Annotated in this window: 44 protein-coding genes, 1 pseudogene and 1 riboswitch (1 of these 46 running past the window's edge); of the genes and pseudogenes, 14 read left to right on the forward strand and 31 right to left on the reverse strand. The window is 71.5% G+C overall.

Translation table 11 applies throughout. The features are described from left to right. Window positions 1–468: pseudogene (locus AB0411_RS25720) on the reverse strand (two-component sensor histidine kinase); the annotation flags it as partial. A 5-nt stretch (window positions 469–473) separates the two neighbouring features. Then, window positions 474–1,127 (reverse strand): response regulator transcription factor, encoded by a 654-nt coding sequence (locus AB0411_RS25725; RefSeq protein WP_006602630.1) that lies wholly within the window; start codon window positions 1,125–1,127, stop codon window positions 474–476. A 347-nt stretch (window positions 1,128–1,474) separates the two neighbouring features. Here AB0411_RS25725 and AB0411_RS25730 point away from each other — a divergent pair, with 347 nt between their 5' ends. After that, entirely contained in the window at window positions 1,475–1,651 is a 177-nt protein-coding gene (locus AB0411_RS25730; RefSeq protein ID WP_366419643.1) for a hypothetical protein, read from the forward strand. Window positions 1,652–1,731: 80 nt separating this feature from the next. Here AB0411_RS25730 and AB0411_RS25735 read toward each other — a convergent pair whose 3' ends face one another. Together AB0411_RS25735 and AB0411_RS25740 are read right to left on the reverse strand one after the other, a co-directional pair. Then, window positions 1,732–2,577, reverse strand: coding sequence for an inositol monophosphatase family protein (locus AB0411_RS25735; protein ID WP_366419644.1), 846 nt, complete (start codon window positions 2,575–2,577; stop codon window positions 1,732–1,734). An 86-nt stretch (window positions 2,578–2,663) separates the two neighbouring features. Continuing rightward, window positions 2,664–3,815, reverse strand: coding sequence for a ferrochelatase (locus AB0411_RS25740; protein WP_366419645.1), 1,152 nt, complete (start codon window positions 3,813–3,815; stop codon window positions 2,664–2,666). Window positions 3,816–3,996: 181 nt separating this feature from the next. On the opposite strand from AB0411_RS25740, the gene AB0411_RS25745 reads away from it, so the two are divergent. Both AB0411_RS25745 and AB0411_RS25750 read left to right on the forward strand, forming a co-directional pair. Further along, the gene (locus AB0411_RS25745) at window positions 3,997–5,271 is read left to right on the forward strand and encodes an MFS transporter (RefSeq protein ID WP_366419646.1); all 1,275 of its coding nucleotides are present in this window, start codon (window positions 3,997–3,999) and stop codon (window positions 5,269–5,271) included. Window positions 5,272–5,595: 324 nt separating this feature from the next. Beyond that, window positions 5,596–6,939 (forward strand): D-arabinono-1,4-lactone oxidase, encoded by a 1,344-nt coding sequence (locus tag AB0411_RS25750; RefSeq protein ID WP_366419647.1) that lies wholly within the window; start codon window positions 5,596–5,598, stop codon window positions 6,937–6,939. A gap of 84 nt (window positions 6,940–7,023) precedes the next feature. Here AB0411_RS25750 and AB0411_RS25755 read toward each other — a convergent pair whose 3' ends face one another. Further along, window positions 7,024–8,232 carry a hypothetical protein gene (locus AB0411_RS25755; protein ID WP_366419648.1) on the reverse strand — a complete coding sequence of 403 codons (1,209 nt, stop codon included), beginning with the start codon at window positions 8,230–8,232 and terminating at the stop codon, window positions 7,024–7,026. A gap of 498 nt (window positions 8,233–8,730) precedes the next feature. On the opposite strand from AB0411_RS25755, the gene sepH reads away from it, so the two are divergent. Continuing rightward, complete coding sequence (gene sepH / locus AB0411_RS25760) at window positions 8,731–9,789, forward strand: septation protein SepH (RefSeq protein ID WP_366419649.1); 1,059 nt, start codon at window positions 8,731–8,733, stop codon at window positions 9,787–9,789. A 113-nt stretch (window positions 9,790–9,902) separates the two neighbouring features. Here the strand turns inward: sepH and AB0411_RS25765 are convergent, their stop codons facing one another. Further along, entirely contained in the window at window positions 9,903–10,742 is an 840-nt protein-coding gene (locus AB0411_RS25765) for a sulfurtransferase (RefSeq protein ID WP_366419650.1), read from the reverse strand. A gap of 248 nt (window positions 10,743–10,990) precedes the next feature. On the opposite strand from AB0411_RS25765, the gene AB0411_RS25770 reads away from it, so the two are divergent. After that, window positions 10,991–11,767 carry a VOC family protein gene (locus AB0411_RS25770; protein WP_366419651.1) on the forward strand — a complete coding sequence of 259 codons (777 nt, stop codon included), beginning with the start codon at window positions 10,991–10,993 and terminating at the stop codon, window positions 11,765–11,767. An 89-nt stretch (window positions 11,768–11,856) separates the two neighbouring features. On the opposite strand, the gene AB0411_RS25775 is transcribed toward AB0411_RS25770, so the two are convergent. Genes AB0411_RS25775 through AB0411_RS25790 form a run of 4 tightly spaced genes read right to left on the reverse strand, consistent with a single transcriptional unit; the run spans window position 11,857 to window position 17,481 of the window. Next, window positions 11,857–12,522 carry a thymidine kinase gene (locus tag AB0411_RS25775; protein ID WP_366419652.1) on the reverse strand — a complete coding sequence of 222 codons (666 nt, stop codon included), beginning with the start codon at window positions 12,520–12,522 and terminating at the stop codon, window positions 11,857–11,859. Window positions 12,523–12,581: 59 nt separating this feature from the next. Beyond that, entirely contained in the window at window positions 12,582–13,772 is a 1,191-nt protein-coding gene (locus tag AB0411_RS25780) for an alkaline phosphatase family protein (protein ID WP_366419653.1), read from the reverse strand. Beyond that, window positions 13,772–14,365 (reverse strand): DUF5998 family protein, encoded by a 594-nt coding sequence (locus tag AB0411_RS25785; RefSeq protein ID WP_366419654.1) that lies wholly within the window; start codon window positions 14,363–14,365, stop codon window positions 13,772–13,774. Before AB0411_RS25785 ends, AB0411_RS25780 begins: the two co-directional genes overlap by 1 nt. A gap of 38 nt (window positions 14,366–14,403) precedes the next feature. Next, entirely contained in the window at window positions 14,404–17,481 is a 3,078-nt protein-coding gene (locus AB0411_RS25790) for a bifunctional acetate--CoA ligase family protein/GNAT family N-acetyltransferase (RefSeq protein ID WP_366419655.1), read from the reverse strand. 209 nt (window positions 17,482–17,690) lie between these two features. Between AB0411_RS25790 and AB0411_RS25795 the strand changes: the two genes are divergently transcribed. Continuing rightward, a complete protein-coding gene (locus AB0411_RS25795) occupies window positions 17,691–17,972 on the forward strand; it encodes an HPr family phosphocarrier protein (protein WP_026170334.1) in 282 nt (93 codons plus the stop codon). Window positions 17,973–18,247: 275 nt separating this feature from the next. Here the strand turns inward: AB0411_RS25795 and AB0411_RS25800 are convergent, their stop codons facing one another. The 4 genes from AB0411_RS25800 to AB0411_RS25815 all read right to left on the reverse strand — a co-directional run bounded on the left by AB0411_RS25800 (window position 18,248) and on the right by AB0411_RS25815 (window position 23,142). After that, the gene (locus AB0411_RS25800; RefSeq protein ID WP_366419656.1) at window positions 18,248–18,961 is read right to left on the reverse strand and encodes a GntR family transcriptional regulator; all 714 of its coding nucleotides are present in this window, start codon (window positions 18,959–18,961) and stop codon (window positions 18,248–18,250) included. A gap of 261 nt (window positions 18,962–19,222) precedes the next feature. After that, complete coding sequence (locus AB0411_RS25805) at window positions 19,223–20,002, reverse strand: M23 family metallopeptidase (protein WP_366419657.1); 780 nt, start codon at window positions 20,000–20,002, stop codon at window positions 19,223–19,225. A 12-nt stretch (window positions 20,003–20,014) separates the two neighbouring features. Continuing rightward, window positions 20,015–20,170: riboswitch (cyclic di-AMP (ydaO/yuaA leader) on the reverse strand. Between the two features lie 210 nt (window positions 20,171–20,380). Then, window positions 20,381–21,763 carry a M16 family metallopeptidase gene (locus AB0411_RS25810; RefSeq protein WP_366419745.1) on the reverse strand — a complete coding sequence of 461 codons (1,383 nt, stop codon included), beginning with the start codon at window positions 21,761–21,763 and terminating at the stop codon, window positions 20,381–20,383. A 38-nt stretch (window positions 21,764–21,801) separates the two neighbouring features. Beyond that, entirely contained in the window at window positions 21,802–23,142 is a 1,341-nt protein-coding gene (locus tag AB0411_RS25815; protein ID WP_366419658.1) for a M16 family metallopeptidase, read from the reverse strand. Between the two features lie 299 nt (window positions 23,143–23,441). Here AB0411_RS25815 and AB0411_RS25820 point away from each other — a divergent pair, with 299 nt between their 5' ends. Beyond that, entirely contained in the window at window positions 23,442–25,889 is a 2,448-nt protein-coding gene (locus AB0411_RS25820) for a DNA gyrase/topoisomerase IV subunit A (protein WP_366419659.1), read from the forward strand. Window positions 25,890–25,947: 58 nt separating this feature from the next. Here AB0411_RS25820 and AB0411_RS25825 read toward each other — a convergent pair whose 3' ends face one another. Together AB0411_RS25825 and AB0411_RS25830 are read right to left on the reverse strand one after the other, a co-directional pair. Next, window positions 25,948–27,054 carry a CobW family GTP-binding protein gene (locus AB0411_RS25825; protein WP_366419660.1) on the reverse strand — a complete coding sequence of 369 codons (1,107 nt, stop codon included), beginning with the start codon at window positions 27,052–27,054 and terminating at the stop codon, window positions 25,948–25,950. A 121-nt stretch (window positions 27,055–27,175) separates the two neighbouring features. Continuing rightward, window positions 27,176–28,345, reverse strand: a complete 1,170-nt coding sequence (locus AB0411_RS25830; protein WP_366419661.1) for a citrate synthase/methylcitrate synthase — start codon at window positions 28,343–28,345, stop codon at window positions 27,176–27,178. Window positions 28,346–28,458: 113 nt separating this feature from the next. Here AB0411_RS25830 and AB0411_RS25835 point away from each other — a divergent pair, with 113 nt between their 5' ends. The 4 genes from AB0411_RS25835 (at window position 28,459) to AB0411_RS25850 (ending at window position 34,411) form a co-directional block, all read left to right on the forward strand. Further along, window positions 28,459–29,706, forward strand: a complete 1,248-nt coding sequence (locus AB0411_RS25835; protein ID WP_366419662.1) for a citrate synthase — start codon at window positions 28,459–28,461, stop codon at window positions 29,704–29,706. Window positions 29,707–29,904: 198 nt separating this feature from the next. Further along, window positions 29,905–30,924, forward strand: coding sequence for a sucrase ferredoxin (locus AB0411_RS25840; RefSeq protein ID WP_366419663.1), 1,020 nt, complete (start codon window positions 29,905–29,907; stop codon window positions 30,922–30,924). A 1,160-nt stretch (window positions 30,925–32,084) separates the two neighbouring features. Further along, the gene (locus tag AB0411_RS25845; protein ID WP_366419664.1) at window positions 32,085–33,740 is read left to right on the forward strand and encodes a sensor histidine kinase; all 1,656 of its coding nucleotides are present in this window, start codon (window positions 32,085–32,087) and stop codon (window positions 33,738–33,740) included. Next, a complete protein-coding gene (locus tag AB0411_RS25850) occupies window positions 33,737–34,411 on the forward strand; it encodes a DUF7342 family protein (protein WP_366419665.1) in 675 nt (224 codons plus the stop codon). The genes AB0411_RS25845 and AB0411_RS25850 overlap by 4 nt, the downstream gene beginning before the upstream one ends. Before the next feature lie 154 nt (window positions 34,412–34,565). Here the strand turns inward: AB0411_RS25850 and AB0411_RS25855 are convergent, their stop codons facing one another. The 6 genes from AB0411_RS25855 to AB0411_RS25880 form a co-directional block, all read right to left on the reverse strand. Further along, window positions 34,566–36,170: a solute symporter family protein gene (locus AB0411_RS25855; RefSeq protein ID WP_366419666.1), complete on the reverse strand. Its 1,605-nt coding sequence runs from the start codon at window positions 36,168–36,170 to the stop codon at window positions 34,566–34,568. Continuing rightward, entirely contained in the window at window positions 36,167–36,676 is a 510-nt protein-coding gene (locus tag AB0411_RS25860; protein ID WP_366419667.1) for a DUF485 domain-containing protein, read from the reverse strand. The genes AB0411_RS25855 and AB0411_RS25860 overlap by 4 nt, the downstream gene beginning before the upstream one ends. Before the next feature lie 107 nt (window positions 36,677–36,783). After that, window positions 36,784–37,458 (reverse strand): response regulator transcription factor, encoded by a 675-nt coding sequence (locus AB0411_RS25865; RefSeq protein ID WP_366419668.1) that lies wholly within the window; start codon window positions 37,456–37,458, stop codon window positions 36,784–36,786. After that, window positions 37,455–38,621 carry a sensor histidine kinase gene (locus tag AB0411_RS25870; protein ID WP_366419669.1) on the reverse strand — a complete coding sequence of 389 codons (1,167 nt, stop codon included), beginning with the start codon at window positions 38,619–38,621 and terminating at the stop codon, window positions 37,455–37,457. Before AB0411_RS25870 ends, AB0411_RS25865 begins: the two co-directional genes overlap by 4 nt. 31 nt (window positions 38,622–38,652) lie before the next feature. Continuing rightward, window positions 38,653–39,141, reverse strand: a complete 489-nt coding sequence (locus AB0411_RS25875; RefSeq protein ID WP_366419670.1) for a DUF1453 domain-containing protein — start codon at window positions 39,139–39,141, stop codon at window positions 38,653–38,655. A gap of 156 nt (window positions 39,142–39,297) precedes the next feature. Continuing rightward, window positions 39,298–41,418 carry a DNA gyrase/topoisomerase IV subunit B gene (locus AB0411_RS25880; RefSeq protein ID WP_366419671.1) on the reverse strand — a complete coding sequence of 707 codons (2,121 nt, stop codon included), beginning with the start codon at window positions 41,416–41,418 and terminating at the stop codon, window positions 39,298–39,300. 443 nt (window positions 41,419–41,861) lie between these two features. Here AB0411_RS25880 and AB0411_RS25885 point away from each other — a divergent pair, with 443 nt between their 5' ends. Next, the gene (locus tag AB0411_RS25885; RefSeq protein ID WP_003981845.1) at window positions 41,862–42,092 is read left to right on the forward strand and encodes a DUF7455 domain-containing protein; all 231 of its coding nucleotides are present in this window, start codon (window positions 41,862–41,864) and stop codon (window positions 42,090–42,092) included. 121 nt (window positions 42,093–42,213) lie between these two features. On the opposite strand, the gene AB0411_RS25890 is transcribed toward AB0411_RS25885, so the two are convergent. The 6 genes from AB0411_RS25890 to AB0411_RS25915 form a co-directional block, all read right to left on the reverse strand. After that, window positions 42,214–43,023 carry a serine protease gene (locus AB0411_RS25890; protein ID WP_366419672.1) on the reverse strand — a complete coding sequence of 270 codons (810 nt, stop codon included), beginning with the start codon at window positions 43,021–43,023 and terminating at the stop codon, window positions 42,214–42,216. A gap of 137 nt (window positions 43,024–43,160) precedes the next feature. Beyond that, entirely contained in the window at window positions 43,161–44,711 is a 1,551-nt protein-coding gene (locus AB0411_RS25895) for an RNA polymerase sigma factor (protein WP_260635435.1), read from the reverse strand. A 402-nt stretch (window positions 44,712–45,113) separates the two neighbouring features. Further along, entirely contained in the window at window positions 45,114–46,115 is a 1,002-nt protein-coding gene (locus AB0411_RS25900; RefSeq protein ID WP_366419673.1) for a FadR/GntR family transcriptional regulator, read from the reverse strand. Between the two features lie 907 nt (window positions 46,116–47,022). Continuing rightward, window positions 47,023–47,787 carry an NUDIX hydrolase gene (locus AB0411_RS25905; RefSeq protein WP_366419674.1) on the reverse strand — a complete coding sequence of 255 codons (765 nt, stop codon included), beginning with the start codon at window positions 47,785–47,787 and terminating at the stop codon, window positions 47,023–47,025. A 48-nt stretch (window positions 47,788–47,835) separates the two neighbouring features. After that, window positions 47,836–49,830 (reverse strand): glycogen debranching N-terminal domain-containing protein, encoded by a 1,995-nt coding sequence (locus AB0411_RS25910; RefSeq protein WP_366419746.1) that lies wholly within the window; start codon window positions 49,828–49,830, stop codon window positions 47,836–47,838. A 215-nt stretch (window positions 49,831–50,045) separates the two neighbouring features. Further along, window positions 50,046–51,689, reverse strand: a complete 1,644-nt coding sequence (locus tag AB0411_RS25915; RefSeq protein WP_366419675.1) for a DUF4192 family protein — start codon at window positions 51,687–51,689, stop codon at window positions 50,046–50,048. 125 nt (window positions 51,690–51,814) lie between these two features. On the opposite strand from AB0411_RS25915, the gene AB0411_RS25920 reads away from it, so the two are divergent. Together AB0411_RS25920 and AB0411_RS25925 are read left to right on the forward strand one after the other, a co-directional pair. Further along, window positions 51,815–53,980, forward strand: a complete 2,166-nt coding sequence (locus tag AB0411_RS25920) for a RecQ family ATP-dependent DNA helicase (RefSeq protein WP_366419676.1) — start codon at window positions 51,815–51,817, stop codon at window positions 53,978–53,980. A 217-nt stretch (window positions 53,981–54,197) separates the two neighbouring features. Then, window positions 54,198–54,929, forward strand: a complete 732-nt coding sequence (locus AB0411_RS25925; RefSeq protein WP_366419677.1) for a hypothetical protein — start codon at window positions 54,198–54,200, stop codon at window positions 54,927–54,929. Between the two features lie 239 nt (window positions 54,930–55,168). Here the strand turns inward: AB0411_RS25925 and AB0411_RS25930 are convergent, their stop codons facing one another. From AB0411_RS25930 to AB0411_RS25940, 3 genes are all read right to left on the reverse strand, one after another. Beyond that, complete coding sequence (locus AB0411_RS25930) at window positions 55,169–55,819, reverse strand: hypothetical protein (RefSeq protein ID WP_366419678.1); 651 nt, start codon at window positions 55,817–55,819, stop codon at window positions 55,169–55,171. Between the two features lie 66 nt (window positions 55,820–55,885). Further along, window positions 55,886–56,587 carry a ribonuclease HII gene (locus tag AB0411_RS25935; protein ID WP_366419679.1) on the reverse strand — a complete coding sequence of 234 codons (702 nt, stop codon included), beginning with the start codon at window positions 56,585–56,587 and terminating at the stop codon, window positions 55,886–55,888. A 317-nt stretch (window positions 56,588–56,904) separates the two neighbouring features. Then, on the reverse strand, window positions 56,905–57,671 hold the 3' portion of the coding sequence (locus AB0411_RS25940; protein ID WP_366419680.1) for an ADP-ribosylglycohydrolase family protein. 142 nt of this gene lie beyond the right edge of the window; the window shows 767 of its 909 coding nt (coding positions 143–909); the start codon falls outside the window, past its right edge; the stop codon is at window positions 56,905–56,907.

Here is a 57,671-nt window from a genome sequence, read left to right on the forward strand (position 1 = left end):
AATACGACCCAACGGCGACAACACCCGCCCCGCCATCGCATAACCGAACGCGAACGCCACCACCGTCAAACCCAGCAACGCCAGCAACGAACGGTTGAGGAGGCTGTTGAGGGCCAGCGCACGCTGGTGCTGCAGGCACTGCTCGACGGCCTGCTGGAGCAGCTGCCCGGAGGTCTCGGTGGGCAGGTCGCAGATGTCGCTGGTCGACTGGAACTTCCCGCCGAGGATCTTCAGCGGCAGGGCGCTGCCGTCGTGCAGCGCGTCCGCGGCCAGCATGTAGATGATCGTCAGCAGCACGATCCCGGCCATCAGGAACATGCCGCCGTACAACAGCGTCAGCCGTATCCGGATCGTCGGCCGCAGCCATGGGAAGGGACGCACATCGACCGGCCTGGGGTCCCAGGTCGGCTTGGGCGGAATGGGCGGCGGCGGGGTCGCCGCCTTGGAGAACGAGGGCAGGGAGGGCATCGCCGTCAGATCCGGTATCCCGAGCCGGGGACGGTGACGATCACCGCGGGCTCGCCGAGCTTGCGGCGCAGCGTCATGACCGTGACCCGTACGACGTTGGTGAACGGATCGGTGTTCTCGTCCCAGGCCTTCTCCAGGAGCTGCTCCGCCGAGACGACCGTGCCCTCGCTGCGCATCAGGACCTCCAGCACCGCGAACTCCTTCGGGGCGAGCTGGACCTCCTTGCCGTCACGGAACACCTCGCGGCGGTTGGGGTCGAGCTTGATGCCGGCCCGCTCCAGGACGGGCGGCAGCGCGACGGTGGTACGACGCCCGAGGGCGCGCACCCGGGCGGTCAGCTCGGTGAAGGCGAAGGGCTTCGGAAGGTAGTCGTCCGCGCCGATCTCCAGGCCCTCGACGCGGTCGCTGACGTCGCCGGAGGCGGTGAGCATCAGGACGCGGGTGGGCATCCCCAGCTCGACGATCTTGCGGCAGACATCGTCGCCGTGGACGACCGGGAGGTCACGGTCCAGCACGACGACGTCGTAGTCGTTGACCGCGATCCGTTCCAGGGCGGCAGCGCCGTCGTAGACCACGTCGACCGCCATGGCCTCCCGGCGTAGTCCGGTGGCCACCGCATCGGCGAGCAGCTGCTCGTCCTCGACGACGAGAACACGCACGTCGCTAGTCCTTCCTCAGGGCCCTTTCGGGCAGCACAACAATGTCTTTCAGAGCTCTTCCATCCTGCCCCGAAGAGCCATAAACCGGCGGTAAGAGGGGTGCGGAGGGGTGGAGGGCCCCGATGCGGAGGGGTGGAGGGCCCCGGCCGCCGGTACCGGCGGACATGATTCCCGGACGGGTTGAGGTTTCCCTGAGGTGGGGGGTGGGGAGGACGACTGCACACCCGCGATCACGCCCTGTTTCTTCGGCTACGAGCCATGCACTGATCCATCGCAGGGACCACGCCGTGATCGACCCACCCGTCGGCACACCCCCGTGCCCACCGACCCACGACGAGGGGGCGCACATGGACGCGTTCACCGCAGGCATTTTGCAGCGCATACAGAACACCGAAGCGGATCGGGACCGGGCCCGCGCTGCGGGCGATGACTTCCTCGCCGAGGTCGAGCAGGCGGAACTCGAGGATCTGCAGCGACTGGCGACAGAGCACGGCGTCCGGTACGGAGCGGTCAGCAACGCCTGACCTCTCCCCGGCGCACAGCGACAGCGCCCCGGCATCCAGGGGATGGTGCCGGGGCGCTGTGGTGCCCGGACGCGGTCCGGTCAGTCGTGCCAGGCGCCGAGCTCGTCCAGGAGCGGCTGGAGCTGCCCGAACAGGGCCGGGGAGGCGGCGAGGGTCAGCTCCTGGGAGACCGCCTTCCCGGGGCGGCCGCCGGTGAGCGCGCCGGCCTCGCGGGCGATCAGGTCGCCGGCCGCCAGGTCCCAGGGGTTCAGGCCGCGCTCGTAGTAGGCGTCGAGCCGTCCACAGGCCACATCGCACAGGTCGATCGCGGCCGAGCCCCCGCGCCGGATGTCGCGGACCTGCGGCAGCAGCCGGCGCACCACCTCCGCCTGGCCGGCCCGGCGCTCGGCGAGGTAGCCGAAGCCGGTGCCGATCAGCGCCTGGGACAGCGGCGGCGCGGGCCGGTGACGGAGGCGCTCGCCGTTGTTGAACGCGCCACGGCCCACGACGGCCTGGCAGGTCTCACCGCGCATCGGGGCCGCCACCACTCCCACGACCACCTCGCCGTCCTTCTCCGCGGCGATGGACACCGACCAGGCGGGCAGGTCGTAGAGGTAGTTGACGGTGCCGTCGACGGGGTCGATGACCCAGCGGATGCCGCTGGTGCCGTCCGAGCTGGCGCCCTCCTCCCCCAGGAAGCCGTCGTCGGGGCGGTGCTCCCCGATGAAGCCGGTGATCAGCTTCTCGGAGGCGAGATCCATCTCGGTGACGACATCGATGGGGCTGGACTTGGTGGCGGCCACACCGAGATCGGCGGGCCGGCCGTCGCGCAGCAGGGTCCCCGCGCGGCGGGCGGCCTCCAGGGCCAGCTCGAGAAGTTCGTCGTACAGCGCGTCGCTCCGCGCCGGGTCGGTCTGCGGGGCGTCGGGGTGCAGCGGGTCGGGCACGATGCTCCTTGCTCGGACGAGCGGTGGTCGGGCGGGCGTACGGGCTTGTGCCCCGGATGCGGCAGTCGTCACCCGGGAGCGTGGGGCTACGCGGGGGCTTCGGCCGGGCCCCGCCAGTCGGCGCCGGCGGCGGCCGGGCGCGGGGCGCGCGCGGGGCAGCAGCCGACGGGGCACAGGTCGTGGCCGGGGCCGAGGGCGCCCAGGGCGCAGCGCTCCGGGGCGGCGCCCCGTTCGGCGGCCGCGCGCTCCAGGAGGAGGTCGCGGACGGCCGCCGCGAACCGGGGATCGGCTCCCACGGTCGCCGACCTGGCGACCGGAAGCCCCAGCTCCGCGGCCTTGGCGGTGGCTTCGGTGTCCAGGTCGTACTTGACCTCCATGTGGTCGGAGACGAACCCGATGGGCGCCATCACGACGGCCGGAACGCCCGCGGCCTGCTGCTCCTCCAGGTGGTCGCAGATGTCCGGCTCCAGCCAGGGGATGTGCGGGGCGCCGCTGCGGGACTGGTAGACGAGCCGCCACGGGTGGTCCACACCGGTCTCCGCACGGACCGCGTCCGCGATCATCCGCGCCACGTCCAGGTGCTGGGCGACATAGGCGCCGCCCGCGCCGTCCTGCGTGTGGTCGGCGGGCGTGCCGGAGGTGTCGGCCGCCGCGGTGGGGATGGAGTGCGTGGTGAAGGCGAGGTGGGCGCCGTCCCGCACCTCCTGGGGCAGCGCGGCGAGGGACGCCAGGACGCCGTCGACCATCGGGCGGACGAAGCCGGGGTGGTTGAAGTAGTGCCGCAGCTTGTCGACCTGCGGCACCGGCAGGCCCTCGGCCCGCAGGGCGGTGAGGGCGTCGGCGAGGTTCTCGCGGTACTGCCGGCAGCCCGAGTACGAGGCGTAGGCGCTGGTCGCCAGGACGGCGATACGGCGGTGACCGTCCTGGACCATGGTGCGCAGGGTGTCGGTCAGGTAGGGCGCCCAGTTGCGGTTGCCCCAGTGGACCGGCAGGTCCAGGCCGTGCTCGGCGAAGTCCTTGCGCAGGGCGTCCAGCAGTTCCCGGTTCTGGGCGTTGATGGGACTGACGCCGCCGAACAGGAAGTAGTGCTGCCCCACCTCCTTGAGGCGCTCACGGGGGATGCCGCGGCCGCGGGTGACGTTCTCCAGGAACGGGACGACGTCGTCGGGGCCTTCGGGACCGCCGAAGGACAACAGCAGCAGGGCGTCATAGGGGCGGGGGTCGCACTGTTCGGGCATGCCATCGATCCTGCCACCCTTCCCACGGGTGCGGCGGCCAGGTCCCGGCGCCGGGAGGGCCGTCCCGCGCCGCGGCCGGTACCGGAAATCCGGAGGCGTTCGGCGGCGCACCGCCCGTAAGCTGTATCGGCCCCTGTCATTCCTTACCGATCTTTCGGTCCTCACCGGCGGAGCACCCCCGTTGCCCAGTCCCTACCGCGCCCTCTTCGGCCGCCCCGGCACCAAGTCGTTCTCCGCCGCCGGGCTGCTGGGCCGGATGCCCCTGTCGATGCTGGGCATCGGGATCGTCACGATGGTCTCCCAGCTGACCGGCCGCTACGGCCTGGCCGGGGCGCTGTCGGCGACCCTCGCGCTGTCCGCCGCGGTCCTCGGCCCGCAGATATCCCGGCTGGTGGACCGGCACGGCCAGCGCCGGGTGCTGCGCCCGGCCACCCTGGTGTCGATCGCCGCGGTCGCCGGGCTGCTGCTGAGCGCGCAGCAACGCTGGGCGGACTGGCTGCTCTTCGTCTTCGCGGCCTGCGCGGGATGCGTGCCGAGTGTGGGCTCGATGATCCGGGCGCGCTGGGCGGAGATCCACCGCGGCTCCCCGCGGGATCTGCACACCGCGTACTCGTGGGAGTCGATCGTCGACGAGATGTGCTTCATCGTCGGGCCGATCCTGTCCATCGGCCTGTCCACCGCGTGGTTCCCGGAGGCCGGGCCGCTGCTGGCCGCCGGTTTCCTGGCCGCGGGTGTCTTCTGGCTGACGGCGCAGCGGGCGACGGAGCCGGTGCCGCATCCGCGCGAACAGCACACCAAGGGGTCCGCGCTGCGCTCACGGGGGCTGCAGGTGCTGGTGGTGACGTTCGTGGCCACCGGCGCGATCTTCGGGGCGGTCGACGTGGTGACCGTGGCGTTCGCCGAGGAGGTCGGGCACAAGGCGGCGGCCAGTCTGGTCCTCGCCGTCTACGCGCTCGGGTCGTGTGCGGCCGGCGCGGTCTTCGGCCTGCTCCACCTCAAGGGGCATCCGTCCCGCCGCTGGGTGGCGGGGGTGTGCGTGATGGCCGTGAGCATGGTGCCGCTGCAGCTGGTGGGCTCGCTGCCGCTGCTGGCCGTCGCGCTGTTCGTCGCCGGGCTGTCCGTCGCCCCGACGATGGTGACCACGATGGCGCTGGTCGAGGAGCATGTGCCGCGCTCGAAGCTGACCGAGGGCATGAGCTGGACCAGCACCGGCCTGGCGGTGGGCGTCGCCCTCGGCTCGTCGGCCGCCGGCTGGGTGGTGGACGCCGCCGGGGCCGCCCGGGGCTACCTGGTCCCGGGGGCGGCGGGCCTGCTCGCCGCCCTGGTGGCCTTCGCGGGCTACCGCAGGCTCCGCCCGCAGTCCGCGCCCGCGGTGGCGAGCCCGGCCGTGGCGGGCGGTCTGCCCGGCGCGACCGGTCCGGCCACGGAACGGCAGGGCGAGGAGAGCGTCGCCTAGAGGGCGCCGGCGGGGTCCGAACGGCTCCCGCCGTGCGCGGCGTCGATCGGCAGCACGACGGCCGCGCCCGCACGCATCGCGCACCGCCATTCCCTGCCCACGCATCCCCATCGCGCCCACCGCCGCGCCGGTCCGCGCGAACCCACCCCGCCCGTCGGCGAGTTACCCGCGGTACGACATGTCCGGGAGCCGGGCGGTTCCGGCCGGTTCCCTGCCGCTGTGATTCCCGTCACCCCACCCTGACGGGGCGTCGGCGACTGACATCATGCGCTCAACCACGGCGGCCGAACGCGGCCGGCCCGCGCGGAGGGAGGGGACGTCACCATGGCAGTCAGCAACGCCGTCGGCGGCTCGGGAGGGCGCGGCCCGACAACCGGGCCGTGGCGCAACTGGGCGGGCAATGTCACCGCCCGCCCCGCCCGGAGTGCGGCCCCGGCGAACACCGAGGAGCTGGCGGCAGCGGTCCGCGCCGCCGCGGCGGACGGACTGACGGTCAAGGCCGCCGGCACCGGCCACTCGTTCACCCCGGCCGCCGCCACCGACGGGCTGCTGATCCGCCCCGAGCGGCTGACCGGAGTCCGCGGGGTCGACCGCGCGGCCGGCACGGTGACGGTGGCGGCCGGTACACCGCTCAGGCTCCTCAACGAGACGCTGGCCGCGCACGGACTGTCGCTGGCCAACATGGGCGACATCATGGAGCAGACGGTCTCCGGGGCGACGTCCACCGGCACCCATGGCACCGGCCGCGACTCGGCATCGATCGCCGCCCAGACCACCGCCCTGGAACTGGTGACCGCCGACGGCTCGGTCCTGACCTGCTCCGCCGAGGAGAACCCGGAGGTCTTCGCCGCGGCCCGGCTGGGCCTGGGCGCGCTGGGCGTGATCAGCGAGCTGACCTTCGCCGTGGAACCGGAGTTCCTGCTGACCGCCCGCGAGGAACCGATGTCCTACGACGAGGTCACGGACCGGTTCGACGAGCTGGTCGCCGAGAACGAGCACTTCGAGTTCTACTGGTTCCCGCACACCGGCAGCTGCAACACCAAGCGCAACAACCGCAGCCAGGGTCCGGCGGCGCCCCCCGGGAAGATCAGCGGCTGGGTCGAGGACGAGCTGCTGTCCAACGGGGTCTTCCAACTCGCCTGCACCGTCGGGCGGGCCGTCCCGGCCGCCATACCGGGCATCGCCAAGATCTCCAGCCGCGCGCTGTCGGCCCGTACGTACACCGACATCCCGTACAAGGTGTTCACCTCGCCGCGGCGGGTGCGGTTCGTGGAGATGGAGTACGCACTGCCCCGCGCGGCCGCGGTGGCGGCGCTGGGTGAGCTCAAGTCCCTGGTGGAGCGCTCGGACTTCAAGGTCAGCTTCCCGGTGGAGGTGCGGACCGCGCCCGCCGACGACATCCCGCTCTCCACCGCTTCGGGGCGGGACACCGTGTACCTCGCTGTCCACATGTACCGCGGGACGCCGTACGAGGCGTACTTCGCGGCCGCCGAGCGGATCATGACGGCCCACGACGGGCGCCCGCACTGGGGCAAGCTGCACACCCGCGACGCCGCCTACCTAGCCGGCGTCTATCCGCGGTTCGGGGAGTTCACCGCGGTGCGCGACCGGCTGGACCCGGAACGCCGGTTCGCCAACGCCTATCTGCGGCGGGTCCTGGGGGACTGACCGACGACGGCCGCGGCCCGGCGCCCTGGGGTGGGCGCCGGGCCGCGGCCGTCGCGGGTCCGCCTCGTCCGGACGGCCCTCGGGTCAGGAGGAGGCGCCGGACTCGGGGACCTCCGGTGCGGACTGCTGTCCGTTGGAGTGGCCCCCCTGCTCCTCCGAGCCGCTCGGGTTGTCACCGGAGCCGGTACCGCCGTCACCGGCGGAGCCGCTCGGGGACGGGTCCGGCGAGGAGGACGTGCCGGGGTCCGGCGAGGTCCTGCCCCCGTCGGACGGGTCCGGGTCCGGCGACGGGGTGCCGCCGTGCTCGTCCTTGCCGGTACCGGTGTCCGCCGAGTTGCCCGGGTCCGGACTCCTCCGGTCGCCGCCGCCGCTCCGGTCACCGGCGTCCGGGGAGTGGCCGGAGCCGGGCCGCTGCGGGGTGCGGTGCTGCTGCCGGCCCCCTCCCCCCGTGTGGGTGAGGTTGCTCAGCGTGGTGCCCTGCGCCCCGCTCGGCGTCTGCCCGGTGATCAGCTCGGTGCCGGTGACCACGCCCATGGCGAGCGCGAAGACCGCGAGCGCACCGAGCGCCGGCCGCTTCCAGCCGCGCAGCCGGGTGCCGTACGTCGCGGTGCTGAGCTCCTCGGGCGGGCCGGCCGGATGCCGCGGGGCCGGGACGCCGGCCGGACGGCCGCCCGCCTGACCCAGCGCCATGGTCCGCTGGTCGAGCCGCGGCACCTGCTGCGTCCGGTCGGCGGGCCGCCCCGGGCCGCTCCCGTCGACCGCGCGCAGGGCGCGGGTGGCCTCGGGGTCGGCGGGGCGCAGCATCCGCGTCGGGTCATCGGCCGGGGCGGGGTGGGCGCCTGCCGGGTCGCGCCGCCGGGCCTGCTCGACCCGCGGGATCACCTGCGTACGGGCCGCGCCGGGCCCGCTCGTTCTGGCGGCGACGGAGGTGACCTTGTCCTCCGCGCCCTCCTTGTCGAAGGTCGGCAGCACCATCGTGGGTCCGGCCTGCCGGGCGTCGGGTGTGCTGGATCGAGTGCGGGCGGAGGAAAAGCGGCGCGGCTTCGGCCGGGTGGTGACCGACGCTTCCTTGAGCTGTTCGCCGGTGCGCCGGAACAGGTGCTGGAATATCGAGCCGCCGGTGGTGGCCACGACACTGACCACGCCTGCGCCGATGATGGTTCCGTAGACGCCGAGCCGGCCCGCGAGGTACGCCGCGACCGCCGCGGCGAGCGCGCTGCCGGCCACCTGAGCAAGGCTCAGGTCAATCCGCTTCTCCTTCTTCTTCGTGTCGCTTTCGGTTTCTTCGTCCATCTCCAACCTTTGCTAGCCCCTTCGATCCATCTTGCATGGAGAAGTGACCATTCGGCGGAGCCAAAAGTTCCGATTTTGGGGAATCTGTGAAACTTGCCACCTGCGTGCCAGGTAGAGAGATCGACAAGGCGACCCAACTCCGTTGCCCGCCCAGAAGTTCGGCGGCGCGGCGGTCCACCTCAGTGGTCCGAATGGAGTACTGTGGCGAGCCCTGGCCCCGGTTCCCGTCCGGCTGCCCGGAACCCATGGGAGGGGGCCATGAAGGCGGCACTCACCCCGGGGCGCCGCCGCTCGGTACGGGTGAACGGCGACAGGGCAAGAGGCATGGTCACTGAGCGTGGCGAACAGGTAACCGTGTCATAACGGCGTTTCAGGGCCAAGCCCCGACACGCCGGGCAACTCGGCAATGTTGTGGCAGGCTGCACCCGGGCAGGCCACACTCGACTAGCGGAAGCAGCGACGCGAGTGACGTCGGCAGGCACCACCCGGGAGGTCCCCATGCCCGAACTGCGTGTCGTGGCCGTCTCCAACGACGGCACACGGCTGGTGCTCAAAGCTGCGGACAGCACCGAGTACACGCTTCCGATCGACGAACGGCTGCGCGCCGCCGTCCGCAACGACCGTGCACGCCTCGGCCAGATCGAGATCGAGGTCGAGAGCCACCTGCGCCCGCGGGACATCCAGGCCCGTATAAGAGCCGGTGCCTCCGCCGAGGAGGTCGCCCAGCTCGCCGGCATCCCCGTCGACCGGGTGCGCCGCTTCGAGGGCCCGGTGCTCGCCGAGCGCGCCTTCATGGCCGAGCGGGCCCGCAAGACCCCGGTACGGCGGCCCGGCGAGAACACCGGTCCGCAGCTCGGCGAAGCGGTGGCGGAGCGCCTGCTGCTGCGCGGCGCCGACAAGGACAGCGTCCAGTGGGACTCCTGGCGCCGCGACGACGGCACCTGGGAAGTGCTGCTGGTCTACCGCGTCGCGACCGAACCGCACTCGGCGAGCTGGACGTACGACCCGCCGCGGCGGCTCGTCCAGGCCGTGGACGACGAGGCCCGGGCGCTGATCGGCGAGAGCGACGACACGCCCGAGCCGAGCTTCCCGTTCGTGCCGCGGATCGCGCGGCTGCCGCGCGACCGGCCGCTGGACCGCGCGCTGGACCGGCAGTCGTCCGAGCGCGGCGAGCGCGCGGCGCAGTCCGGTGACGACGACGGCGAGCCGCAGGTCGCGGAGGAGGCCGTCGGTGAGCGGGATTCGCTGACCAGCCTGCTGGAGGCGGTGCCGAGCTTCCGCGGCGACATGGTCGTACCGGAGAGCGTGAAGTCGGCGCAGAGCGACGAGGAGTCCGAGGCCGAGGTCGAGGAGCCGCCCGCCCCGGCGGCCAGTGCGGGCGCGGGTTCCGCGTACGCCGATGTGCTGATGCCGCGTGCGGTGGCCGGCCACCGCGACCGGCTGACCGGGACGACGGACCGGCAGGCCGAGGCGGACGGCGTACGGCCCGGCCGCCGCGCCGCGGTGCCCAGCTGGGACGAGATCGTCTTCGGCACCCGGCGCAAGAAGCCGGAGTAGCAGCGGGACACCCCAGGGACCTTCCCGCCCGGTAGCCCCTGTTCGCCCGCCCCTGGACAAGGGGGCGGGCGAACGGCGTTGTGCGACGCCCCGTCAGAGGCCGGGGCGGGGGCTCAGCCGGGCTGCGGGCCGGTGGCGACGGGGCGGGCCGGGTCGGCCGACCATTCGCTCCAGGAGCCGACGTACAGGGCGGCGGGGACGCCCGCGATCGCGAGGGCCAGTACCTGGTGGGCGGCGGAGACCCCGGAGCCGCAGTACACGCCGACCTCGGCGTTCGCCGTGGCGCCCAGCGACGCGAAGCGCTCGGCCAGTTCCGACGCGTCGCGGAAGACGGTGCCGCCCTCGACGACGTTCTCGGTCGTGGGGGCGGACACGGCGCCCGGGATGTGACCGGCGACCTTGTCGATGGGCTCGACCTCGCCGCGGTAGCGCTCGGCGGCCCGCGCGTCCAGCAGGACTCCGCGGCGGGCCACTGCGGCCGCGTCGTCCGCCCGCAGCAGCGCCAGGCCACCGGGCACCGGGGTGAAGTCACCTTCCTGCGGAGTCGATTGATCGACACTCAGGGTTCCACCGGCCGCCTCCCAGGCGGCGAGGCCGCCGTCCAGGACACGTACGTCGGGGTGGCCGGTCCAGCGGAGCAGCCACCAGGCGCGGGCGGCCGCCCAGCCCTGGCCGCCGTCGTAGACGACCACGGGGCGGTCGGCCCGGACGCCGGCGGCCCTCATGGCATCGGCGAAGACATCGAGGTCGGGAAGTGGGTGGCGGCCACCCGGGCCGGGCGGCGAGGCCAGCTCGCTGTCGAGGTCGACGTAAACCGCGCCGGGCACATGGCCGGCCTCGTACAGGGGACGGCCGGGCGGACCGCCGAGCTGGTAGCGGACGTCCAGGACCACCGGAGCGGTGGGCTGCGCCAGCTCGCTCGCGAGTTCGGTAGCGGTGATGATGACATTCATGGGACTCATCCTTGCGTAGCGACGGCTACGTACAGAAGGTAGGTGCCCACCCTCCGTATGACGCAGTTACGTCCTGCGGTAACGCCTCTGGGGCGGATGGGAAACGTCAAAAAGGGCATTCTCCCCCGCGAACCTGCCATGGACGGCGCGGCCGGGGCGCACACCAGGTCACCTGGTGCGAGCATCTGCACGGGACCCGCGCCCGTGGCGCACAGGGTCAGCCCCCGACGCCTCCGAGGAGAGTGACCATGACGACCGAGGCAGCGACCCGGCGGATGCCCGGCGCGCCCTGCTGGGTGAGCCTCCTGGCCCACAGCCTGTCCGCGACGCAGGAGTTCTACGGCGCGCTGTTCGGCTGGGAGTTCCGCCCGGGACCGCAGCATTTCGGTCCGTACGCCCGGGCCTTCCTCGACGGCCGGGAAGTCGCCGGGGTCGGCGAACTGGCGCCCGACCGTCATCTCCCGGTCGCCTGGACCACCTATCTGGCGTGCGACGACGCGGACGCGACGGCCGAGCAGATCCGTTCCTGCGGCGGCACGGTGGGCGTCGGGCCGCTGGACGCGGACGACGACGCGGGGCGAATGGCGATCGTCTCCGACCCGCAGGGCGCCATCTTCGGCATCTGGCAGGGCAGATCGATGACCGGTACCGCGATCACCGGCGAGCGGGGCACTCCGGCCTGGAACGAGCTGGTCACCCGGGACACCAGCTCCGTCCTGACGTTCTACGAGCATGTCTTCGGCTACGAGGCGGAGCCGGTGGTCGCGGCCGGCTTCGACTACCTGACGCTGCATCTGAAGGACCACCCGGTGGCCGGTATCCACGGAGTGGGCAACGCCCTGCCGCGCGACCGGGGCTCCCATTGGATGACGTACTTCGCCGTCTCCGACACGGACGCCTCGGCCCGTCGGGTCACCGAGCTGGGCGGCCAGGTACTGCAGCCCGCCCGGGACTCGGCGCACGGCCGGCTGGCGACGGTCTCCGACAGCGAGGGCGCCGTCTTCACGATCATCCAGCGGGACTGAGGAACGGTCACACACACGGCCGCGCCCGGCCTCCTCCGGCGCTGCCCGCCGTCCGTAGTGGGCGGGTTCTGCCAAGTGAGGCGTGCGGCCTACTTCGCGCTGTCGACCGGCAGCACGTCCGGGGAGAGCGCGGCGGCGCGGGCGGTCGCCGACGTCTGGCGGCGGCGGTGGTGCCGGCGGCACAGCACCTCGTAGCCGACCACGGCCTGCGGGCTGTCCACATCGCCGACGACGTCGCCGACCACCACCTGGGCGCCCTCGACGACCATCCGTCCGTCGACCGTACGGGCGTTGTGCGTGGCGCGGGCCCCGCACCAGCACAGCGCCTCGACCTGCAGCACCTCTATGCGGTCGGCCAGTTCGACCAGGCGCTGGGAGCCGGGGAAGAGCTTGCTGCGGAAGTCGGTGGTGATGCCGAAGGCGAAGACGTCCAGTTCGAGGTCGTCGACGACGCGGGCGAGCTGGTCGACCTGCTCGGGGGCGAGGAACTGGGCCTCGTCGGCGATGACGTAGTCGACCCGGCCGCCGGAGGAGAGGTGGCCGACGACATGGGTGTAGAAGTCCATGTCGTGCGCGGCCTCGACGGCCTCGGTGACCAGGCCGAGGCGGGAGGAGAGCTTGCCACGGCCGGCCCGGTCGTTGCGGCTGTAGATCATGCCCTGCAGGCCGCGCGAGGAGCGGTTGTGCTCGATCTGCAGAGCAAGTGTCGACTTTCCGCAGTCCATCGTTCCGGAGAAGAACACCAGCTCGGGCATGGGGAGTTGCGGGCCTTTCGGGCTCGTGAGGGAGGGGACGGCGGGCGCGGCCGCGGGGGTCAGGTGCGGACTTCCAGGAGTGGCACCAGCTGCTCCACCGGGGTCATCGAGCCGTGCATGCCCACCATCTCCGATTCGCGGGGCTCTCGTTCGGTCGCGATGATCACCATGTCGGCGTGCGCGGCCGCGACGACGTCACCGATCCGGGCACGCACCCGGTCGTCGACCTGCGGCCCGAACCATCCCGCGGCGATGGCCTCTTCACGGCTCGCCACCCACATCTGCTCACCGACCACCTCGCGCCACACGGCGAGGACATCGGCGGCCGCGCCCGGGTGGGCGTACACATGGCGCGCGCGCCCCTCGCCGCCCAACAGGCGTACGCCGGCGCGCAGTTCCCAGTCCTCGTCGAAGTCGATCCGGGACTCGGGGTCGAAAGGAATGTCGATCATGCCGTGGTCGGCGGTGACGTAGAGAGCGCTGCGCGGCGGCAGTTGTTCGGCCAGCCGCTGGGCGAGCCGGTCGACGTACATCAACTGGCCGCGCCAGGCGTCGGAGTCGACGCCGTAGCGGTGGCCCTTGCCGTCCACCTCGGAGTAGTACGTGTAGACGAGCGAACGGTCACCGGCGGCGAGCTGCTCGGCCGCGAGGTCCATCCGCTCCTCGCCGGAGAGGCGGCCGTGGAACGTGCCGCCGCTCAGCGCGACCTGGGTGAGCGGGGTGTGCTGGAAGCCCGGCGCGGAGACCTGGCAGGTGTGGATTCCGGCGGCGTCCGCGCGCTGGAAGACCGTCGGATACGGCTGCCAGGCATGCGGTTCGGTCCACGGGTACCAGCGCAGCTGGTTCATCAGGGCGCCGGTGGCCGGGTTCTCGCAGGTGTAGCCGGGCAGACCGTGGGCGCCCGGGGGCAGGCCGGTGCCGACCGAGGCGAGCGAGGTGGCGGTGGTGGACGGGAAGCCCGCGGTGAGCGGGCGGCCGCTGCCGTTGAAGGAGGTGTCCAGGAGGGAGGTGAGGAACGGCGCCTCCTCCGGGTGGGCCCGCAGCAGCTCCCAGCCGAGGCCGTCGATCAGGAAGACGCAGGCCCGGTCGGCGGGCGCCAGCTCCATGGAGGTGGCGAGGCCGGTCATGCCGAGCCCGGTGGCGATGGTGGGCAGCAGATCGGCGAGCGAGCCGGTGCCGTACTGCGGTACCGGGGCGCCGAGCGGGTCGAGCGGTTCGGGTTCCGGCCAGGCGGGGGCTGCGTGGACCATCAGCGGGCGGTGGGGGTGGCCGCGGTGGCCTCGGAGAGCGCCTGGGCGAAGGTGAGCGTCTCGCGCACCGAGTCCGGTCCGTCGCCGGCCTCGCTGACCCGCAGCGAGAGGTCGTCGGCGGTGGAGGAGCCGGTGTAGCCGTGGTCCGCCTCGCAGTTGGGGTCGCCGCAGGCGGCGGGCTCCAGGTCAAGGCGGGCGACCGCGCCCCAGCCGATGGTGAGCACGACCTCGCGGGGCAGCTGGCCCGGGGTGTACGACTCGGGGTTGGCGACCACCCGGCTGAGGACCACGGAGGAGATCCGGCTCAGCTTGACGGATTCGGTGGAGGTGGTGGCGTACGGCGACGGGGAGGTGGCGTCGGCGGCCTGCTCGTCGGTGTGGCTGACGATGAAGCGGGTGCCGGTCAGGACCAGGACCGTGACATGGCGGCGGACCTCGTTGGCATCGAAGGTCGTCTCCTGGTGGACGAGGTACGACACCACGGGCTCGCCGCCGACCGCGGCCTGCACCGCCTCGGCCACGAGCGTCGGGTAATAGCCGCTGCGCTCGATCGCCGCGCGCAGCCCCTGGGTCGTCGTACCGGTCTTAGCCATGGGGTCCATCTTACGGGGCGTACCGGGCCGCGAGAGCCTCAGTAGACGGGCAGCCGGCGGGGGCCGAGGTCAGTGGTGGCGGGGGCACGGGCCAGGCGCACGGTCGCTCCCAGGACGGACAGGCCGTGGGCTGCGACGACCACCGGTTCGAGGTCGACCCCGACGACCTCGGGGTGGTCGTCGACGAGCCGGGAGACGCGCAGCAGCACGTCGGCCAGCGCCGCGGTGTCCACGGGCTGGGAGCCGCGCCAGCCGAACAGCAGCGGGGCGGAGCGGATCGAGCGGATCTGCTCGGCGACGTCGCGGTCGGTGGCGGGGATGAGGCGGTGGGCGACATCGCCGAGCAGTTGGGAGGGCGCCCCGGCCAGGCCGAAGGAGAGCACGGCGCCGGCGGCCGGGTCGATGGCGGCACGGATGACCGTGTCGACGCCGCGCGGCACCATCGACTGGACGACCGGACGCAGCACTTCCGGGGAGCCGAGGAAATCGGTCAATTCGGTATAGGTGCGGCGGAGTTCCGCCTCGCCGGCGATATCGAGCCGTACCCCGCCGAGGTCGGCGCGGTGGCGCAGGTGGGGCGCGGTGGTCTTGAGGGCCACCGGATAGCCGAGGCGGGCGGCGGCGCGGACGGCGGTGTCCGGATCGGGGGCCGGGAGGACCGGCCGGGTGTGGATGCCGTAACGGGCGAGCAGGGCCTCGGCGTCCTGGGACGGCACCGGGACCGAGCGGCCCGTGGGGGCGTCGGGGGTGAGGCGGTCCAGGAGGCGGTCGATGTCGGCACCGGCCGCGGCCTCCTGGATGTCGTCGAACTCGGGCACCCGGCCCGGCTCGGCGGCCTCCCGGCGCCATGCGGCATAACGGACGGCCTCGGCGAGGGAGCGCACGGCGCGCTCGGCGGCGGGATAGGCGGGGATGCGGAGGGGGTCGGGGCGGTGCCGGGGCACGGTCGCGGCGTCGGCGTCGCGGGACGGGGCCGGCTGATGTGCCGCGAGGGTGGGCGGCGGCCCCGGGGGGAGCAGGGGGCGGGCGCGGTTCGACGGGGCAGGTGGGGGTGAGGGTGTCGGCGGGGAGTGTGTGGAGTGGGTGGGTGCCGGAGCCCGGTTCGCGGGGCGGGCGTGCGCGGGGGCCGGGCCGGCGGGCGCAGAGTCCGGGGCGGCCTTGTCCGGGGCGGGGGCTGCGGCTGCGGCTGCGGACTCGGACGACTGGGCCGGTGCCGGTGCCGGTGCCGGTGCCGGTGCCGCGAGGGTCTCGGCCAGGTCGTCCATGGCGAGGTGGACGACCGTCACCGGCTTCTCCGGATGTGCCTCGGCCGCGGTGCGCAGGGCGGCGGCGAGTGCGGCGCCCTCGCTGTCGGCCGGGGAGACGGCGGACCCCTCCCCCACCCAGGGGATGGCCGTGACGATCACGGCATCGCAGCCGTCGCCGGACAGCGCCTCGGCCAGGGCGGCCGCGAAGTCGTCCGGCGTTGCCGCGGAGGGCAGCACCCGGGGGCTCTGCGGGCGCAGCTGTTCGGTCAGGCAGGCGTCGTAGGCGAGCAGCGCCAGCGACTCGGAGTTGCCGAGGATGGCGATGCGCGGGCCGGCCGGGAGCGGCTGGGAGGCCAGCAGCAGACCGGCGTCGATCAGCTCCGTGACCGTGTCGACGCGGATCACGCCGGCCTGGCGCATCAGGGCCGCGACGGTGCTGTCGGGGACACGGACCGTGGGCACGGCGTGGCCGGGAGGCGCGGTGCCGTTGTGCCGCGCCCCCTTGGCGACGACGACCGGCTTGACGGCTGCGGTGCGACGGGCGAGCCGGGCGAATTTGCGCGGGTTGCCGATGGACTCCAGATAGAGGATCACCACGTCGGTGTCCGGGTCGTCGTACCAGTACTGGAGCAGGTCGTTGCCGGAGACGTCGGCGCGGTTGCCGGCCGAGACGAAGGCGGAGATACCGGCGATCCCGCCGTCACCGGGGCCGCGCGCGTGCAGTCCGCTGAGCAGGGCGATGCCGATGGCACCGGACTGGGTGAACAGGCCGATACGCCCGGCGCCGGGCATCCGGGGGGCGAGGGAGGCGTTCAGCCGGACGTCGGCGGCGGTGTTGATCAGGCCGAAGGCGTTGGGTCCGATGAGCCGCATGCCGTAGGAGCGGGCCTGGCGGAGCAGGGCGCGCTGCCGCTCCCGGCCGTCCGGGCCCGACTCGGCGTAACCGGAGGACAGGATCAGCACGCCCTGGACGCCGTGCTCGCCGCAGTCGCGGACCACGTCGGGGACGCTGTCCGCGGGGACGGCGATGACGGCGAGGTCGACCGGGTCGGAGATCTCCCGCAAGGAGCGGACGGCCGGTACGTCTTCGGGCTGCAGGTGCTGCATGTCTTCGGGGAAGGCATGGTTGACGGCGTGCACCCGGCCCGTGAAGCCGGATTCCAGGAGGCTGCGCAGCGCGGTGCGGCCGACGCCGCCGGGGGTGCGGCCGGCCCCGATGACGGCGACCGATCCCGGGGCGAGCAGCCGCTGCACGGACCGGGCCTCGGCGCGCTGCTCGCGGCCGCGCATCACGGCCATGGACTGCTCGGTCGGCTCCAGGTCGAACTCCAGGCGCACCACACCGTCTTCGAAGGTGCGCTTGTGGGTGTAGCCCGCGTCCGTGAAGACCTTGATCATCTTGGAGTTCGCGGGCAGCACCTCGGCGGCGAACCGGCGGATGCCGCGCTCGCGGGCGACGGCCGCGATGTGCTCCAGGAGGGCGGAGGCCACACCGCGGCCCTGGTGGGCGTCCTGGACGAGGAAGGCGACCTCGGCCTGGTCGTCCTCGGGGCTCTTGGCGGGCAGACCCTGGTCGTTGATCCGGTCGTAGCGGACGGTGGCGATGAACTCGCCGCCGACGGTGGCCGCGAGCCCGACCCGGTCGACGTAGTCGTGGTGGGTGAAACGGTGCACATCACGGTCGGACAGCCGCGGATACGGCGCGAAGAAGCGGTAGTACTTCGACTCGTCCGAGACCTGCTCGTAGAAGGAGACCAGCCGCTCGGCGTCGTCGGGGGTGATGGGGCGGATCCGCGCCGTACCGCCGTCGCGCAGCACCACGTCGGCTTCCCAGTGGGTCGGGTATGCGTGGTCCGGCGGCTTCTGCATGCGGACAGCGTACGACCGGCCACCGACAACCGGCTCGGCGCGCGTACGCTCGGGGTGCGGGGCAGGCCGGGCATGCCGTCCGGCCGGCCTGCCGAGCCTCCCTTGGGGAGACCAACGACCACAAAAGGCCAGGACAAAGGGCTGCCCAGCACTCCCGGCAGCGTGAGAGACTGGTCTAGACAACAGTCACGACTTTGAAGGGCAACACCATGGCAGAGCGCCGCGTCAATGTCGGTTGGGCCGAGGGCCTGCACGCCCGCCCCGCGTCGATCTTCGTCCGTGCGGCCACCGCCTCCGGCGTCCCGATGACGATCGCCAAGGCTGATGGCAACCCCGTCAACGCGGCCTCCATGCTCGCGGTCCTGGGCCTGGGCGCCCAGGGCGGCGAGGAGATCGTGCTGGCCTCCGACGCCGAGGGCGCCGAGGCGGCGCTCGACCGTCTGGCCAAGCTCGTCGCCGAGGGCCTCGAGGAGCTCCCCGAGACCGTCTGAGTCCGCCAGGACTTCTGCTCCGCGCGGCGGCCCCGCCGTGCCAACCGGTGACCGGTTTGCACGGCGGGGCCGTTTCGCTGTGCCGGAATCCACTTCCCGGACGGGCCGCAATCGGGAAACCGGAAATGGCGTGCGTCATTTCGCGCGCTCCCCGTCTCGCCCCTTCCGCGCAATTGGGCAGCACAAATAAAACCTGAAGACGGACAGCCGGAATAGGAACGCCGAATCGCGCTCTCCTTGAGGCATTCTGCACTTCTTTGTATACGGGACTCTTGTTAAGAGCGGGCGCGCGCCGTGTTGACGGGCGGTTTCGGATCCCTCACCCGGGGCGGCTTCGGCTCCCCCGCCTCCGTCTTGGCGGGGCGCCGCAGCCGGTACACCGGGAGCGAGCGCTCGACGTGAGCCGCCATCAGGGCGCGAGCCCGATCCGCATCCCCCCGGGCCACCGCGTCCAGCACCGCGCCGTGTTCGTCCCACGACTCCCCCGTACGGGCGGGCAGTTCCACGGCGTACATCCACTCGATCTTGCGCCGCAGCTGGGTCAGCAACGCCGTCAGACTGGGGCTGCCGGCCGCCTGGGCCAGCGTCTCGTGGAACCAGCCGTCCAGTTGGCGCAGATCGGCGGGATTGCCGTGCCGGGCCCGCTCGCGGCCGAGCCGTACCAGGCCGCGGAGCACCTTGAGGTGGGCGGGGCTGCGGCGGGCGGCCGCGCGCGCCGCACCCAGTGGCTCCAGCAGGGCCCGGACGTCGAGGAGGTCGGCGGCCTCCTGCTCGGTGGGCTCGGCGACACAGGCGCCCGCGTGGTGGCGGGTGGTGACGAACCCTTCGGACTGCAGGGTCCGCAGTGCTTCACGGACCGGCACCCGGGAGACGCCGTACCGGGCCGCCAGGATCTCTTCGATCAGCCGGCTCCCCGGCGCCAGCGCACCGGAGACAATGTCGTCGCGAATCGCCGTGCACACCGCATGCGCGGAAATATGGCCTCGCATCTTCCGTGCCTCCGCCGTAATCCCCTCGAAACGCCGCCGGTCGGCGACTTTTCCGTGACTCTATTCGACCGGAACGGCTTTTCCGACGGACTCCGATTATTCATGGATATTTTTTGGCCAGAAGCCGCGGCCCGCGCGGCCTGTCGGGATCGCACCCGCCGCGTACCGGACGCGCCGAAGCCCCGGCCGGGGAGCCGGGGCTTCGCGCGGACGCTCGTGCGGCTCGGGCCCTGAGGGGCGCGGCCGGACGGAGCGGGGAGGTCAGACGTTGACGCCGTGCGAGCGCAGGTACGCGACCGGGTCGATGTCCGAGCCGTAGTCGGCGCCGGTACGGGCCTCGAAGTGCAGGTGGGGGCCGGTGGCGTTGCCCGTGGCGCCGGAGAGGCCGATCTGCTGGCCCGGGGTCACGTGCTGGCCGACGGAGACGCCGAGCGACGACAGGTGACCGTACTGGGTGTACGTACCGTCGTTCATCTTGATCACGATGTTGTTGCCGTAGGAGCCGCCCCAGCCGGCCTCGACGACGGTGCCCGTGCCGACGGCGTGGACGGAGGTGCCGGAGGCGGCGTGGAAGTCGATGCCGGTGTGACTGCCCGAGGACCACAGGCCGCTGGAGGCCTTGTACGAGGTGGACACGTAGGAGTCGGCCACGGGGGCGACGAAGGTGTTGAGGCGCTTGCGCTCCGCCTCCCGGGCAGCGCGTTCCTTGGCCTTGCGGGCGGCCTCGACACGCCGCTTGGCCTCCGCGGCCTGCTTCTTGGCGACGGCCTCGGCCTTCGCCTTCGCCGCCGCGGCCTCCGCCTCGGCCTGCTGCGCGTCGGCCTGGGCCGCGACGTGGTTGGCGAGCTCGTCACCGAGCACGACGGCCTGCTGCAGACCGGTGTCGTGGGTGCGGGCCTCGTCCGTGGCCGCCAGCGCCGGCGAGGCCACGGAGGCGACGACGCCACCGGCCGCGAGGGTGGCTATGCCGGCGATGTTGCGGGTCGATCGAGCGGGGCGGCTCGCACGACGGTGCTTCCCGGTGGCACGGATGAACGCCATGTACGGGCTTGTCCTTTCCCTCCTTCTCGCCTACCGGGTTAGCTGACGGGTTCGGAGCAGGAAGGTCTCCTACGGGCTCCTCCGGAGGGGAGTCCGATTCACCCCAAGGGACTCTGGGTCCCCGGCTCCCCTGGCTCGCACCGTACGGGGACTCGGCGATGACTGTCCGGTGCCACGGTTGTGGCGGACTTGTGACGAACAGCCGGACCGACGCTAAACGGGGCAACTTTCAATCGGCAAACAGATCCGCTTTTTTGTGCGGGATGCCACAAGAACCGAGGTGTCGGCCGCGATAAACCGGACATACGGCAACTCCCGCGACGGACCACCGTCGCGGGAGTTGCTTTGTCGATATGTGACCTGCCGTCACATGACGGACTAGCCGCCGACGACCGTCACCTCACCGATGCCCAGTGCCTTGATGGGCTCGGCGATCTGCGCCGCATCGCCCACCAGGACCGTCACCAGCCGGTCCACGGGGAAGGCGTTGACCGCCGCCGCGGTCGCCTCGACCGTGCCGGTCTCCGCGAGCCGCACGTACAACTGCGCCTGGAAGTCGTCCGGCAGGTGCTGCTCCACCTGGTCGGCGAGCGTGCCCGCGACGGCCGCCGCGGTCTCGTACTTCAGCGGCGCGACCCCGACGAGGTTCTGCACGGCGACATCCCGCTCCTCGTCCGTCAGCCCCTCTGCCGCAAGGGTGCGCAGCACGTTCCACAGGTCCTCGAGCGCCGGGACGGTGGAGGCGGTGTCCACCGAGCCGCTGATGGCGAGCAGCGAAGCGCCCGTGGCCCCCTCGGGGGACGTGGGGGCGGTGGAGCGCAGCACCTGGCCGAAGGCGCGCACCCCGTAGGTGTAGCCCTTCTCCTCCCGCAGCACGCGGTCCAGGCGGGAGGTGAGGGTGCCGCCCAGGCAGTAGGTGCCGAGGACCTGTGCGGGCCACACCCGGTCGTGCCGGTCGGCACCGATACGGCCGATGAGCAGCTGCGTCTGCACGGCGCCGGGGCGGTCCACGATCACCACGCGGCCGGTGTCGTCGGCGACGATCGGCGAGGCCTTCAGCGGCTCGGCCGTCGAGCCGCTCCACGCACCGAGCGTCTCGGCGAGGGCGGCCTCCAGGTCGACGCCGGTGAAGTCACCGACGATGACGGCGGTGGCCGTCGCGGGCCGTACATGGGCGTCGTAGAAGGCGCGGACGGCCGCGGCATCGACGCGTCCGACGGTCTCCTCGGTGCCCTGGCGCGGCCGCGACATGCGGGACGTGGCCGGGAACAGCTCCTTGGACAGCGCCATCGCCGCACGCCGGGCCGGGTTGGCGAGCTCGTGCGGGATCTCGTCGAGGCGGTTGCGCACCAGCCGCTCGACCTCGCTCTCCGGGAAGGCGGGGGCACGCAGCGCGTCGGCGAGCAGGCCGAGCGCGCGCGGCAGCCGGGACGCCGGCACCTCCAGGGAGACCCGTACGCCGGGGTGGTCGGCGTGCGCGTCCAGGGTGGCGCCGCAGCGCTCCAGCTCGGCGGCGAACTCCTCGGCGTCGTGCTTGTCGGTGCCCTCGGACAGGGCCCGCGCCATGATCGTCGCGACGCCGTCCAGGCCCTCGGGTTCGGCGTCCAGCGGCGCGACGAGGTTGATCTCGACGGCGACGACCTGCTGCCCGGGGCGGTGGCTGGTCAGGAGGGTCAGCCCGTTGGGCAGGTGGCTGCGGTCGGGGGCCGGGAAGGCCCACGGCCTGGGCGCGCCGCCACGGGGCTGCGGGTGAAAGTCCATGCTGCTCACGGGGGAATCGGCGTGGGTGGTGGCGTCGCTCACTGGTCCGCCTCCCCTTCCTCGGTGTCGGCGGCGTCGGTCGGCTCGGTGGGCTCGTAGACCAGCACCGCGCGGTTGTCGGGGCGCAGCCGGGCCTTGGCGACCGCCTGCACCTCCTCGGGGGTGATGTCCAGAACACGCTGCACGGCGGACAGCGCCAGCTGCGGATCGCCGAACAGGACGGCGAAGCGGCACAGTTCGTCGGCGCGACCGCTGACCGTGGCCAGCCGGTCCAGCCATTCGCGCTCCAGCTGGGCCTGCGCCCGCTCCATCTCCTCCGGGGTCGGGCCCTCGGCGGCGAAGCGGGCCAGCTCCTCGTCGACCGCGCGCTCGATGCCGGGGACCTCCACCCCGCCGGACGTCTTCACGTCCAGCCAGCCCAGCGAGGGCGCACCGGCCAGCCGCAGCAGGCCGAAGCCGGCCGCGACGGCGCTGCGGTCGCGGCGCACCAGCCGGTTGTACAGGCGGGAGGACTCACCGCCGCCCAGAACGGTCAGCGCGAGGTCGGCGGCGTCCGCCTCACGGGTGCCGTCGTGCGGCAGGCGGTAGGCCGCCATCAGGGCACGTGCGGGCACGTCCTCCTCGACGACCTCCCGCAGCTCGCCGCCGATGACGTCGGGCAGCGTGCCGTCCCGCGGGGGCTGCTTGCCGTCGTGCCCGGGGATCGAGCCGAAGTACTTCTCCACCCAGGCCAGCGTCTGCTCGGGGTCGATGTCGCCGACGATCGACAGGACGGCGTTGTTGGGCGCGTAGTACGTCCGGAAGAACGCCCGTGCGTCCTCCAGGGAGGCCGCGTCCAGGTCGGCCATCGACCCGATGGGCGTGTGGTGGTACGGGTGGCCCTCGGGGTACGCCATGGCCGTCAGCTTCTCGAAGGCCGTGCCGTAGGGGACGTTGTCGTAGCGCTGGCGGCGCTCGTTCTTGACGACGTCGCGCTGGTTCTCCATGGACTCGTCGTCGAGCGCGGTCAGCAGCGAGCCCATCCGGTCCGCCTCCAGCCAGAGCGCGAGCTCCAGCTCATGGGCGGGCATGGTCTCGAAGTAGTTGGTGCGCTCGAAGCTCGTGGTGCCGTTGAGCGAACCGCCGGCGCCCTGCACCAGCTCGAAGTGGCCGTTGCCCTTCACCTGCGCGGAACCCTGGAACATCAGGTGCTCGAAGAGGTGAGCCAGGCCCGTACGGCCCTTGACCTCGTGGCGGGAGCCGACGTCGTACCACAGGCAGACCGCTGCAACCGGGGTCAGGTGGTCTTCGGAGAGCACCACGCGCAGGCCGTTGGCCAGCCGGTGCTCGGTCGCTGTCAGGCCGCCGGAGCCGGCTTGTTCTGTGGCCGTGTGACCCATGGGCATGTAGTCCCTTCGATCCGCTTGTGAGGAAGTTCTGTCACTGTATGCAAGCGCGTCGGCATCTGGCGAAGTTCCCGTGCGACCGGTGCCGGGCGTGCGCCGCGCCGGGCCCCCGCGGGAGCAGAAGGGGGAGTCGCGGTCGGCGTTGTCAGTGGGGCGGTCCACAATGGTCCGCGTCAGACTCAGACATACTCGCGGGTCGATCCCTCAGCTGGTTGACCCGACTGGTTGACCGTTGTTCCGATGCCGTCTCCCCGGCATCGGCAGTAGACGCAGCTAAAGGAGCCGCAGCCGCGATGGCCCGCCGCAGCACGAAGACCCCGCCGCCGGACGACTTCGAGGAGAGGATCCTCGACATCGACGTCGTCGACGAGATGCAGGGTTCCTTCCTCGAGTACGCGTATTCGGTCATCTACTCGCGCGCCCTGCCGGACGCCCGCGACGGTCTCAAGCCCGTGCACCGCCGCATCCTGTACCAGATGAACGAGATGGGGCTCCGGCCCGATCGCGGATACGTCAAGTGCGCCCGCGTCGTCGGCGAGGTGATGGGTAAGCTCCATCCGCACGGCGACGCGTCGATCTACGACGCCCTGGTGCGCATGGCACAACCGTTCTCGATGCGGCTGCCGCTCGTCGACGGCCACGGCAACTTCGGTTCGCTGGGCAATGACGACCCGCCCGCCGCGATGCGGTACACCGAGTGCCGAATGGCGTCCGCGACGTCCCTGATGACGGAGTCCATCGACGAGGACACCGTCGACTTCGCGCCGAATTACGACGGCCAGGAGCAGGAACCGGTCGCCCTCCCTGCCGCGTATCCGAACCTCCTGGTCAACGGCGCTTCCGGCATCGCCGTCGGTATGGCGACGAACATGCCGCCGCACAACCTGGGCGAGGTCATCGCCGCGGCCCGCCATCTGATCAAGCATCCGAACGCCGACCTCGACACCCTGATGCGCTTCGTGCCGGGTCCGGATCTGCCGACGGGCGGCCGGATCGTGGGCCTCGGCGGCGTACGGGACGCGTACGAGAAGGGCCGCGGCACGTTCAAGATCCGCGCGACGGTCACGGTGGAGAACGTCACCGCCCGCCGCAAGGGCCTGGTCGTCACCGAACTCCCCTTCACGGTCGGCCCCGAGAAGGTCATCTCCAAGATCAAGGACCTGGTCGGTTCGAAGAGGCTCCAGGGCATCGCGGACGTCAAGGACCTCACCGACCGCGAGCACGGCCTGCGGCTGGTGATCGAGGTCAAGAACGGCTTCAACCCCGAGGCCGTATTGGAGCAGCTCTACAAGCTCACGCCGATGGAGGAGTCCTTCGGCATCAACAACGTCGCGCTGGTGGACGGCCAGCCGCTGACGCTGGGCCTCAAGGAGCTGCTGGAGGTCTACGTCGACCACCGCTTCAACGTGGTGCGGCGGCGCAGCGAGTACCGGCGCACCAAGCGGCGCGACCGACTCCATCTCGTCGAGGGCCTGCTGACGGCTCTGGTGGACATCGACGAGGTCATCCGGCTCATCCGCTCCAGCGAGAACAGCGCGCAGGCCAAGGAGCGGCTGATCGAGCGCTTCTCGCTGAGCGACATCCAGACGCAGTACATCCTCGACACCCCGCTGCGCCGGCTGACCAAGTTCGACCGGATCGAGCTGGAGTCGGAGCGCGACCGGCTGCAGGACGAGATCGAGAAGCTGACGCAGATCCTGGAGTCGGACGCCGAGCTGCGCAAGCTGGTGTCCGGCGAGCTGGCCGCCGTCGCGAAGAAGTACGGCACGGACAGGCGCACGGTCCTGCTGGAGTCGGCGGGCGCCTCGGTCGGCGCGGTGCCGCTGGAGGTCTCCGACGACCCGTGCCGGGTGCTGCTGTCCTCGACGGGACTGCTGGCCCGTACGGTCACCGCGGACGTGGCCTTCGACGTCGACGCCAAGCGCGTCAAGCACGATGTGATCGTCTCGGCGGTGCCGGCGACGACCCGCGGCGAGGTGGGCGCGGTGACGTCCCTGGGCCGGCTGCTGCGGATCTCGGTGATCGATCTGCCGCAGCTCCCGGAGACCGCGGCGGCGCCCAACCTCTCCGGTGGCGCACAGCTCTCCGAGTTCCTGACGCTGGAGGACGGCGAGGAGCTGATCTGCCTGACCACGCTGGACGAGTCCTCACCGGGCCTGGCGCTCGGCACGGAGCAGGGCGTCGTCAAGCGGGTGGTGCCCGACTACCCCGCCCACAAGGAGGAGTTGGAGGTCATCACCCTCAAGGACGGCGACCGCATCGTGGGCGCGGCCGAGCTGCGCACCGGTGAGGAGGACCTGGTGTTCGTCACCAACGAGGCGCAGTTGCTGCGCTATCCGGCCGCGCAGGTGCGGCCGCAGGGCCGGCCCGCGGGCGGCATGGCGGGCGTCAAGCTGGGCGAGGGCGCGAAGGTGATCGCGTTCGCCGCGGTCGATCCGGCCGCCGAGGCCATGGTGTTCACGGTCGCCGGCTCGCACGGCACGCTGGACGACTCGGTGGCGACGGCCAAGCTCACCCCGTTCGACCAGTATCCGCGCAAGGGAAGGGCGACCGGCGGTGTGCGCTGCCAGCGGTTCCTGAAGGGCGAGGACGTCCTCACGCAGGCCTGGGTCGGGCCGGCTCCGGTGCGGGCCGCGGATGCCAAGGGCGCCCCGGTCGAGATGCTGGATGTGGACCCGCGGCGGGACGGCTCGGGTGTGCCGCTGATGAAGCGGGTGGCGGCGCTGGCGGGGCCGGTGTAGCCAGGGCGGGTGACACTACGGCTGACGCCGTCGGGCCGGGGAGACCGGCCCGACGGCGTCAGCCGTCTTCGGGGTCGTCGGGTGCGGACACGTACCGCAGCACGCCCCACATGCTGTTCGGGTCGGCATCCGACGGTGCGCTCTCCCGGCAGTTGTCCAGCTCCTTGTGGAGGGCCGGTGCGTCGATGCCGCTGCCGATCATGACGAGCTGGGTGCACCGTTCCTCGCCCTTCGGCCACGGTGCGGGGTAGAAGCGCAGGAAGTCGCCGACGGCGTGAACCGTGAACTTCTGGCGGTTCTCCGGTACGTCGAAGTGGACGAAGCCCTTGATGCGGTAGAGGCCGGCGGGGCGGCTGTCGAGGAAGTCCATGAGGCGGCGCGGGTGCATCGGCTCGGCGGAGGTGAACTCCACGCTCTGGTAGGCCGTATGGAAGTGACCGCCGTGGTGGCAGTGTCCCGGCTGGTCGCACTGGTCGTCCGAGCCATGCGCGGGGGCCGCGTTCGCCGCGGTCTCGCGCAGCAGATCCTCGAAGGACAGCTGGCGCACGGCCGCGTCGTGGTCGTCCCCCGGGCCGCGGTCGAAGAACAGCTCGGGGTCGATCCGGCCGTACGCCGTGCAGATCACGGGCCGGCCGGGAGCGAGGTTCGCGAGGGTGTCCATGAGGTGGTTCCGCGCCGCGTCGCCGATGCGGTCGGCCTTGTTGAGCACCACTATGTCGGCGATGCCCACATGCCGGTCCAGTTCGGGATGCCGAGCCCTGGTGTTCTCGAACTCCGCGGCGTCGACGACCTCGATCAGCCCGCCGTAGACGATCCGGTCGTTGTCGCTGGCGAGGATCATCCGGATGAGTTCCTGGGGCTCTGCCAGCCCGCTGGCCTCGATGACGATCACGTCGATCCGGGCGGCGGGGCGGGCCAGGCGTTCCAGGTAGGTGTCCAGTTCGCTGGTGTCCACCGCACAGCACAGACAGCCGTTGCCGAGCGAAACCATCGAGTCCACCTGCCCGGCAACGGTCATGGCGTCGATCTCGATGCTGCCGAAGTCATTGACGATCGCGCCGATACGGGTGCCGTCGCCGTTGCCGAGCAGGTGGTTGAGCAGCGTGGTCTTGCCCGACCCTAGGAAGCCCGCGAGGACGACGACCGGGATCTGTTGCGGGGCCAAGGGACGCCTCCATGGTGCGGGTGGCGGGCCGCACGGACCGGCGGCGGACGAGCTGTCGATCGTAACGGAACACCGGTGGCACGAGCCCGGCTCCGCCCCGCACCGCCGGCGGGCCTACCGGCTAGCGGGGCGCGAGGACAGGCAGCGGCTGCGGCGGGGGCGGGCCGACGTAGCGGGCCGCGGGACGAATGATCTTCGAGTCCTCGGCCTGTTCCAGGATGTTGGTGCTCCAGCCCACCACACGGGCCGCGCAGAAGGTGGGCGTGAACATCTCGCGCGGCAGCCCGCACAGCTCCATGACGACCCCCGCGTAGAGCTCCACATTGGTGTGCAGCTCACGACCGGGCTTGAGCTCGGCCAGCAGCTCTTCGACCCTCGCCTCCACCTGGACGGCGAATTCCACCAGGGGTCCCCCGAGCTGCTGGGCGATCCCTCGCAGCATCCTGGAGCGGGGGTCCTCGGTGCGGTAGACGGAGTGGCCGAACCCCATGATCCGTTCCCCGCTCAGGACGCGGCCACGGATCCAGGAGTCGATGCGGTCGGGTGTGCCGATGGCATCGAGCATGTCCAGGGCCCGGCTCGGCGCGCCGCCGTGCAGCGGCCCGGAGAGCGCACCGATGGCACCGACGAGGCAGGCCGTGAGGTCGGCACCGGTGGAGGCGATGACGCGTGCGGTGAAGGTCGAGGCGTTGAAGCCGTGGTCGATGGTGGAGATCAGGTAGGCCTCGATCGCCCGCACCCGCTCGGGCTCTGGCTCGGCGCCGGTGAGCATGTAGAGGTAGTTGGCGGCGTGGCTCAGATCCGCGCGAGGCTCGACGGGCTGCAGGCCCTTACCGAGCCGGTGCAGCGCAGTGACCAGGGTCGGTACGGCGGCACACGCGGCGAGCGCGTCGGCGCGTCGGTGGTCGGCGTCGATGTCGTACAGCGGCCGGAGGCCGGCCGTCGCGCCGAGCAGGGACAGCGCGGTGCGCAGCCCGGCGAGTGGGCCGGAGAGCACACCGGCATGGGCGAGGGCGGGCAGCGCCTCGCGTACGGCTACGGGCAGCGTGCGCAGAGCGGCGGTCTCGGCGCGGAAAGCCTCGAGCTGCGCGGCATCGGGCAGCTCCCCGTGGAACATCAGGTACCAGACGTCCTCGAACGTCCTGGCCGTCGCCAGCTCGACGGCGGAGTACTGGCGGTAGTGGTAGAAGCCCTCGACGCCCCGGACGTCGCCCACTTGGGTCTCGGTGACGATGACGCCCGAAAGCCCGCGGGGCACGTCGATCGGTGTAGTCGCCTCGGCGCTCGCCATGGCTGGTCTCCTCGTTCTTCCTCACCCGAATATTGATCCGACTGTCCATGCTTGACTCAAGTATTGTCAATATTGATTGAGTCAATATGGATGAGTCTGGATACGGTGACCTCATGGCGGATCGAGACACGACGCAGGACCCGGGCGGACAGCGACTGAGCACTCGAGAGGCAGCCGATCGGCTGGGTGTGAAACCGGAGACGGTGTACGCCTATGTCAGCCGCGGCCAGCTGACCAGCCGACGCGAGCCGGGCACCCGTGGCAGCACCTTCGACGCCACGGAGGTCGACGCGCTCGCCCGCCGCGCAGGCCGCCGAGAACCATCCGCCTCCGGCAACGGGTTGGCCGTCCGAACCGGCATCACCCTGATCGACCGCGGCCATTGCTACTACCGCGGCGTCGACACCTCGGAACTCGCCACCCACTACAGCTACGAGGAAGTCGCCGAGTGGCTATGGACCGGCGAACTACGCCCCGGCATCCGCTTCACGGCGTCGCAGGAAGCACTGTCCGCCGCCCACCGCGCCGTAGCGTCACTGCCGGCCCACAGCGGCCCGATGGACCGTCTACGGGTCGCCTTGATCGCCGCGGCGGCCGCCGACCCGCTCCGCTTCGACCTGTCCGAGGACGCCGTCGTCGGCACCGCCCGCACCCTCATCCCCACCCTCGTCGACGCCTTGCCGTCACACGCCCCGAAGCAGCGCGCTGCCGACTCCCTCGCCACGCGCCTCTGGTCGCGGCTGACCTCACAACCCGCCGACGCCGCCGCCCTCCGCGTCCTGGACGCCGCACTGGTCCTCCTCATCGACCACGACCTCGCCGCCTCGACGTGCGCCGCACGGGTCGCTGCCTCCGCCCGCGCGCATCCGTACGCGATCGTCTCGGCCGGCTTCGGGGCCCTGGACGGTGTGCTGCACGGCGCAGCGAGCGGACTGGCCCACCGGATGCTGGCAGAGGTACTGGACCGCGGCAGTGCGGCCGCCGTGGTCGCGGACCATCTGCGGACCGGCCACCAGGTCCCGGGGCTCGGGCACCTCCTCTACCCGGGGGAGGATCCCCGGGCCCGCACCCTGTTCCGGCTCCTGGAAGACGTATCGCAGGCCCGTCCCGCCTTGCATGCCGCCCGCCAAGTGATCACCACCACAGCCCGGCACACGGAGCTGCACGCCAACGTCGACCTGGCACTGGCTGTACTGACCGTCTCGACGGACATGCCGGCGGAAGCAGGCGAGACGATCTTCGCCATTGCCCGCACCGCGGGGTGGATCGCGCACGCCCTGGAAGAATACGCCGAACCGCCCCTCCGCATGCGCCCCAGCGGGCAGTACAACGGCCCCCGCGCACCTCAACCGCTGCCCTGACAGAAGGCCGCTGCGGTGCGGTCCACCGGACAGAGCAAGGAGTCCGGCAGCACCGACCCGATGCGGCCTGCCCGGCATCATCGACGCCTCACGCGAAAGGCCACTCGCCATGACCTAAGGGCATTCGGTCCACCATCGCCCCCTACTGGACCCCCACCCGGCATCCAGGGCACGTCAGATGAGGTTAGGCTCACCTATGTGAGTACCTGCGCCACCACTTCTCGTGAATCGGCCGAATCTCTCGCCGGGACCGCGGCCCTTGCCCGAACCTGGCTGCTCATCGAGCAGCCGGGGCCCTGGGGCGTCCATGCGCTGACGGACAGTCACCTCGACCCTGACGTCGGCCGGGCCCTGGAGTCCGCGGCAGAAGGAACGGGCGTACGCGTCGCTCTGATCCGCCGACCGGGACGTCCTGCCGACCGCCACGGCTCTCCCCGGCGGCGGCTGTTCCTCGCGCACACCGCGCCGGGACGCTCCTGGATCCGCACGACCACTGTCACCGACCCCCGCGCGGCTCTCGGGCTGGACTTCGCGGCCCTGGGCGCGGGAGAGCATCACGGCCTCTGGGAGCCGTACATCGGTGAGCCGCTGGTCCTTGTGTGCACCAACGGCAAGCGGGACCGCTGCTGCGCCCTGCTCGGCCGTCCCCTTGCCGCCGAGCTCGCCGCGAGCGGAACCCAGGCTTGGGAGGTCACCCACATCGGGGGACACCGCTTCTCGCCCACCCTTTTCGTTCTCCCCTACGGCTACGCCTACGGACGAGCCTCGGCCCCCTTGGTCAAGGAGGCCGTGGAGTCGGCGCGCGACGGACGGATCACGGTGGACCACGCCCGTGGCCGCTCGGCCTGGGACCGGCCGGGCCAGGCCGCTGACCTCGCGGTCCGTGAGCTCATCGGGGAAGACCTGGCGGACGCACTCGACGTCGTACGGACCGACGCGGTGTGGCCCGAACCGAAGGCGGCCGACAGGCTGTCGTCCGACAATACGGCCATCACCGGAGCCTCCGCCGCCTGGGCGGTTACCGTTGCGCACGCCGACGGCCGCATGTGGCGGGTCATCGTCGAACAGCGGGCCGATGGTGCTCCGGCGCCCGCTAGCTGTGGTGCACCGCTCGGTCCACCTGCGCGTATGGCGGTTGCCTCCATCAGCGCGGCGGAACTCTCGATCAGCACGGCCGGCGGCATCTCTCACAGGACGGCCCAGACCGTCGGCAGGTGACCTGACCAAATCCTCCCCTAGCTCACTGGGGACCTCACCGCCCCGCACCCTCCCACCCCGCGTTCCCGGTCCGGGAGACAGACGCGGCCTCTCGTGTGTGCCGAGCCGCCGCCCTTTCCGAAGCCGGCGGTCACCGCGCCCACATGAAGCCCCGCTGTCTGCGCGGCCACCATCCGGCAGCGGGCGGCTGCCCCACGACCAGCTGAGACGGCAGACCAAACGCACCGACCAGCTGCACCGGGTCCGCCCGCTCGAGGCCCGCCGACCGAACCGAAGACAACCCGCCCTCTCCCACGACCTGCGCCACACCCCGTGGTGCTCCCCCGTAGACCGCATAACCGCTCCCCTCCCCGCGCACCATCGCGCGCCTCGTGCTGACCTCGGCCAGCCCCTCGCCGCTGGCCCGAGACCGCCCCATCTGCTCACCACGCGAGGTTACGCGCGCACAATCCGCGACCAAAAGGCCTGTGGATAACCTCGCCCGACCCGCGCCTCCCCCTCATTGACGCGCATCTGACCTGCCCTTTCGTCGGCGGAGCCAGTCGTGCGTCTGTCAACGGCCAGCGGTAGATGGCGACTCAGATGCGCCGATGGCATCTCGCGGGGAATGGGAATCGCACGTATCTCGCGCAAGAAGCGAGAGCCACGCGCCCGAGCCCCGAGCGAGCCGCACCCGCGAAGCAGCCGTGATCCCCGACATCGCCATTGCGGTGCTTGCAGGTCCAGCAACGTGGGCGGCCACGAGGGCGTAGACGTTTCTCATGTCGTGCTCGCCTCAGCCCAGCCAGCAGCACGCGCCGCGAACCAGGGGATCACGCTGCATCGAAGCGACCGTCCAGTCGTCGCCCGGACACCCTCCGAATTCTCCCCGTCAGGGATTACCGGCCAGCCCATCCCCACGCTTACTGTTCGTTCGTATGGGCGAGAAGGAAGCGTCGATTCCGCGCCCGAGCGCCGCAGAGCCCTCGGGTTCCGCGCCATTCGCCATTGGGCCGACCACCGACACCGCCCACGACAAACCGGTCAGCGGCGCGCACACACTCCACGGACGGCCGGCAGCCGATACCCCGGCCCCGGCTCCCCCCGGACCAGCCGGCCCAGCGCCTCGCCGGACGCGACCGCGGCTGGGATGGCCGCGACGGGTCTTCTCTCAGGTGCTGATGGTGCAGCTGGCCATCGCTACCGGTGTCATCGCCCTGGCGACCGGTCTGTTCCTCGCCCCGCTCAGTGCACAGCTCGATGATCAGGCGATGCGCCGCGCTCTCGCCATCGCACAAACCACCGCGGCTGAGCCCCACCTCGACGATGCCCTGGAGTCCTCCCGTCCCTCGCGCCACGGCCCCGTCCAGAACGAAGCGGAGCGGATTCGTGCCGCCACCGGCGCCGAATACGTAGTGATCATGGACAAGCGGGGCGTGCGCTGGTCCCACACCGACCCGGACGAGATCGGACACCACGTCTCGACCGACCCCAGCGTCGCACTCTCCGGCCAAGAGGTGATGCAGATCGATGAGGGCACTCTGGGCCGGTCGGCACGCGGCAAGGTCCCGCTTCGCGACGAGGACGGCAAGGTTGTCGGCGCCGTCTCCGTCGGCATCGCATACGAGAGCGTCCAGGAACGTCTGCTCTCCACCGTCCCCCAGTTGCTGGCCTACGCGGGCGGGGTGCTCGCTGTGGGAGCGCTCGCCGCCTATCTCGTCGCCCGCCGGCTCCAGCGTCGGACCCACGACCTGGCGTTCTCCGACATCTCCGCGCTGCTAGTCGAGCGGGAGGCCATGCTGCACGGCATCCGGGAAGGCTTCCTCGCGCTCGACAAAAACGGCCACATCCGCCTGATGAACGACGAGGCGCAGCGCCTGCTGGATCTCCGTGCCGAGGACACCGGCCGCCCCCTGGACGCGGCCCTTCCTCCGGGCCGTACCACGGACGTCCTGACCGGCCGCGCTTCGGGGGCGGACCTGCTGGCTGTCAGCGGGCACCGGGTCCTGGTGGCGAACCGGATGCCGACCGACGACGGTGGTGCCGTGGTCACCCTGCGCGACCGTACCGAGCTGGAGCGGCTGGGGCGCGAGCTGGACGGCACCCGTGGCCTCATCGATGCCCTCCGCGCTCAGGACCACGAGCACGCCAACCGGCTGCACACCCTCCTCGGCCTGCTCGAGCTCGGGCTGCACGAGGAGGCGGCGGAGTTTGTGACGCAGGCCGTGGGCGTGCATCGGGCGACCGCCGAGCAGGTCACCGAGCGCATCCACGATCCGCTGCTGGCCGCACTCCTGGTGGGGAAGGCCACCGTCGCCACCGAGCGCGGCGCTTCCCTGAGCATCTCTCCCCGTACACACCTGCCTGATCGCCTGGTCGACCCGCACAGCCTGGTCACCATCCTCGGCAACCTCGTCGACAACGCACTGGACGCCACGTCGGGTGAGCGCGACGCGCAGCTGGAAGCGGAGGTCCGCGCCGAAGGCGGCACCGCCATCGTGCGCGTCAGCGACAACGGCCCCGGCGTGCCCGAGGAGCGTCGTTCGGAGATCTTCACCGAAGGCTGGACGACCAAGGAACCGCCGCGCCACGGGCAGCGTGGCATCGGCCTGGCGCTGGTACGGCGTCTCGCTGAGCGCTACGGAGGCAGCGCCCAGGTCGGCGAACGCCCCGGTGGCGGTGCAGTTTTCACGGTGACAGTCCCCGATGCACTATCCGAGGAGCTTTCCGGAGCGTGTGGAACAGCGCCCCAGGAGACAGTCACGGAAACCCACGCCCCCAGACGGGCCGAAGCACGCACCCAGGGCCCTGAAGGCGCCACGGAGGCCGGCCAATGATCGACGTTCTGGTCGTGGACGACGATGTACACGTCGCGAAGATCAATGCGGCCTATGTCTCCAAGGTCGAGGGCTTCCGCGTCAGTTGCCTGGCACACACGGCCGCTGGCGCCCTCACAGCCCTGGAGACGCACCACGTCGATCTGATCCTCCTGGACCACTACCTCCCCGACGGGACAGGGCTCCAACTGGTCGGCGACCTGCGGCGGCGCGGCCTGTTCACCGACGTCATCATGGTGACGGCAGCTCGCGACATCGCCACCGTGCAGGCCGCGATGCGCCACGGTGCGCTGCAATACCTGGTCAAGCCGTTCACCTTCGCAGGGCTGCGCTCCAAGCTGATGGGCTACGCGGCACTGCACCGTACGTTTGCGGGAGGCGGGCAGGCGGAGCAATCGGAAGTGGACCGGATCTTCGGGACGTTGGGGGCCGCCAACGCGGGCTCGGCAGAGTTGCCGAAGGGCCACTCCACCGCTACTGCCGACCGCGTGCGCTCGGTGCTGCGCTCCGCGGACGCCCCGCTGTCGGCGCAGGCCGTCGCGCTCCAGGCGGGGCTGAGCCGCCAGACCGCCCAGCGCTACCTCAAACTGCTGGAACGCGCCGGGCGGGTACGTCTGACGCTCAAGTACGGCGAGACCGGCCGCCCCGAGCACCGCTACGAGTGGGTTTAGCCGGAGGACCAGCGCCACGCGGAGGCAAGGTGCACCGGGGGCCGAGAACCCGTACATGCGGGCGGGGCGTGGCAACCATTCCCTGCACGGTTGCCACGCCCCGCCTGTGCCGTTCCATGGTCAGGGCCGTCCGCCCCTGACACGTCAAACGGCCTTAGACAGCCCCCGCCCCCGTCAGCGCCCGTACCTCGGTCTCCGCATGCCGTGCCTCGTCGGCGACCTCCGGGGAGAGCACGGTTCCCAGCCAGCCCATCAGGAAGCCCAGCGGAATCGATACGACACCGGGGTTGTCGAGCGGGAAGAAGGCAAAGTTCATTCCGGGGAAGAGCGACTCCTGGCTACCGGAGACCACTGGGGAGAGGGTGACCAGGGTGATCGCCGGAATCAGGCCGCCGTATACGGACCAGACCGCGCCCCGGGTCGTGAAGCGGCGCCAGAAGAGCGTGTACAGCAGGACCGGCAGATTGGCCGATGCGGCTACGGCGAAGGCCAGGCCCACGAGGAAGGCGACATTCAGGTCCTGGGCGAGCAGGGCGAGTCCGATAGCGACAGCGCCGACGGCCACGGCCGCGATACGGGCCACGGCCACCTCGGCGCGCTGGGCGTCCTGCACCGTGCCGCGCTGACGCCGTAGCGAGGCATACAGGTCGTGCGCGACGGACGCCGACGAGGCGAGCGTGATGCCGGCGACCACGGCCAGGATGGTGGCGAACGCTACCGCGGCCACCACGGCGAAGAGCACCGTGCCGCCGGTCGAACCGGCACCGCCGCCCAAATCGAGGGCCAGCAGTGGGACGGCGGTGTTGCCGGCCGTATTGGACGTCCGGACGGCGTCGCTGCCGAGAACCGCCGCGGCACCGAAGCCGAGCACGATGGTCATCAGGTAGAAGCCGCCGATCAGCCCGATGGACCAGACGACGGATCGACGGGCTGAGCGGGCCGTGGGGACGGTGTAGAAGCGGGAAAGGATGTGCGGGAGCCCGGCGGTGCCGAGGACGAGCGCGATGCCGAGGCTGATGAAGTCCAGCCGGGAGGTCCACCCCCCACCGTATTTGAGGCCCGGCGCGAGGAAGTCACGGCCGTGACCGCTGCGTGCGGCGGCGGTGTTCAGCAGTGTGTTGAAGTCACCGTGAAACCGGATCAGTACCAGGACGGTCAGGGCAATGGCGCCTCCCATGAGAAGCACGGCCTTGACGATCTGGATCCAGGTCGTGGCACGCATCCCGCCGAAGGCGACGTAGACCACCATCAAGGCACCGACCCCGATCACCATCCAGGTACGTGCCTGCTGGCCCGCGCCCCCCAGGAGCAGGGCGACGAGACTGCCTGCCCCGACCATCTGCGCCACCAGATAGAGCACCGACACCGTGACGGAGGCCGCGCCGGCCGCGATACGGACGGGCCGTTCCCGCATCCGGGCTGCGACGACATCGGCAAGGGTGAATCTGCCGCAATTGCGGACGAGTTCGGCGACAAGGAAGAGGACGACGAGCCAGGCCACGAGGAAGCCGACCGAGTACAACAGGCCGTCGTAGCCGAAGAGGGCAATCAGTCCGGAGATTCCGAGGAAGGAGGCAGCGGACATGTAGTCACCCGCGATGGCGAAACCGTTCTCCATCGGGGAGAAGAGCCTTCCGCCCGCGTAGAACTCCTCTGCGGAGCCGTGCCGGCGACGGCTCACCCAGGTGGTGATCGCCAGAGTGACGGCGATGAACACGCTGAACAGGACCAATGCGAGGGTCTGGTGGTCGTCGGTCACCGGACGTTCCCTCCGGTGAGTTCCTGGGTTTCCCAGCGGATGTCGAGCGCCGCGCTGTCCCTGCGCAGCCGGGCGTGGCGCGCGTAGGCCCAGGTGAGCAGGAACGTGGTGGCGAACTGACCGAGTCCGGCGAGCATCGCGACGTTCAGGGCGCCGGCGACGCGGTGGGCCATCAGCCCGGGCGCGGCGGTCGCCGCAATCACATAGGCGAGGTACCAGGCCAGGAAGATCGCCGTACCGGGCAGCACGAAATGCCGGTAGCGGCGGCGCACCTCCTGGAACGCCGCGCTTCGCTGCACCGCAAGATAAATCTCGTCATGCGCGGCGGGCCGTTGTTCCGCCACCGGAACCGGTGCCGACTCGGGTGGCTGCCCGCTGCCCCACTCGCCCGCTGCCTCCGCTGCGCCGTCCGCTTCGCCCCACCCGGAGGCGAGAGCGTCGTACCAGGGGTCGTCGAGCCGTACGCCCCCTGGCTCACCGGCCGAGCGGCCGTCCTGCTTGTCCACCGAACTCTCCTTGGTGCACGGGTCTGTTGTCCGTGCGACCCAAGGTTGGACAGAAAGGAAGATCCGGGACGCTTCATTCCGAACCCTTCACCCCATCAGGTGATGAGCTACCTGGGCGGCCGTGCCAGGCCGTGGCGGTACGCGTAGTGGATGGCTTGGGCGCGGTCCCGCAACCCGGCTTTGGCGAAAAGGTTGTTGATGTGGGTCTTCACTGTGGCCGTGGAGACGTGCAGCGTGCCCGCGATCTCCGGATTGGACTGGCCCTCGGCGACCAGACGCAGCACCTCCAGCTCGCGGGCCGTCAGGCCGTCCGGAGCATCGTCCGAAGGCTGCGGCAGGGGCCGCGCAGGCTCGGTGAAGCGCTCGAGCAGTCTGCGTTGGATCTTGGGCGACAGGCCGGCTTCGCCCGAGAGCACATCGTCAATGGCCCGGACGATCTCGTCGCCGTCCGCGTCCTTGGTCAGATAGCCCCGGGCCCCGGCCTGCAGCGCCGGAAAGAGCGAGTCGTCGTCCGCATAGGTGGTGAGCACCACGACCTGGGTACCGGGGTGCTCGGCTCGGATGCGCCGGGTGGCCTCGACACCGTCACAGCGCGGCATCCGCAGGTCCATCAGCACGACGTCGGGATCGAGTTCGGCGACGAGGCGGACCGCATCCGCGCCGTCCGCGGCAGAGCCGACGACCTCGATGCCCGGCAGCAGCCCTAGCAGCATCACGATTCCCTCGCGCACCACCGTCTGGTCATCGGCGACCACTACCCGTGTCACTGTGCGTGCCGTCATGCGGGCACCCGCAGCCGCACCACGAAACCCTCCTGATCGGGGCCGGAATCCAGCGTTCCACCGAGGAGTTCGGCGCGCTCCCGCATCCCGAGCAGACCGTATCCGGAGCCGCTGCCGGCCAGCTCGCCGGGCTTGCCGCGGCCGCCGAAGTCACGCACCTCCAGGCCCACGTCGTCCCTCGCGTACTCCAGCCGCACACTCACCCGCGCCCCCGGGGCGTGCTTGCGCACGTTCGTCAGTGCCTCCTGGGCGACCCGGCGGATCGCGAGGCCCGCCTCCACCGGCAGGGCGCGCCCCTCGCCCTCCACCTCCAGCCGAACGCCCTCAGCGGCCGTCAGGCGGCGCAGAAAGTCCTCGACCGGGATCACCTCCCCGCGCAGCGCGGAAAGCGCTTCACGGGTACCGTCCAGCCCTTCACGGGCCATCCCCCGGCACGCCACCACCCGGTCCAGGAGCTGATCACGGTCGGCCTCGAGATCGGTGCTGCGCTGGATCAGCAGCCGCGCCGCTTCCAGGTGCACGAGCTGGGCGCTCAGGCTGTGGGCGAGGACGTCGTGGATCTCCCGTGCGATCCGTCCGCGTTCGGTGAGCGCCGCAGACTCGGCCTCCGCCTTGCGGGCAGCCCGTTCCTGAGCCAGGAGCCGCTGGGCGTTGCCGCGCGCCTCGGCATCCTGGCGTACGACATAGCCGGCCAGCGCCAGCCCCACGGTGGTCGCGGTGGTCGCGATCCAATTGTCGTGGTCCATTGCCGCGAACGCCCCCAGAGCCGCGGCGGAGCACGGCACCGCGGCGTTCAGCGGCAGCCGCTCCATGGCGACGACAGCGCAGGCGCACCACAGGACGATCGCGGGCGTCGGCGCCCCGGCGAACGCGAAGCCGAAGGCAGCCGCCTCCAGTACGGCGAACAGCCCGATCGACGGCCACAGACGGCGTGCCAGCGTCATACGGAAGAAGCCGCGGAAGACCAGGAGGCTGACGGCCATGCCGGCACACGCCGCCACCCGGCCCCAGCCGCTGAAGCCCGGCCCCCTCAGGGTGATCCACACCAGGAAGGCGACGACCACGACGCGCACCGCTCGGCCGACCCATACCCGGGCGCCGCTGATGCCCTCACGGGAGAGTGACTCCCGCAGGGGCCAGCTCGTCCAGGAGTTCATCGGCACGTACGGTCCTTCCCGGGGCGCGGGGGAGGCGTCAGCCCACAACAGGGACACGGTACGTCTGCTGCAGGGCCTGGGCGCGCCAGGCGGTGGCACCGGCACGGGTCAGCAGCATCGCACCAATGGAGAGCATGGTGGCCGCGCTGCCCTGGTGGATCCCCATGGCCGCCGCGATGCCCATGAGGCCGAGCCGCAGCGCCATGCCGCAAAGCCACACGCCGGCGGCCGCCCAGCCTCCTTTGCTCCACACCGCACCGTCCGCGTCCGTCCAGATACGTGTCGTCCAGGCCCAGCCGACGCCGCAGGCCAGCCCGATGAGGATCTCCACGCCGAGCAGGACGGCGGACGCCATGTGGTGCCCGGGATCCAGAAGACCGGGCTGCCGTACTGCCAGGGCCATCAGAACGACCGGAACCAGCCATGTCTTCTTGCCCTCCGATGTGACGCGCCGCGCCGTGAACTGCCGGATGCACACCCATGCAACCGCCGCGGTGATCACAACGATGTTGAGCAAGCCACTCATGACGCAGGCCCTCCGTGGGACGGAAATTCGATGTGCCCGACGCTACGGAGCGGCACCGGCGGCCGGATCGGAGCCAGGGTGGGGGCCGGGTGGAAATGCCGACGGGCGCCCGTCCACCCAGGGGTGGAGAGGCGCCCGTCGGGAGCTGCTGACCGGTCAGGTGTCGATGCGCGAACGGTCCAGAGTGGAGGCGGAGTTGGTGATGAACTCCTTACGGGGCGCGACTTCGTTGCCCATGAGGAGGTCGAAGGCCTTCTCCGCCGCTTCGAGATCGCTGATGTTGATCCGGCGCAGAGTGCGGTGGCGCGGATCCATGGTCGTCTCGGCGAGCTGATCGGCGTCCATCTCACCCAGGCCCTTGTAGCGCTGGATGCTGTCCTTGTAGCGGACCTTCTTGCGCTGGAGCTCGAGCAGCGTCTGGCGCAGCTCGTTGTCCGAGTAGGTGTAGATGTACTTCTCCTGGCCCTTCTTGGGGTTGATCAGTTCCACACGGTGCAGCGGCGGAACGGCGGAGAAGACCCGGCCCTGCTCGACCATGGGCCGCATGTAGCGCTGGAACAGCGTCAGCAGCAGGCAGCGGATGTGCGCGCCGTCGACGTCCGCGTCGGCCAGGAAGATGACCTTGCCGTAGCGGGCGGTGTCGATGTCGAAGGTGCGGCCGGAACCGGCTCCTATGACCTGGATGATGGCGCCGCACTCGGCGTTCTTGAGCATGTCCGAAACCGATGACTTCTGGACATTCAGGATCTTGCCGCGGATGGGCAGCAGCGCCTGGAATTCCGAGTTCCGGGCCAGTTTCGCGGTGCCCAGCGCCGAGTCGCCCTCGACGATGAAGAGTTCGCTGCGGTCGACGTCGTCACTGCGGCAGTCCGCGAGCTTGGCCGGCAGCGAGGACGACTCCAGCGCCGTCTTCCGCCGCTGGGCCTCCTTGTGCTGACGGGCGGCGATGCGCGTACGGGCCGCGGCGACGATCTTCTCCATGACGGCGCGCGCCTGCTGCTTGTCGTCCCGCTTCGTGGAGGTCAGGAACGACTTGAGTTCCCGGCTCACCACCTGGGCGACGATCCGCGAGGCGGCGGAGGTGCCGAGCACCTCCTTGGTCTGGCCCTCGAACTGCGGCTCCGCGAGTCGTACGGTCACGACGGCGGTGAGGCCCTCCATGGCGTCGTCCTTGACGACGTCGTCCTCGGCGACGCGCAACAGCTTGCTCGACCGCAGCACCTCGTTGATCGTCTTGGCGACCGATCGCTCGAAGCCGGAGACATGGGTGCCGCCCTTGGGCGTCGCGATGATGTTGACGAACGACTTGACCGTCGCGTCGTAGCCGGTGCCCCAGCGCAGCGCGATGTCGACGCCCAGGTCCCGGGTGACCTCGGTCGGTGTCATGTGGCCGCGGTCGTCGAGGACCGGCACCGTCTCCTTGAAGGAGCCCTGGCCGGTCAGCCGGAGCACGTCGCAGACGGCCTTGTCCTGCGCGAGGTACTCACAGAACTCGCTGATGCCGCCGTCGTAGCGGAACGTCTCTTCCGTCTTGCCGGCGCCGTCGATGCCACGCTCGTCGCGGACGACCAGGGTCAGGCCCGGCACGAGGAACGCGGTCTGGCGGGCGCGGGCGTGCAGCGTCTCCAGGGAGAGCTTGGCGTCCTTGAGGAAAATCTGCCGGTCGGCCCAGTAGCGCACCCGGGTGCCGGTCTTCGTCTTGGCGATCCGCTTGCCCTTGAGCAGGCCGTTGCCCGGGTCGAAGGGGGCATCGGGGCCCGATTCGGTGAAGATGCCGGGAACGCCGCGGCGGAAGCTGATCGAGTGCGTCTTGCTGCTGCGGTCCACCTCGACGTCGAGCCGGGCCGAGAGGGCGTTGACGACCGACGCGCCGACGCCGTGCAGACCGCCGGAGGCCGCGTAGGAGCCGCCGCCGAACTTTCCGCCGGCGTGCAGCTTGGTCATCACGACCTCGACGCCACTGAGGCCGGTCTTGGGCTCGACGTCCACGGGAATGCCGCGGCCGTTGTCCCGGACCTCCACCGACCCGTCGTCGTGGAGGATCACCTCGATGTGGTCGCAGTAGCCGCCCAGCGCCTCGTCGACGGAGTTGTCGATGATCTCCCACAGGCAGTGCATCAGGCCGCGACTGTCCGTCGAGCCGATGTACATGCCGGGGCGCTTCCGGACGGCCTCGAGCCCCTCGAGGACGAGCAGATGCCGCGCGGTGTAGTTGGAACCGTCCCGGTCTGCCCCGGTCAGCACTGCGGTGGACGGCACGGACATCTCGGCGGTCACGCGGTTCGCTCCTCGCTGAATTTCTGGCAGCCCGCATTCCGCGGACTCGGTTGTGGCGGTGTCGCCCGTCAGAGGGTACCGAGGCCTGGTAGAGCCGATGTGACGCCACCCGTAAGCATGCCCATGGTAGTAGAATTTCGCTCGTACGTTCGATCCCTCGAAGGGGTGACGTCCTAGTGACGTGCACATCACGTTCCCTTCGAGGCATGAACCATTTAGGCTCCGGGCACGTCCTCATCAACAACCGGCAAGCCAGCCGGGAGGACAGATCCAACAACCAACGTGAATCAGACCACCACGCAATACGGCTCATTCGCCGCCACCCGGCAGCACCCGGCCCCCTCCGAGAATTTTTTCGAGGAAAAGGCACGAGCGGGAACGTTTTCGGCCTGGTTGGATGTTGACCCTGGTACGACAGCTCGTCGAGCTAGAGAAGAGGCGACGTGACTACTGTTCTGACACCCGCGAGCCCGCTGACGGCCGCTGACCGCTGCGACCGCTGCGGCGCCCAGGCATACCTGCGCGTCGTCCTGATGTCCGGCGGAGAACTGCTCTTCTGCGCCCACCACGGTCGCAAGTTCGAGCCAGAACTCAAGAAGATCGCCGCGGAAATACAGGACGAGACGGAGCGGCTGACCGCTTCTCCGGCGTCCGCGTCCGATGAGGAACGCTGACACTTCGCATCCACGACGAGCGAGCAGCGGCTCAACGCCGTATCGCGGGCGGTTCCCCGACACCAACGGGGACACCGCCCGCACTCGTACGCTCACACGCCTCCACCGGCCCCCGCGCCGCTCAGCCCGCCCCGTGTGCGGACACCGCCGGGAGAAGCGCCGAGGCCCGTGTATAGACCCCGGGACTGCCGGCCTGACCGCAGCCGGTCCCCCATGACACCAGGCCCACCAGCCGTCCGCGTACGACCAAGGGCCCGCCGCTGTCCCCCTGGCAAGCATCGCGGCCGCCGTCCGGCGCCCCCGCACACAGCATCGTTCGGGGCTTGTACTTACCGTCGGCGCTGCCGGGATACGCCCGCGCACAGACCGCATCGGGCAGCACATTGACGCGCGCCGCGCGCAGCCGCGACGCATAACTGCCCCCGCCCGTGGTGTCTCCCCACCCGTAGACCGTGGCCGCGTTGCCGGCCCGATAGGCGCTGTCCTGCCGCCCCGCTATCGGGATGGGCCGGTTCGGGACCGGCTTGTCCAGTGTGAGGACAGCCATGTCACCGTCGTTCGTGTAGTTGTTGTAGCGCGGGTTGACCCAGACCTTCGCGGGCTTGAGCTCCTGCCCGCCGCCGCCGCTGAGCTTGTCGCGCCCTATGACGATCCGCAGATCCCGCACCTGCCGCCAGGGGACGCCCAGCACCTCCTTGCTCAGGCAGTGCGCCGCCGTCACCACCGTCGAGTGCCCTACGAGCACGCCGCCGCAGAACTGTCCGGAACGCTGGACTCCGAAGCGCTCGTGGGAGGCCAGCGCCACCGCCCAGGGGCTGTGTGACAGTGGCGCGGGATTTCCGCCGATCACCGACTCGTCCGCAGATGCCGGCGCCGGCAGGGCGAGGACCAGCGCGAGGGCTCCGAGGGCAGCATGTGCGGTCGGACGCATTCGGGCTCCTGACTCTGTGAAAGTGCGCGCACACCCAGAGTTACCCAAACGGCGGCCCGGCGCACCCGGGACGCACAGGAGCCCGGCCCCTCCCACTGGGAGAGACCGGGCTCGTGGTGCTCTTCGGGGCGGTTGGACTAGTCGAGGTAGTCGCGCAGCACCTGGGAGCGCGACGGGTGACGCAGCTTCGACATCGTCTTCGACTCGATCTGACGGATCCGCTCACGGGTGACGCCGTAGACCTTGCCGATCTCGTCCAGCGTCTTGGGCTGGCCGTCGGTGAGGCCGAAGCGCATGGACACGACACCCGCCTCGCGCTCGGAGAGGGTGTCCAGCACCGAGTGCAGCTGCTCCTGCAGAAGCGTGAAGCTGACCGCGTCGGCCGGGACGACCGCCTCGGAGTCCTCGATGAGGTCACCGAACTCGCTGTCGCCGTCCTCGCCCAGCGGGGTGTGCAGCGAGATGGGCTCGCGGCCGTACTTCTGGACCTCGATGACCTTTTCGGGGGTCATGTCGAGTTCCTTGGCCAGCTCCTCCGGGGTGGGCTCGCGGCCCAGGTCCTGGAGCATCTGACGCTGGACGCGCGCGAGCTTGTTGATGACCTCGACCATGTGGACGGGGATACGGATCGTACGGGCCTGGTCGGCCATGGCGCGGGTGATGGCCTGGCGGATCCACCACGTCGCGTAGGTCGAGAACTTGTAGCCCTTGGTGTAGTCGAACTTCTCGACCGCACGGATCAGACCGAGGTTGCCCTCCTGGATCAGGTCCAGGAAGAGCATGCCGCGGCCGGTGTACCGCTTGGCCAGGGAGACGACCAGTCGGAGGTTGGCCTCCAGGAGGTGGTTCTTCGCCCGACGGCCGTCCTCGGCGATGATCTCCAGCTCGCGCTTGAGCTTCGGCGCGAGTTTGTCGGAGTTCGCCAGCTTGTCCTCGGCGAACAGACCCGCCTCGATGCGCTTGGCGAGCTCCACCTCCTGCTCGGCGTTGAGGAGGGGGACCTTGCCAATCTGCTTGAGGTAGTCCTTGACCGGGTCGGCGGTGGCACCGGCCGCGGCGACCTGCTGCGCGGGCGCGTCGTCCTCGTCGTCGTCGGACAGGACGAAGCCGGCGTTCTCCGCGCCCTCGGCGGCCTCGGGGGCGTCGCCCTTGCCAGGCGCCGGGGTCTCCTCGGTCACCTCGTCGTCGAGCAGCTCGTCGACGTCCTTCTTGGCCGCGGTCTTCTTCGCGGTGGCCTTCTTGGCCGTGGTCTTCTTCGCGACCGTCTTCTTGGCGGTCGCCTTCTTCGCCGCCGCCTTCTTCGCAGGCGCGGACTCGGACTCACCGGCCGACGGGTCCGCCACGGGGGCGGGGGCGGCGGCGGTGGTCTTCTTGACCGTGGCGGCCTTCGCCGCGACGGTCTTGGTGGCGGTGCGCTTCGCCGGACTCTTCGCTGCGACGCTCTTGCGTGTGCGCTTGGGCGCCTCTGCGGCACTGACCATCAGCGTCACACCCTCCTCGTCGAGGATCTGGTTGAGGCTGCGCAGAACGTTCTTCCACTGGGTTGGCGGAATCTGGTCAGCCTCGAAGGCCCGACGCACGTCATCGCCGGCGATCTGCCCATCTGCCTTTCCCCGCTCGATGAGCGCCATCACAGACTCGGACTCGGCGATCTCCGGCGGGAGCGTACGGGATGTGCTGGCCGACACGAACAACCTCTCGGAACGATGGAAACGGCTTCCGACCCCGTCCTGTGTGGATCGGAGCCGACGACCGCCGGTGGGGATGGACCGACGGCGCAGGGGCAACCGGGGAGTTGAACAGCGTCACGAACGCCGCTCGTATTCCCTCCTCGGCTATCACCTCTTAAGTCATCGCGCTTCCCGGAAGAGCGTTACGCCCAATCTGCGTGGCCCGAGTCACACCCCATAACGACCCATTCCCAGTCATATGACATGCAATCCTCCCAAGACCTGCCGCCGGATCCGGTCGGCGTCCCGGATCCGGCGATTTTTCTGCGCCACGCCGCGTACGGCGTGCCTTGCCCGAGGGGTGCGCAGGGCACAGGCCCGCTCGGCGGCTACGGTCCGTACACGGTCGGGTGCGGGTCTTCAGTGCTCGCGGGGTGCGGGGACGACGTGGTCCACCGGCGTCCCGGAGCCCTGGCCGCCGACCTCGCCATGGGCGGCGAGAAGCTGGCGCATGGCGGATTCGGCGGCCGTGGCGTCACCGGATCCGATGGCGTCGACGACCCGCATGTGCTGGCCCACGGAGTTCTCGACCGGGCGCTCGCAGCCGCCGCCGGGGCCGCCGGAGACGTGCAGGGCCGCGGAGACGATGCCCGAGAGGTGCTCGAGCATGCGGTTGCCGGCGAGCTGCAGCAGCAGCGAGTGGAACTCGGCGTCGGCGCGGCAGAAGGTCATGGTGTCGCCCTGGGCCGCGGAGTGCCCCATGATCTCGACCATGTCGGCCAGCCGCTGCTGGATGTCCTCACGGCCGTGGCCGGCGGCGAGACGGGCGGCGAGGGGCTCGATCGTCCAGCGCAGCTCGCAGAGCTCGCGGCGCTGGTCGTCGCGCTGTGGTCCGTATGCCCGCCATTCGATGATGTCGGGGTCGAGGAGGTTCCAGTCGCTGACCGGGCGCACCCGGGTGCCCACGTTCGGGCGGGCGCTGACGAGGCCCTTGGCCTCGAGGACTCGCAGCGACTCGCGGACGACGGTGCGGGAGACCTCGAAGCGCTGGCCGATCTCCTCGGGGACGAGCGGGCGGTCGGCACCGAGATCCCCGGAGACGATCATCTGGCCGAGCTGCTGGACGAGTTGGCCGTGCAGGCCGCGGCCGCGGCTGCCGGCCGCGCGGCGGCCGACCCGGCCGATGTCGGCCTCGGAGCCTTCCCAGACCTGCGAAACACGCTCGGCACGGTCGTGGCCTGCTGCGTTGCTGGCGTTCGCGGCGTTGGCGGCGTTCGCGTAGGGGTAGCGGTCAAGCTCGCCCGGGCCTGCGAGGCCGGTGTCGCCGGGGCGAGCCGCGGTCATCATGGTGTGCGCAAGGGTACTCACGCATCTTTTGTCGGCGACACCCTGAACACCCTTGAGGTCTTTGGTGAAAAGCACACGAAAGGGTGATCGCCCCCCATCCCCGAATTGACGCTTTATCGGAAAGAAATGCGCTCTCCATGGCGAGTTGTGGACAGCGGCCGCAACAACAGGGCGTCAAAATAGATGCCTTACTCGATCAGCGGACGAAGCCGCACGGCATCGCGAGCACATATCCGCAGACCAGACGGGTCGGCCACAACCTCCCTGCACCGCCTGCGGGTTGGCGCGTCGGCCACATCATGAACGGGTGCGCCCTGGTCGATTGCGAACGGGTACTTGACGCGGCCTGCGGACAGCAGATCACACCCGCGGCGAGGCACGGGAAGGGAGAGCGCCGGCAATCCCGTTGCGGCGGAACGGAATGCGTTGACGATCGATAAATCCGCCCGGACGCGGTTGCCTTTCGAGGACCCGTCCAACTGGCCACGGGATCAGGGAACTCGATAGGGACAAGGGCGGGTCCGCCCCAAAATCCCCTTGGGCATGGAGGGTGGGCACAGCGGGGTTCGAGCTGTCCGGTCGGGCGGAGGAGGCAGGTCGGACCGCCGGCTCGGCAGGCGACTGCGGGCCGGGCAGCCCGGACAGCTCGCCCGGGACGGTCGGCCGCGGGCCGATGAGCAGTTACCGCCCGGGCGGGATGGGCGCTAGCGGGGTGGCGCCGCGGGCGAGCGGGGCTGCGGGGCCGGCGGCACCGGCCGTGGCCGGATGCCGGTTACGACGACGGCGGGCTCCGACGCGGTGGCGCGGGGCCTCGCGCCCCTGACGGGGCGTGAGGCCGGTCGGGAGCTGCGCGGGTTACGAAGGGGCTCACCCGGCTACCGTACCGCGATATGTCCTATTTTCTCGCAATGTGCAATCTTGACGGTTCATCGTGTCACTGCGAGTGAAACTCAGCCCTGCGGCGGCCGTGAACTCCTCGGGCTCAGACCTCGGGGCGCAGCATCGGCGGGTTGAGCAGTGTCGCGCCGCCGGCCCGGAACAGCTGTGCGGGGCGGCCGCCCTGACGCGTCGTCGTGCCACCGGTGGGCACCAGGAACCCGGGGGTGCCGGTCACCTTGCGGTGGAAATTCCGGGGGTCCAGGGCGACGCCCCAGACCGCCTCGTACACCCGGCGCAGCTCACCCACGGTGAACTCCGGCGGGCAGAAAGCCGTGGCCAGCGAGGAGTACTCGATCTTCGAGCGGGCGCGCTCCACGCCGTCGGCGAGGATCCGGGCGTGATCGAAGGCCAGCGGGGCCGCCAGCTCGCCCTCCCTGGCGAGGGTGTCGTCCTGCTCCAGGAGGGTCTCCACCGGTGCCCAGCGCGCGCTGTGGGCGTCGCCGCCGGGCACGGGCGCGGGCAGGTCGGGGGCGAGCACCAGATGCGCGACGCTGACGACCCGCATACGGGGGTCCCGCTTGGGGTCGCCGTAGGTGGCGAGTTGTTCGAGGTGCGCGCCGTACACGGGGGACGGCCCCGCCGGGGACTGGGCGTGCAGACCCGTCTCCTCGGCCAGCTCCCGGCCGGCCGCGGCTTCGAGGTCCTCGTCGGCCCGGACGAATCCGCCGGGCAGGGCCCAGCGCCCCTGGAACGGCGGCTCACCGCGGCGTACGGCCAGCGCGCACAGGGCGTGGCGCCGCACGGTGAGCACGACCAGGTCGACAGTTACGGCGAAGGGCGGGAAGGCCGACGGGTCGTAGGGAGGCATGGGCGTGATCATAGTCGTCCCCTTGACGATAAACAGGCCCCGAGCGCCTCACGAGCCCAGTTGCAGGCCTTCCGCAGCCGTCTCCACCATCCCCATGCCGAGCCTGCTGACCCGTACGTCGAACGGCTGCTCGGCGACGCACAGACCGGTCAGCTGCATCGCGCCGAGCGGGGCGGTGCCGAGCGGCCGCACGGACACCGTCCCGGCGGGGACGTCCGGGCGCAGCCCTGCGAGCGCGACGAGTATGTGCACCGCACCGCCCGCCGCCACAGCGGCAGGACGGCAGGCCGCCGGATGCGGTACGGGGGCGCCGCCTGTGGTGCGCTGCTCGCCCGCGTACATCTCGGGCAGGCGGTGTCCGAAGCTGTCCGCGGCGTCGAGGACGCCCTTGGTGAGGCTGCCGGCTGCCTGCTCATGGCCGGCCGCTGCCAGGCCGGCGGCGGCAATCGCCGTCTCATGGACGCGGACCGCGCCGCTGCGGTGGCCGAAGGGGTTGTAGCCGCTCTCCTTGCTGCCCAGGCTGCGCAGGCCCCACCCGGAGTCCATGGCCGGGCCGGCCAGCAGCCCGGCCAGTTGGTCGGTCTGTGCCGCGTCCAGCAGGCCCGGGGCCGGTGTCCCGCCGCCGAGGAGTCCGGTGTCCAGGAGGTGGGCGGTGGTGGAGCCGAGGTACGGGACGGGCCTGCCGTCCGCGGTGAGCTGCGCGGCGGGGCGGCCGCCGACCGGGTCCTCCAGCCAGAAGTCCCTGCGGAACCGGGTGCGCAGGTCAGCGGCCCAGTCCCGTAACGCGGCAGCGCCGGCCGCCCCGGAGGCATCGAGGAGGTCGGCGCCCAGGAGGGCGGCGCGATGGGCATGGGCCTGGGTCTCGCAGCGGTACGGTCCGCCCGGCACCGGGTCGGGAACGTAGCCGCCGCGGCGCCCGGCCGGTGCGTCGGTGATCCTCCTCAGCCACGTCAGGCAGCGCTGCGCGGCGGGCAGCAGCCGCTCCGTCTCCCGCTCGGGCAGGCCCCAGCGGCGGGCCTCCGCGAGCACGGCGGGGAACAGGAGGGTTGCCTCGATGCCGGTGCAGCTGGGCGGGGAGTGCGGCCCGAAGTCCCGCAGAGCGCCGGGAATTCGGCCGAAATCCGCTCCTGGTGCGGCTTGTTGGCTACGGGCGAGCGCGCGCAGCGTGCCCGCGGCGAGCCTGGTGCCCAGGGGCAGCAGCATCCGGGCGGTCCACAGCGCCTCGACCGGTGCGAGGCCGCACCGCCAGGGGAATCCGCCGGCGACATACATGTCCGTGGCGGCCTCCGGGTCCCGCATCAACAGGCCGTGGAGGTCGTCGAGGCTGGTCGCCATGAGGGCGTCGGCACGACGGTCGTCGCACTCCAGCCGGGCCGCCGTCCAGGGCCGCGGCGGGCGGTCGGTGCGTGGCCGCGGGGCGACCGCTCCCGTGCGCGGTGCGGGGATGCGAGCGTCCAAGGGACGTCGGCGGTGGCCGGCGGGGCCGCCCGGCTCGTATTCCAGTCCGGTGCGCAGTTCGATGCTGCGGTGGCCGCCGGCCGGCAGGTCGAGGTCCCAGCGCAGCAGTCCCGCCGAGGCCAGCGCGTCCTCGGGCGAGGGCGTCGCGGACACCGTCGCGTGCACACCGGTCCCGGACCAACGGAGCCCGGCACCGTGGACGGCCGCCCGTAGTTCGGGGCCCGGGAGACCGACGGCGATGGCTCCCAGCTCCGCGAGGTCCGTGCCCAGCCCGATCTCGACCGTCAGGCGCACGGGCCTCGTGGCACTGCTGCGGAACGTGATCTGCTCGGTGCCGTCGGCGGACCGCCGCCGCTCCACACGGATCTCCGGGTCAGGGCCGCGCTCTCCGGCCCTGCGGACCGTCCCGAGGAACCGGGCCCGGTCCGTGCCGGTCAACCGCCCCTGGACGACGAGTGGTTCGTCGCCGTCCACCCGTAGTTCGCAGCGGGACAGGACCCGTCGGCCGTCGCGGTAGAAGCCGTCCATGCCGCGGCCGGTCAGCTGCCCCGACGCCGGGGACACGGCCAGGGCGGGGAGGGCCACACAGACGAGCGAGGAGTGGACGGGTTGGGGTTGCGGTGCCCGGGGCGGCACCGGGCGGCGCTCTCCGGACAGCCGGCGGGCCGGCTGGGTCGTGGGGACGATGCCTGTCACGTTCTGCGCTCCCTGATGAGGTCGGGGCTCCGTACGGGCTGCTCCAATCAGGTGAACGGCCCGGCCGGCGCCCAGGTCACGCCGGCCGGGCAGGGACAGCTCGGTCACCGCCGGCTCCGGTCGCCGTCCCGGCCGGCCCGGTGCCTGCCGCGCCCGTCGGTCGTACGGGTGCCGGGGCCCGTGCCGCCGCGCGGTCCGCGGGGGCGCCCGGCGGGACCGGAGCGGCTCGGCCCGGGACGTTTCGTGGGCTGCGGTGTCTTCTTGGCGGCACGGGAGGCGGGCTCGGCTGCGCCCGTTGCCTCCCGGTGTTGTTCGCGCAGGCAGCGGCGCAGTGGCTCCGGGTCGAGTCCTTCGTTGATGGCCCGGTGGAGCAGTTGGGCGAAGGTGTAGTCGGGGTCGAGGGCCAGGGCTCGGCTGAGGGCGACGCGTGCCGACGGTCCGTCCTCGGTGGACCAGCTGACCCAGCCGGCGAGGGTGAGCGGCGCCACCGCGTGTTCGGCATAGCCGCCGGCGCAGCGGCGGGCGAGGGCACGCCAGAGCCGCAGGGCCGGCGCGGCAGCGGAGCCGTCCATCCACTCGGCTGCCCGGTCGCGGGTGACCCGGTCCTGCAGGCCGAGGATGAGGTCGGCGGCCTCGGCATCGGTGATCAGCGCGTCGTCACAGGCGTCCCTGGCCCGGTTGCTGCCGGAGGGGGTGTCCTGCCGGAACCGGTGGATCATGGCGCCGGCCAGGTCGAGGGTGTCCCGGCGGACGGCCACCGCGGCGTCCCCCCGGAGCATGCGCGGAACCAGTGCGCCGGCGGCCGCGTCCAGCGCTGTCTCCTGGTCGGCGGCCCGCCGCCCGGTGCGGGGCGCGAGCCTGGCCTCCATCTCCTTGAGGGAGCCGCGCACCTGCATTCCCGCGTAGGCGGCGGCCGCGGCCATCACGGATGTGCCGGGCATGACCATGGGCGTGCCCTCGGCGGGGCAGCACCGGAAGTCGGGGCAGCAGTAGGACCAGAAGCGGCCGTTGGAGAGGCACAGGGCTTCCAGGACCGGTACGTCGAGCGCGCCGCAGGCCGTGCGCAACCGTTGGGCGAGCGGGCGGAGGCGGTCCTTGACGTCCTTGCCGCTCTCCCCCGCCGCAGGCTCCTGGCAGAGGTAGACGATGATCGCCGCGGGACGGGCGTCACGCTCCTGACCTGCGGAGATCAGACACTCGGCAAGCTGGTCGGCGGCATCCGGCCACTGCGCGGTGTCGGTCGGGATGCCGAGCCTGACCCGGCCGCCGAACCGTCCGCGCTCGCCGGTCAGCGCGATCATCACAACGCTGTCGTCCGGATAGAAGCCCAGGAGGTACGGCAGGGCGTCGGCGAGCTCGGCGGGGCCGCGCAGGGTGACCTGCGCCTCGGGGGTCGGTGCATTGGTGGCGTCGGACGGGGCGGCGGAGTGGGAGGGGCGGGACGGGGTTGCTGCCGTGGAGCCGGTGAGGCGGAACGGGTCCAGGGAGTCGGTGGGGCCGGAAGGGGTGGAAGTGTTGGCGGTTTCCGCAGGTCCGGGCCGGCTGGAGGTTTCGGCGGCGTCGGTCGGGTCGGTGGGTGCGGTGGGGCTGGACGCCCCGGGGGCGCTGGGCGGGTCGGCGGGGGCGGGTGGCTTCGGCGTGCGGGGAGGGTGCGGAGGTTGCGGAGAGTTTTCGGCGGAGGAGGGCGCGGAGGCGGGGGTCGAGTGGATGTCGCCGGAGCGCTTGCTCGGTTCGCTGTGCGGATTCATGGCTCGAAGATCCCGCGGCCGGCCGCTGCGCCGCGACCCCTGTGGATAACTCTCGGGCGAGGCAGTTGTCCACAGCTTCGGGCGGGGGTTCGCGCGTTGTCAGTGGCATCGGGTTGCATGGGGGCATGAGCAACGAAGATCTGCGTGCCGCAGCCGACGCCGTCCTGACCCGCCTCGTCGGGGATCCCGGGGGCGAGGCGAGGCTGCGCGAGGATCAGTGGCGGGCGATCGAGGCGCTGGTCGCCGACCATCGCCGTGCGCTGGTCGTCCAGCGCACGGGCTGGGGCAAGTCCGCGGTCTACTTCGTCGCGACGGCGCTGCTGCGGGAGCGCGGCAGCGGACCGACCGTGATCGTCTCCCCGCTGCTCGCGCTGATGCGCAATCAGGTCGAGGCAGCCGCGCGGGCCGGGATCCGCGCCCGCACGATCAACTCCGCCAACACCGAGGAGTGGGACACCGTCCAGGCCGAGGTGGCGGCCGGCGACGTGGATGTCCTGCTGGTCAGTCCCGAGCGGCTCAACAACCCCGACTTCCGCGATCAGGTGCTGCCCAAGCTCGCGGCGGCGACCGGTCTGCTGGTGGTCGACGAAGCGCACTGCATCTCCGACTGGGGCCATGATTTCCGGCCGGACTACCGGCGGCTGCGCACCATGCTCGCCGATCTCCCGCCCGGTGTGCCCGTGCTCGCCACCACGGCCACGGCCAACGCGCGGGTGACCGCCGATGTCGCCGAACAGCTCGGCACGGGCGAGGGCTCCACCGAGGCCCTGGTTCTGCGGGGGCCGCTGGACCGGGAGAGCCTGAGCCTGGGTGTTCTCCCGCTGCCGGACGCCGCGCACCGGCTCGCCTGGCTCGCGGACCATCTGCACGAACTGCCGGGCTCGGGGATCATCTACACGCTCACCGTCGCCGCCGCCGAGGAGGTCACGGCGTTCCTGCGCCATCGGGGGCACACGGTCTCCTCGTACACCGGCAAGACGGAGAACGCCGACCGCCAGCAGGCCGAGGACGATCTGCTCGCCAATCGCGTCAAGGCGCTGGTGGCGACCTCGGCGCTGGGCATGGGCTTCGACAAGCCCGACCTGGGCTTCGTGGTGCACCTGGGTTCGCCGTCGTCCCCCATCGCGTACTACCAGCAGGTGGGCCGGGCGGGCCGTGGGGTCGAGCACGCCGAGGTGCTGCTGCTGCCCGGGCGGGAGGACGAGGCGATCTGGAAGTACTTCGCCTCGCTGGCGTTCCCGCCCGAGGAGCAGGTGCGGCGAACCTTGGACGTCCTGGCGGCCGCCGACCGCCCGGTGTCGCTGCCGGCCCTGGAGCCACAGGTCGAACTGCGCCGCTCGCGCCTGGAGATCATGCTCAAGGTGCTCGATGTGGACGGCGCCGTCCAGCGCGTCAAGGGCGGCTGGACCTCCACAGGCCGGCCGTGGTCGTACGACGCCGAGCGCTATGCGTGGGTGGCACGCCAGCGCGAGGCCGAGCAACAGGCGATGCGGGAGTACGCCGCCACGACGGGCTGCCGGATGGAGTTCCTGCGGCGGCAGTTGGACGACGAGGCGGCGGTGGCCTGCGGGCGCTGCGACAACTGCGCCGGGGCCCGGTTCACCACCGAGGTGTCCACCGCGGCGCTGGATGCGGCGCGCGGTGAGCTGGGGCGGCCCGGGGTGGAGCTGGAGCCGCGGCGGATGTGGCCGACGGGGCTGCCGGCCGTCGGCGTCGACCTCAAGGGCCGTATCCCGGCAGCTGAGCTGGCCGCGACCGGCCGGGCTCTGGGCCGGCTCTCCGACATCGGGTGGGGCAACCGCCTGCGACCGATGCTCGCACCGCAGGCGCCGGACGGCCCGGTTCCCGACGATGTGGCGGCAGCGGTGGTCACCGTGCTCGCCGACTGGGCCAAGGGTTCCGGGGGTTGGGCCTCGGGGGCGGCAGACGCACCGGCCCGCCCGGTGGGCGTCGTCGCGCTCTCCTCGCGCAGCCGTCCGCAGCTGATCCGGTCGCTGGCCGAGCGCATCGCCACCGTCGGCCGTATGCCGTTCCTGGGCACGGTGACCTCGGTGGACGACGGTGCCGACGGGAGGATTCCGCGCAGCAACAGTGCCCAGCGGCTGCGGGCACTGCACGGTTCGCTGGGCGTGCCGCCGGAGCTGGCGCAGGCCCTGGCATCGGCAGACGGTCCGGTGCTGTTGGTGGACGACTACGCCGACACGGGCTGGACCCTGGCCGTGGCCGCCCGGCTGCTGCGCCGGTCGGGGGCAGCGGAGGTGTTTCCGCTGGTCCTCGCCGTCCAGGGCTAGGAGCCGTAGGGCGCGCGGCTGCGGGCAGGGACATTTGTGACTCCCTGGGCGATTCCGGTCCCGGCCGGGAATTGCTCGTTGCCGCATGCCTGTACGACCGCGAGAATTGGAGTTGCTTCCCCGTACCGGCCTTCCGTGGTCAGGCAGGGCCATGCCGTGGTGCCCATCCGCGCCTGGCCACCGCCCGACGTGCGGACGCGTAGACGATGGGAGGAACGTGACCTTCGGCTTCGCCCCGCCCCCGCAGGTGTCCCCGCCCACGTCCGCCGATTCAGCCGCCCGGCTGGGCCGCATGCTGGAGCCCGCCGAATGGGCCTCGGCCGGTATCCCGTTGCTGCGCAATCCCCGTGAGGTCGTCGCCGGCCTGCACGACCGTCACCGGCCGGTGCCGTCGACGGCCATCGTCGCGGTGCTCGACATGCAGGAGCGCGTGGCGGCCAGTGCCTCGTTCACCGAGTTCACGGGTGCCCCCGACGGCTGGGAGTTCCGCAACGCGCTCCTGGCGCATCTGCGCCAGGTCATCCCGCACGACCTGCGGCTGCGTGCCCCGGTCCGGACCGCCGTGCTGCTCTACTGCCGTGAGGGCGAACCCCTTTGGACGGAGACGGACGGGGCGTGGATGTGGGGGCTGCGCGATGCCTGCACCCTGCACGGGCTGCGGTGCGGGGCGTACATCACCTTGACCCCGGACCGCTGGCAGGTGCTGGGAGAGGGCCGCGGCGGGCGCCGCCCCAAGCCGTCCACCACGGCCGAGCCGGTCACTGCGGCACGCCGTACGGCGGCGGGAGCGGGCACGGCGACGGGGCGCATGGAGGCTCGTCGGACGACGACCGCACATCCGGATGCGCGGCTCAGGGCCGCGCAGTTGCCCACCGCCCCGAATCGGTCGACGGCGCGGCACACGGGAGGCGGCGCCCCGGAAGCGCATCGGCACACGGCCGCACGCTGAGCACGGTCGGACGTACACCGGCTTCCGGGCAGAAACCGGGCACACTGTCAGGCGTACCGGCGCCTGGGCCATGATGCCCACCCTCTCGGCATCCCGGCCCGCCAAGGGCGGACCGCCTCCGACCGGCACGGCCGCGCCTCTCCCCGCCGATGCTCCCGGCATCCGGACCTCGTCCGGGCGGGAGCGCAAGCGAGCCCGACGGCCTCCGGGGCCGACGGGCTGTTGCAAAGCGGCAGCGATCAGGCGGGTGCGCCGAGAACGGCGTTGATCCGCTGCGGGTCCCCGCAGACGATCAGCAGCGTTCCGGCACGGGCCATCGCCGCGGGCAGCGCCTGCGCGGTGACCTCGTCCGTAGCGCCGTTGACGGCGACGACCACGACGGGTCGGCCGGTGGCGCGCACGGCTCCGGCGTCCGCGTAGAACACATCGTCCGCGGCGTCGTGTTGGGCCCAGTAGGACGCCTCGCCGAAGGACAGCTCATGCGCGGCCCACGGGTGCGCGTCACCGGTGGTCAGCACCAGGATTTCGCCCGGCGCACGCCCGGAGTCCAGCAGCAGGTCGACGGCCTCGTCGGCGGCGTCGATGGCGCCGGCGGCGGGTGCCGGGATCAGCTGGAGCTGCGCTCCCGCGGCATCGCCGGTCTTGCCGGCGGGCGGCTGCGGGGAGCTGGTGCGCTGCGCCGGGGGAGCGGCGACAGGACCACGCGGCGGGGCAGCAGGTCCGGGCTTGCCCGGACGGACACTGGACGCGGGGGCGCCGCGCGGCGGTGCGGGGCGGGGACCGGGACCAGGAACAGGACGGGGGGTCGGCGCGGTACGGCCGGCGGCCGGAGTTGCGCGGGGACCCGGGACACTCTCGTGAATCTGAGGCTCCTCGGGGATGAGAGGCATAAAGGGATGTCTATCAAACGTAAGTGCGGAACACGTCATCGGGTACCGAATTGATGTGCGTACCGCTCAGAAATCGAAGCCGAGTTGGCCACCGGCTTCCAGAGCGGACGCTTCGGGGGTGATGCGCACCTTCTTCAGATGCCGCCAACGGGGCAGGGCATCCATGTAGGACCACGACACTCGGTGGTGCGGCGTAGGACCGTACTCCTCCAGGGCAATGCGATGGGTCGGCGAGGGGTAGCCTGCGTTGGCCGCGAAGTCGAAGTCCGCGTACACCAGGCCGAGTTCGGCCATCATCGCGTCGCGTCGCACTTTGGCGATCACGGACGCGGCGGCGACCGCGATGCAGGACTGGTCGCCCTTGATGACCGTGCGGACCCGCCAGGGCGCGCCCAGGTAGTTGTGCTTGCCGTCGAGAATGACCGCGTCCGGCCGGACCGGCAGCGCCTCCAGGGCGCGGACGGCCGCGAGCCGCAGGGCCGCGGTCATGCCCAGTGCGTCGATCTCCTCCGGCGAGGAGTGCCCCAGGGCGTACGACGTGACCCAGTCGCCGAGCACATCGCACAGTTCGGTGCGGCGCTTGGGGGTCAGCAGCTTGGAATCGGTGAGTCCGTCGGGTGGCCGGCGCAGACCGGTGATGGCTGCGCAGACGCTGACCGGACCGGCCCACGCTCCGCGCCCGACCTCGTCGACACCTGCAACGATCTTGGCGCCCGTCGTGGCGCGCAATGATCGCTCGACGGTATGGGTGGGGGGCTCGTACGGCATGGCGCCAGCAAGGTTACGCCTATTCGGCCGAGCCGTCCGCACCGGATCCCCACCTGATGACAAACGGTGGGGACGACCGTCTGACCAGGGTGCGAACGGGACCCGCCGCTTCCGCTACCGATCGGTACACGGAAGCTGGATCAGGCGTGGTGCGGCCGGCAACGGAGGCCGCCGTCGCCTGGCCCGAGGGGCGTCGCACAGGCGAAATCGCCGTTCGGCGCCGCTGGTTGGTGAACGTCCGGAAGACGGCACGTGGACGGACGTGCGCGCACCACAGCGGGCGAGGGTGAGGGCGGTGGAGCGACGGAGGAGGCGCGTCAGTCGGGGAGGGCGGGCGTCCAGGACGGGAGCGGCTCGGCGCCTTCCAGCCATGCCCGAGGAGGGTGGCCGGCGTGACCGGCGGCGACGATGCCGCCGACGATGGCGCAGGTGGTGTCCACATCGCCGCCCGCCTGCGCAGTGGACCAAAACGCCCGCTCGTAGTTGCCCAGATTCCGGGCCGCGGCCCAGAGGGCGAACGGCACCGTGTCGTGGGCGCTGGTGCGCCGTCCGCAGCCCAGGACGGCGGCGACGGTGCCGGAGTCGGCGTAGTCGAGCATGTCGCGTGCGCGGCGCAGCCCGGCTTGCACGGCGCTGCGCGGGATCAGCTCCAGCACACCGTCCAGCAGCTGTTCGGGGCCGGTGTCACGGGACGGGTCGGCCACCAGGGCGGCCGCAGCGGCGACGGCCATGGCGCCGACGACGGCCTCACGGTGCTGATGGGTGGTGTAGGCGGAGATCTCCGCCTGGTGGGTGGCCTGCTCGGGGTCGTCGGCGTACCAGGCGCCGAGCGGAGCGATGCGCATGGCCGCTCCGTTGCCCCAGGAGCCCTGACCGTTGAAGAGGCCCGATGCCAGCTCGCGCCAGTCTCCGCCCTCGCGGATCAGCCGCAGCATGCGGTTGACGGCCGGGCCGTAGCCGCGGTCGACGTCATGGCGGTCGGCGAAGGAACGGGCGAGCGCGTCCTGGTCGATCCGGCCGTGGGCGGTGAGCACGGCCAGGACGGAACACGCCATCTCGGTGTCGTCGGTCCACCGCCAGGGGG

It is taken from the genome of Streptomyces angustmyceticus (assembly GCF_040701845.1).
Lineage (GTDB): Bacteria > Actinomycetota > Actinomycetes > Streptomycetales > Streptomycetaceae > Streptomyces > Streptomyces angustmyceticus_A.

Coding starts and splice junctions, on each gene's coding strand:
- AB0411_RS25730 (WP_366419643.1), top strand. CDS start 1,475: ATGGACGCGTTCACCGCAGGCATTTTGCAGCGCATACAGAACACCGAA.
- AB0411_RS25740 (WP_366419645.1), bottom strand. CDS start 3,815: ATGCCCGAACAGTGCGACCCCCGCCCCTATGACGCCCTGCTGCTGTTG.
- AB0411_RS25750 (WP_366419647.1), top strand. CDS start 5,596: ATGGCAGTCAGCAACGCCGTCGGCGGCTCGGGAGGGCGCGGCCCGACA.
- AB0411_RS25755 (WP_366419648.1), bottom strand. CDS start 8,232: ATGGACGAAGAAACCGAAAGCGACACGAAGAAGAAGGAGAAGCGGATT.
- sepH (WP_366419649.1), top strand. CDS start 8,731: ATGCCCGAACTGCGTGTCGTGGCCGTCTCCAACGACGGCACACGGCTG.
- AB0411_RS25765 (WP_366419650.1), bottom strand. CDS start 10,742: ATGAATGTCATCATCACCGCTACCGAACTCGCGAGCGAGCTGGCGCAG.
- AB0411_RS25770 (WP_366419651.1), top strand. CDS start 10,991: ATGACGACCGAGGCAGCGACCCGGCGGATGCCCGGCGCGCCCTGCTGG.
- AB0411_RS25775 (WP_366419652.1), bottom strand. CDS start 12,522: ATGCCCGAGCTGGTGTTCTTCTCCGGAACGATGGACTGCGGAAAGTCG.
- AB0411_RS25780 (WP_366419653.1), bottom strand. CDS start 13,772: ATGGTCCACGCAGCCCCCGCCTGGCCGGAACCCGAACCGCTCGACCCG.
- AB0411_RS25785 (WP_366419654.1), bottom strand. CDS start 14,365: ATGGCTAAGACCGGTACGACGACCCAGGGGCTGCGCGCGGCGATCGAG.
- AB0411_RS25790 (WP_366419655.1), bottom strand. CDS start 17,481: ATGCAGAAGCCGCCGGACCACGCATACCCGACCCACTGGGAAGCCGAC.
- AB0411_RS25795 (WP_026170334.1), top strand. CDS start 17,691: ATGGCAGAGCGCCGCGTCAATGTCGGTTGGGCCGAGGGCCTGCACGCC.
- AB0411_RS25800 (WP_366419656.1), bottom strand. CDS start 18,961: ATGCGAGGCCATATTTCCGCGCATGCGGTGTGCACGGCGATTCGCGAC.
- AB0411_RS25805 (WP_366419657.1), bottom strand. CDS start 20,002: ATGGCGTTCATCCGTGCCACCGGGAAGCACCGTCGTGCGAGCCGCCCC.
- AB0411_RS25810 (WP_366419745.1), bottom strand. CDS start 21,763: ATGGACTTTCACCCGCAGCCCCGTGGCGGCGCGCCCAGGCCGTGGGCC.
- AB0411_RS25815 (WP_366419658.1), bottom strand. CDS start 23,142: ATGGGTCACACGGCCACAGAACAAGCCGGCTCCGGCGGCCTGACAGCG.
- AB0411_RS25820 (WP_366419659.1), top strand. CDS start 23,442: ATGGCCCGCCGCAGCACGAAGACCCCGCCGCCGGACGACTTCGAGGAG.
- AB0411_RS25830 (WP_366419661.1), bottom strand. CDS start 28,345: ATGGCGAGCGCCGAGGCGACTACACCGATCGACGTGCCCCGCGGGCTT.
- AB0411_RS25835 (WP_366419662.1), top strand. CDS start 28,459: ATGGCGGATCGAGACACGACGCAGGACCCGGGCGGACAGCGACTGAGC.
- AB0411_RS25845 (WP_366419664.1), top strand. CDS start 32,085: ATGGTGCAGCTGGCCATCGCTACCGGTGTCATCGCCCTGGCGACCGGT.
- AB0411_RS25850 (WP_366419665.1), top strand. CDS start 33,737: ATGATCGACGTTCTGGTCGTGGACGACGATGTACACGTCGCGAAGATC.
- AB0411_RS25865 (WP_366419668.1), bottom strand. CDS start 37,458: ATGACGGCACGCACAGTGACACGGGTAGTGGTCGCCGATGACCAGACG.
- AB0411_RS25875 (WP_366419670.1), bottom strand. CDS start 39,141: ATGAGTGGCTTGCTCAACATCGTTGTGATCACCGCGGCGGTTGCATGG.
- AB0411_RS25890 (WP_366419672.1), bottom strand. CDS start 43,023: ATGCGTCCGACCGCACATGCTGCCCTCGGAGCCCTCGCGCTGGTCCTC.
- AB0411_RS25905 (WP_366419674.1), bottom strand. CDS start 47,787: ATGCCTCCCTACGACCCGTCGGCCTTCCCGCCCTTCGCCGTAACTGTC.
- AB0411_RS25915 (WP_366419675.1), bottom strand. CDS start 51,689: ATGAATCCGCACAGCGAACCGAGCAAGCGCTCCGGCGACATCCACTCG.
- AB0411_RS25920 (WP_366419676.1), top strand. CDS start 51,815: ATGAGCAACGAAGATCTGCGTGCCGCAGCCGACGCCGTCCTGACCCGC.
- AB0411_RS25930 (WP_366419678.1), bottom strand. CDS start 55,819: ATGCCTCTCATCCCCGAGGAGCCTCAGATTCACGAGAGTGTCCCGGGT.
- AB0411_RS25935 (WP_366419679.1), bottom strand. CDS start 56,587: ATGCCGTACGAGCCCCCCACCCATACCGTCGAGCGATCATTGCGCGCC.